This window comes from Variovorax paradoxus, assembly GCF_000834655.1.
Classification (GTDB): Bacteria; Pseudomonadota; Gammaproteobacteria; order Burkholderiales; family Burkholderiaceae_C; genus Variovorax; species Variovorax paradoxus_F.
This window is the reverse complement of record NZ_JXQQ01000098.1, coordinates 1-46,436: the sequence shown is the minus strand read 5'-3', so window position 1 is coordinate 46,436 and position 46,436 is coordinate 1. Positions and strand designations below refer to the sequence as shown.

Annotated in this window: 29 protein-coding genes; 18 read left to right on the top strand and 11 right to left on the bottom strand. The window is 69.8% G+C overall.

Going from position 1 to position 46,436, the window contains the following annotated elements:
• The first annotated feature begins 117 nt into the window (after positions 1-117).
• Entirely contained in the window at positions 118-828 is a 711-nt protein-coding gene (locus RT97_RS28515) for a DUF3053 domain-containing protein (RefSeq protein ID WP_042582225.1), read from the top strand.
• On the opposite strand, the gene thiL is transcribed toward RT97_RS28515, so the two are convergent.
• The 5 genes from thiL to apaG all read right to left on the bottom strand — a co-directional run bounded on the left by thiL (position 829) and on the right by apaG (position 7,006).
• On the bottom strand, positions 829-1,791 hold the full coding sequence (gene thiL, locus RT97_RS28510; RefSeq protein ID WP_042582224.1) for a thiamine-phosphate kinase: 963 nt from the start codon (positions 1,789-1,791) through the stop codon (positions 829-831).
• 150 nt (positions 1,792-1,941) lie between these two features.
• Entirely contained in the window at positions 1,942-3,156 is a 1,215-nt protein-coding gene (locus RT97_RS28505; RefSeq protein WP_042582223.1) for a YbdK family carboxylate-amine ligase, read from the bottom strand.
• Positions 3,153-4,424 (bottom strand): cation:proton antiporter, encoded by a 1,272-nt coding sequence (locus RT97_RS28500; RefSeq protein ID WP_042582222.1) that lies wholly within the window; start codon positions 4,422-4,424, stop codon positions 3,153-3,155. The genes RT97_RS28505 and RT97_RS28500 overlap by 4 nt, the downstream gene beginning before the upstream one ends.
• Positions 4,421-6,403, bottom strand: a complete 1,983-nt coding sequence (locus tag RT97_RS28495) for a site-specific recombinase (protein ID WP_042582221.1) — start codon at positions 6,401-6,403, stop codon at positions 4,421-4,423. The genes RT97_RS28500 and RT97_RS28495 overlap by 4 nt, the downstream gene beginning before the upstream one ends.
• 207 nt (positions 6,404-6,610) lie before the next feature.
• Positions 6,611-7,006 (bottom strand): Co2+/Mg2+ efflux protein ApaG, encoded by a 396-nt coding sequence (apaG, locus tag RT97_RS28490; RefSeq protein WP_042582220.1) that lies wholly within the window; start codon positions 7,004-7,006, stop codon positions 6,611-6,613.
• Between the two features lie 60 nt (positions 7,007-7,066).
• Between apaG and rpe the strand changes: the two genes are divergently transcribed.
• Positions 7,067-7,759: a ribulose-phosphate 3-epimerase gene (gene rpe / locus RT97_RS28485; protein ID WP_042582219.1), complete on the top strand. Its 693-nt coding sequence runs from the start codon at positions 7,067-7,069 to the stop codon at positions 7,757-7,759.
• Here rpe and RT97_RS28480 read toward each other — a convergent pair.
• The gene (locus RT97_RS28480) at positions 7,749-8,021 is read right to left on the bottom strand and encodes a hypothetical protein (protein ID WP_042582218.1); all 273 of its coding nucleotides are present in this window, start codon (positions 8,019-8,021) and stop codon (positions 7,749-7,751) included. The genes rpe and RT97_RS28480 overlap by 11 nt on opposite strands.
• A gap of 155 nt (positions 8,022-8,176) precedes the next feature.
• Here RT97_RS28480 and RT97_RS28475 point away from each other — a divergent pair, with 155 nt between their 5' ends.
• The 3 genes from RT97_RS28475 (at position 8,177) to ligD (ending at position 12,812) form a co-directional block, all read left to right on the top strand.
• Entirely contained in the window at positions 8,177-9,175 is a 999-nt protein-coding gene (locus RT97_RS28475) for a succinylglutamate desuccinylase/aspartoacylase family protein (RefSeq protein ID WP_042582217.1), read from the top strand.
• Positions 9,176-9,240: 65 nt separating this feature from the next.
• Positions 9,241-10,227 (top strand): Ku protein, encoded by a 987-nt coding sequence (locus tag RT97_RS28470; RefSeq protein ID WP_042582216.1) that lies wholly within the window; start codon positions 9,241-9,243, stop codon positions 10,225-10,227.
• An 11-nt stretch (positions 10,228-10,238) separates the two neighbouring features.
• Positions 10,239-12,812, top strand: coding sequence for a DNA ligase D (gene ligD, locus RT97_RS28465; protein WP_042582215.1), 2,574 nt, complete (start codon positions 10,239-10,241; stop codon positions 12,810-12,812).
• Positions 12,813-12,827: 15 nt separating this feature from the next.
• Here the strand turns inward: ligD and RT97_RS28460 are convergent, their stop codons facing one another.
• Positions 12,828-13,646: a transglutaminase-like domain-containing protein gene (locus tag RT97_RS28460; RefSeq protein WP_042582214.1), complete on the bottom strand. Its 819-nt coding sequence runs from the start codon at positions 13,644-13,646 to the stop codon at positions 12,828-12,830.
• A 290-nt stretch (positions 13,647-13,936) separates the two neighbouring features.
• Here RT97_RS28460 and RT97_RS33565 point away from each other — a divergent pair, with 290 nt between their 5' ends.
• The 6 genes from RT97_RS33565 to RT97_RS28435 all read left to right on the top strand — a co-directional run bounded on the left by RT97_RS33565 (position 13,937) and on the right by RT97_RS28435 (position 29,059).
• Positions 13,937-14,089 (top strand): hypothetical protein, encoded by a 153-nt coding sequence (locus RT97_RS33565; protein WP_172672265.1) that lies wholly within the window; start codon positions 13,937-13,939, stop codon positions 14,087-14,089.
• A gap of 47 nt (positions 14,090-14,136) precedes the next feature.
• Positions 14,137-16,332: a catalase HPII gene (katE, locus tag RT97_RS28455; RefSeq protein WP_042582213.1), complete on the top strand. Its 2,196-nt coding sequence runs from the start codon at positions 14,137-14,139 to the stop codon at positions 16,330-16,332.
• Positions 16,333-16,606: 274 nt separating this feature from the next.
• Positions 16,607-19,483 (top strand): ExeM/NucH family extracellular endonuclease, encoded by a 2,877-nt coding sequence (locus tag RT97_RS28450; protein ID WP_155403921.1) that lies wholly within the window; start codon positions 16,607-16,609, stop codon positions 19,481-19,483.
• 283 nt (positions 19,484-19,766) lie between these two features.
• On the top strand, positions 19,767-21,818 hold the full coding sequence (locus tag RT97_RS28445) for a CHAT domain-containing protein (protein ID WP_253278332.1): 2,052 nt from the start codon (positions 19,767-19,769) through the stop codon (positions 21,816-21,818).
• Between the two features lie 120 nt (positions 21,819-21,938).
• The gene (locus RT97_RS28440; RefSeq protein ID WP_253278331.1) at positions 21,939-23,666 is read left to right on the top strand and encodes a ShlB/FhaC/HecB family hemolysin secretion/activation protein; all 1,728 of its coding nucleotides are present in this window, start codon (positions 21,939-21,941) and stop codon (positions 23,664-23,666) included.
• A gap of 2 nt (positions 23,667-23,668) precedes the next feature.
• Complete coding sequence (locus RT97_RS28435) at positions 23,669-29,059, top strand: two-partner secretion domain-containing protein (RefSeq protein ID WP_042582211.1); 5,391 nt, start codon at positions 23,669-23,671, stop codon at positions 29,057-29,059.
• Between the two features lie 207 nt (positions 29,060-29,266).
• On the opposite strand, the gene RT97_RS28430 is transcribed toward RT97_RS28435, so the two are convergent.
• Positions 29,267-29,899 (bottom strand): cysteine hydrolase family protein, encoded by a 633-nt coding sequence (locus RT97_RS28430; protein WP_042582210.1) that lies wholly within the window; start codon positions 29,897-29,899, stop codon positions 29,267-29,269.
• Between the two features lie 95 nt (positions 29,900-29,994).
• Here RT97_RS28430 and RT97_RS28425 point away from each other — a divergent pair, with 95 nt between their 5' ends.
• The gene (locus tag RT97_RS28425; protein ID WP_042582209.1) at positions 29,995-30,972 is read left to right on the top strand and encodes a GlxA family transcriptional regulator; all 978 of its coding nucleotides are present in this window, start codon (positions 29,995-29,997) and stop codon (positions 30,970-30,972) included.
• A gap of 88 nt (positions 30,973-31,060) precedes the next feature.
• On the opposite strand, the gene RT97_RS28420 is transcribed toward RT97_RS28425, so the two are convergent.
• The 3 genes from RT97_RS28420 to RT97_RS28410 form a co-directional block, all read right to left on the bottom strand.
• Positions 31,061-33,058, bottom strand: coding sequence for a hybrid sensor histidine kinase/response regulator (locus RT97_RS28420; protein WP_155403920.1), 1,998 nt, complete (start codon positions 33,056-33,058; stop codon positions 31,061-31,063).
• Positions 33,055-34,152 (bottom strand): ABC transporter substrate binding protein, encoded by a 1,098-nt coding sequence (locus RT97_RS28415; RefSeq protein WP_172672264.1) that lies wholly within the window; start codon positions 34,150-34,152, stop codon positions 33,055-33,057. Before RT97_RS28415 ends, RT97_RS28420 begins: the two co-directional genes overlap by 4 nt.
• A 151-nt stretch (positions 34,153-34,303) precedes the next feature.
• The gene (locus RT97_RS28410; protein ID WP_042582208.1) at positions 34,304-36,196 is read right to left on the bottom strand and encodes an ATP-binding response regulator; all 1,893 of its coding nucleotides are present in this window, start codon (positions 36,194-36,196) and stop codon (positions 34,304-34,306) included.
• Between the two features lie 163 nt (positions 36,197-36,359).
• On the opposite strand from RT97_RS28410, the gene phnD (RT97_RS28405) reads away from it, so the two are divergent.
• The 6 genes from phnD (RT97_RS28405) (at position 36,360) to tagF (ending at position 45,798) form a co-directional block, all read left to right on the top strand.
• Positions 36,360-37,397: a phosphate/phosphite/phosphonate ABC transporter substrate-binding protein gene (gene phnD / locus RT97_RS28405; protein WP_080898465.1), complete on the top strand. Its 1,038-nt coding sequence runs from the start codon at positions 36,360-36,362 to the stop codon at positions 37,395-37,397.
• 145 nt (positions 37,398-37,542) lie between these two features.
• Positions 37,543-38,571, top strand: a complete 1,029-nt coding sequence (gene phnD, locus RT97_RS28400; protein WP_042582207.1) for a phosphate/phosphite/phosphonate ABC transporter substrate-binding protein — start codon at positions 37,543-37,545, stop codon at positions 38,569-38,571.
• A gap of 157 nt (positions 38,572-38,728) precedes the next feature.
• Complete coding sequence (tssK, locus tag RT97_RS28395; RefSeq protein WP_042582206.1) at positions 38,729-40,060, top strand: type VI secretion system baseplate subunit TssK; 1,332 nt, start codon at positions 38,729-38,731, stop codon at positions 40,058-40,060.
• Positions 40,061-40,202: 142 nt separating this feature from the next.
• Positions 40,203-41,567, top strand: a complete 1,365-nt coding sequence (locus tag RT97_RS28390; protein WP_042582205.1) for a DotU family type VI secretion system protein — start codon at positions 40,203-40,205, stop codon at positions 41,565-41,567.
• Complete coding sequence (gene tssM / locus RT97_RS28385) at positions 41,564-45,163, top strand: type VI secretion system membrane subunit TssM (RefSeq protein WP_042582204.1); 3,600 nt, start codon at positions 41,564-41,566, stop codon at positions 45,161-45,163. Before RT97_RS28390 ends, tssM begins: the two co-directional genes overlap by 4 nt.
• The gene (gene tagF / locus RT97_RS28380) at positions 45,160-45,798 is read left to right on the top strand and encodes a type VI secretion system-associated protein TagF (RefSeq protein WP_042582203.1); all 639 of its coding nucleotides are present in this window, start codon (positions 45,160-45,162) and stop codon (positions 45,796-45,798) included. The genes tssM and tagF overlap by 4 nt, the downstream gene beginning before the upstream one ends.
• Positions 45,799-46,436 lie beyond the last annotated feature (638 nt).

Here is a 46,436-nt window from a genome sequence, read left to right as displayed (position 1 = left end):
ATCTCGGTGGTCACCAAGCGCGGCCATTCGCTGTCGGTCGCGGCGCGTGCGCTGATCGATGCGATCAAGCGCTCTCTATAATTTTTCGATCCACACAAACCGGGGAGGGCCCGTCCCATGAGAACCTTCATTCAACGCATGGGCGCCCTGTCGCTCGTCCTGGCCTTCAGCCTCGTGCTCGCGGCCTGCGGCAACAAGGAGGCCGAGCAGCGCACCGCGTTCATCGAGTTCCTGCAGACCCGCGTGCTCGACAAGCCCGGCCTTCGCGTGCCGTCGCCGAGCGAGGAGCAGAAGAAATCGTTCGGCGACTACGCGCAGCACTACGCGGTGATCACCGATTTCAACGAAGGCATGAACAAGTCGGTGAGCCAGCCGATGGGCGACGTCATGGCCAAGGGCGCGCTGCGCTCCATCGGCGACCTGGCCACGCGCCGCGACGACCTGAAGGCCGCGAAGGAAGGCCTGGCCGGCCTGCGCACCGCGCTCGACCAGCAGCTGGCCAAGGCCGATGCGGCGCGCGCGCAGCTCAAGCAACCCGACGACCTGAAGCAGGTCTACGACAAGGCCTACGAGAAGACCGTCTCGGCGCCCGCCGCCACTTTCAAGGAAGTGTTCCCCGCGCTGGACACGACCTTCGACGGCGCGCTGGCCGTGGGCGACTTCCTGCAGCAGAACAAGTCGAAGATCCAGATCTCGGGCGCCTCGGTCACCGTGACCGATCCGGCCGTGCAGGCCGAGCTCAACAAGATGCTGCAGAACCTCAATGGCCAGTCGGCCGCGATCAACGCCGCCCAGCGCAAGATGCAGGCGATGGTGCGCGGGAGCTGATCAGGCGGCGAAGTGGTCGAACGACCCGAAGCGCTGGGCCACCGGCGCGCCGCCCGCGTCCACGATGCGAAGGCCTGCTTCGGCCTCGATGCGGCCGATGCGCGTCACGCGCGTGGCGCTGTCCTTGCCGGCCTGTTCGACCGCGGCGCGCGCCGACGGCGGCGCGGTGAAAACGAGTTCGTAGTCGTCGCCACCTGACAACGCGCAGGTGCGCAGCATCTCGGTACCCAGGCCCGTCGTGCCGGCAGCTGCGACCGTGCTCACGGCCGCATCGACGTCGAGCGTGGCACCCACGTTGCTCGATGCGAGGATGTGTCCCAGGTCGCCGACCAGGCCATCGCTCACATCCACCGCCGACGACGCGATGCCGCGCAGCGCCTGCCCCAGCGCTACGCGCGGCGACGGTTGCTCCATGCGCAGGCGGGCCTCTGCGAACACGTCGGCGGGCAGCGCGACCGTGCCGCGAAAGACCTCCAGCGCAAGCCGCGCATCGCCGAGCGTGCCGCTCACCCAGATGTCGTCGCCTGCCCGCGCGCCCGATCTCAGCAGCGCCGCGCCGGCCGGCACTTCGCCGAACACCGTGATGCAGATGTTGAGCGGGCCGCGCGTGGTGTCGCCGCCGACGAGTTCGCAGCCGTGTTCGTCCGCGAGCGCGAAGAGACCGCGCGAGAAGCCTTCGAGCCAGTGCTCGTCCACGCCGGGCAATGCGAGCGCGAGCGTGAAGGCCAATGGCCTGGCGCCGCACGCCGCGAGGTCGCTGAGGTTCACCGCCAGCGCCTTGTGGCCCAGCCGCGCAGGCTCGACGGTCGAGAGAAAGTGCCGGCCTTCGACGAGCATGTCGGAGGACACGGCGAGCTGCATGCCCGGCGCGGGCGCGAGCAATGCGCAGTCGTCGCCCACGCCGAGCGGGGAGCGCTTGGCGGGGCGCTTGAAATAGCGTGCGATCAGGTCGAATTCACCCATGAGGGTGGAGCATAAGGGGTGCGTGCAAGGCGCCGTCTTTCTCCCTCCCCTTGCGGGGAAGGGCCGGGGTGGGGCGAGTGAGGGACCCATCGAGCGCTGTGCGCGCCCCCATCCCAACCTTCCCCCAGAGGGGGAAGGAGCAAAGCGGATTCAGGCAGCGCCGCGGAACCTGAGCGCCGCCTGCCGCACCACCTCCGCCAGCAACCGCTCTTTCCCCTGCTTCTCCCGCAGCCAGCGCGCATCGTTGCGGTTGGCTTCCACGCTGGTGCGCAGTTCGCCCAGCGCCTGCGTGGCGTTGAGTGCCTCGCTGTGCCATTCGAGCTGCGTCATCGTCATGAGGATGTGCTCGCGCAGCGGCATGTGCTGGCCGCTGGCCGGGTCGACGTACACCGCGTCGAGCCCGAAGCGGCAGGCCTGGAAGCGGTTGTAGGTGTAGACGAGGTAGTCGTCCTCCGTCGGCTCGAAGGGCTGCTCCTGCAGGAACCAGGCGGCGAGCGACTGCACGTAGCCTGCGAGCGCGGCGGCGCGCTCCACCGTCAAGGGCGTGTCGAACACGCGGATCTCGATGGTGCCGAACTCGGGCTTGGGGCGGATGTCCCAATAGAAGTCTTTCATGCTGCGCACGACGCCGGTGCGGGTCATGCGCTCGAAGTAGGCCTCGAATTCCTTCCAGCTCAACGTGAACGGCGCCCGGCCGGAGAGCGGGAATGCGAACACCGAATTCAGCCGCGCCGAGTCGAACTGCGTGTCCTGCCCCTGCACGAACGGCGAGGAGGCCGACAGCGCGATGAAGTGCGGGATGTAGCGCGACATGCGGTGCAGCATCAGCAAGGCCGCGTCCGCATCGGGGCAGCCGATGTGCACGTGCTGGCCGAAGATGGTGAACTGCTTGGAGAGGTAGCCGTACAGCTCCGATAGCTCGCGAAAGCGCGGCTTGTCGTAGATGCGCCGCTCGTGCCATTGCTGGAACGCATGCGTGCCGCCGCCGACCACCGCGATGTTGAGCTTGTCGGCGTTCCTGATGAGCGCCTCGCGGATCGGCGAGAGCTGCTTGATCACGTCGGCCGCCGAGTGGCAGATGTCGGTCGAGATCTCGATCATGCTCGAGGTCATCTCGGGCACCACGCTGCCCGGCAGCGGCGTCTGCGCCATCAGGCGCAGCATGTCCTCGGCGTAGGGCGCGAGGTCGTAGTCGTGCGTGTTCACGAGCTGCAGCTCGAGCTCCACACCGAGCGAGAGCGCCTCGGACTTGTTGAAGGGCTCCAGCTTGACGGCGCGGCTTTCGGGGTCGCTGGGCAGCGGGGCCGAGCGCACGTCGTCGCTGTCGGGGTCGATAGTGGGGGTGTTGGGGAGGGCGGTGCTCATCGCTGCGTGTCCTCGGTGGTGCTGAAGGCCTGGGGCGCCCAGGGCACCGAACTCTCGCCGACGGCATGGATGGCCACGGTGGCGAGCACGGCGCCCACCACTTCCATCAGCAAGATCGACGGCAGGGCGACCTGCGTGATCATGGTGCCGAGCAGTGGCGACGCGGTGGCGAAGTTCGATGCGATCAGGAGGGCGATCGACGACAGCGGCGACATCGCGCAGCCGACCCAGAAGGCCTGCTTCCAGCTCGCGCCGCTGCCGGGGTTGGCAATGGCCACGCCCGAGATCTTGGCGACCATGCGCACGCCGATCACGGCCAGCACCACGCTGGCCACCGGCAGCGTCCAGTCGGCCTGCGCCGCCACGATGGACACCAGCACGAACATCAGCATGGTGAGCAGCGAGGCGGCTGTGCCCAGCTGCCGCTGCCACGCCCAGGGCTTGGGGTTGAGCGTCTTGAGCAGCACGCCGCCGATCAGGGCCGCCAGGGGCGCCGAGCCGCCGATGTGCGCGGTGAGAGCCGCGCCGGCCGCGATGATGGCCAGCAGCAGGATCGAGGTGTTCTCGCTCGTCGGGCTCATCACGCGCAGCGCGGTGCGCAGGGCCAGCGCCATGACCGCGCCGACCACGAACGAGAGGCCCAGCACCACCGCCACCGGGTAGAGCTTCTGCAGCATGGTCTGCGGTGCGCGCTCGATGAGGCCCGCCTGCGCATAGCCGAGCGCGAGCGCATAGAAGGTGTTGAGCGTGGCCAGCGTCATCGCCCGCTCGGTGACGGGGCCCGCGGCGCGGGTGTCGATGATCACGCGGCTGAGCACCGCCGGCGAGGCGACGATAGCCATCAGCGCGATCGGGTTGGCCACGGGCTCGGGCAGGCCCAGCAGCGTGAGCACCCAGTACACGCCGAAGTAGGTGAGCGTGGCTTCGAGCAGGCTCTGCACCAGCACCATCGGGTTGTGGCGGAACCAGCGCAGCGGCAGCCGCCCGCCCGCCTCGAAGAGCACCACGGCCACGCCCAGTTCCAGCAGGAAGAGGCTGATGCCGCGCAGCGGCCAGATCGCGCCCTCGAAGCCGGCAAAGCCGACGACTGCGCCGACCAGCGAATAGCCGATCACCTTGGGCAGCCCGAGGTAGCGTCGCACCAGGTGGCCGGAGGCGGCGGCGGCCGCCAGCAGCAGCGACCACAGCACGGTGGGCAGGCCGGCCGAGGGGCGCACCCATTCGGACCAGAAACCCAGCAGATCGTTGATCAAGTTCGTCAGATTCATGCAGGTAGAAAGAAGCTCACAGGCCGGCTGCGCCAGCGCGCCCAGATGGCGCTGCGGATGCGGGCGCGGTCACCGAGGCTCACGCTGTGCGCACGCAGCGCCAGGCGAAATGCGAAATAGAAACTCACGCTCACATTGAGCGCGCCGATCACCGGAATCGCCGCCACCGCCCACCAGAGGGCTGGCTGCTGCAGCACCGACAGGCCCGTGGACGTTGCGGCCGCGGCGATCTGCCCGGCCGAGAGTGTCACGTGGCGCACATCCAGCCCGAGCCCGAAGAAACCCGCGAACGCGGGCAACAGGCCCAGCATGAGTCCCAGCGAGATGTTGGAGGCGAAGCCTGAGATGTGTGTGCGCATGAAGGTGGCCCAGCGGCGAGCCCGGGCGGCACCCAGAAAGGCGCCGATGCGGGGGTTGTAACGCATCGCGGAGTCCAGCCGATGCAGGACAAAGGCGTTTTCTGTCCATCCGGCGACGATGCTGGCCGAAAACAGCAGGATGCCGGTGAATGCCGCGAAAAGCGCGGTCGGCCCCGCGAGCGAGAGCGAATTCAGCGTGGCCGCGGCATGCGCCCCGTCGAGCAGCGGCCGCCCGAGCGCGTACTGCACCAGCAGCGCGAGCGCGGCCATCGCCGGCACCACCACCAGCACGTTGCCGAGCACCGCCGCCACCTGCGAGCGCACGAGGTTGGCCACCTCGTCGACGAAGTCGTCCACGGCGGCGTCGGACTTGATGTCGCGCAGCCGTGCCGCGAGCGCCGGCGCCGTCATCGCGGGCTGCTTGGTGGCCAGCGTCAGGTGCAGGAGCTGGATCGCGACGAAGCTCGCCGCATACATCAGGCCCGAGGCAAAGCCCGCCCAGAAGGCCGACAGCGCCAGCGCGTAGATGCCGAACTTCAGGAGCACCGTCATAGCCGTGAGCGCGCCCCCGCCCGCGGCCTTCTTCACCATCTGCAGGTAGCTCGCGCGGTCGCGGGTGATGTAGTGCTCGCCGGTCTCGGCGCTGCGCTCGGTCACCTTGGCCGCGAGCATCGACGAATTGGAGGCGACCAGCGCGCGGATGCTGTTGCGCTCGCCGCCCGCGAGCACCAGCTTGCCGACCAGCCGCGCCACGCTCGGCGCGGGCGAGGGCGACATCAGGCAGTCGAGCAGCTCGCGGATGCGCAGCACACGCTCGCGCAGCTGGCGCAGCCGGAACACCAGGCCCACCGAGATGCCGTTGTCTTCCAGGTGCGTGTAGACCGACGAGGCGCTGGCCCGGCAGGCGTCGAGCCGGTCGCGGAAGGCCACGAAGGCGGCCTGCAGTGCCTCGTCGCTTTCCGCGCCCGCGGGCTGCTCGAACATCTGCTCGCGCAGTTCGTCGAGGTCGGCCATCAGGCCGTGGAAAGGCCGCGCTTCATGGTGCTCCGCGCTGATGCGCAGGCGCAGCTCGGGCGAGAAACCGGCGGCCACCACCTGGCTGCCGCAATAGGTGACCGCGTCCATCAAGGTATGGCGCCAGCGCGGCGAGCCGTCGGCGTCCACCGTCGCGTCGGCCAGCAGCGCGCCGATGCGGGCGAGCTGCGTCTCGTCGAGCAGCGCGATCCAGCCCGCATCGAACACGCCCGGCAGCACCATGCGGAACAGGTCCGACGCATCGGTGGTCTCGGGCGTGCCGGGCAGGATCTTGCGGCGCAGCCGTTCGTTCAGTTCGCTGAAGAACGCGGTGCGCGGCGCGAAGCCGTAGTCGGCCAGGAGCGTGGTGAGGTCGACCGACTGCGTGAACACGCGCCACCAGGCGCGCAGGCGCTCGCGCAGTTCGGGCCGCGCCTCGACGGCGTCGAGCAGCAGCGAGACGCGGCCGATCGCCGCCTGGGGCGAGGCGCGGTCGCCGCGCAGCCAGTCGAAGAGGTTGATGAGCCAGATGTGGCGCTGCGCCACATCGGCCGTGGGGTCGAGGCCGGCAAGCAGCCCCTGCAAGTCGCGCGATGCGGCAGCCATGACGGTAAGAAATCCTTTTCGGGGAACACCGGGGAACCGGCTTTGCCGGGCCGCCGGTGTTGCCCCCAGTGAGGGGGAAGAAGAAGCGGTACGAAGTGCGCGCAGCCTGGGGAAATGCCAGTTCAGCCGGGCCCCAGGTGTTGCCCCCGGCGAGGGGGAAGGGAAAGCGACACGAAGTGCGCGAAGCCTGGGGGCGTGCCTCAGTGCCTAGTGAAGCACGCGGGAGACGGGTGCGCCGCCGATGTCGGCTTCGAGCACGAACATCGGCACGGGCACATCGAAGCGCTCGCCTTCCTCGGTCACCACGAAGAAGCTGCCATGCATCGTGCCGCTCGCGGCCTGGAGCCGGCAGCCGCTGGTGTAGCGGAACGATTCGCCGGGCGCCAGCAGCGGCTGCTGGCCGATGACCCCCAGGCCCTTGACCTCCTGCGGATGGCCCGAAGCGTCGTTGATGAGCCAGTGGCGCGCGATCAGTTGCGCACCCACCGTGCCCACGTTGGTGACGGTGATCGTGTACGAGAAGGTGTAGACGTTGTCCTTCGGGGAGGACTGGTCGGCTAGGTAGCGCGGCTCGACCTGGACGCTGAAGGGGCTGTGTGACATGGGGCGGATGGTAACGGAGGCCTTTCCTCGGACTTCGCCCCGCTGCGAGAATCCGGGGGTATGAGCACCCCGTTCCGCATCGCCCCCTCCATCCTTTCCGCAGACTTCGCCCACCTTGGCCAGGAACTGACCGACGTGATCGCCGCCGGCGCCGACTGGATCCACTTCGACGTGATGGACAACCATTACGTGCCGAACCTGACCTTCGGCCCGATGATCTGCCAGGCGCTCAAGCCCTACGCCAAGACGGCCGACGGCACGCCCGTGCCGATCGACGTGCACCTGATGATCCATCCGGTCGACGCCCTGGCGGCCTCTTTCGCGCAAGCGGGCGCTGACTACATCAGCTTCCACCCCGACGCATCGCCCCACGTGCACCGCAGCATCCAGGCCATCAAGGCCGCGGGCTGCAAGGCGGGGCTGGTGTTCAACCCGGGGCTGGGCCTGGAAGCCCTGGACTGGGCGATCGACGACATCGACCTCATCCTCATCATGAGCGTGAACCCCGGCTTCGGCGGCCAGAGCTTCATCGACTCGGCGCTGCGCAAGATCGAACTCGCGCGCAAGCGCATCGAGCAGAGCGGGCGCGACATCCGCCTGGAGGTGGACGGCGGCATCAAGGTGGACAACATCGCGCGCGTGGCCTCGGCCGGCGCCGACACCTTCGTGGCCGGCAGCGCGATCTTCAACGCCAAGGACTACGCCGCGGTGATCGGCGACATGCGCCAGCAGCTGGCCGGCGTCAGCGCTTGACCTTGTCGTTGTAGACGCGGTCGGCCTCGGGGCCGCGGTCGGTGTCGACCACGCCGCGCTCCACGTCTTCATGCGCCTGGCGGCCCACCTTGGTGGGCTGGCCGTCTGGGGTCTGCTGGCTGTCGGACGACTGGTCCCGCTCGTGCGGCAGGCGCGGCGCCGATTCGCCACCCTGTTCGACCTTGGTCTTGCCGCCGCCCGCGTCCTTGGTCGCGTCCTTGGGGTCGGTGGGCGGGGTCTTGCTGGTCTTGGCTTGGGTCATGCGATGGCTCCTTCGTGGCTTTGCAGACAAGCCTGCCCCGGCCGAGCCGCACCAGCGGTAGGACATGCAAGCCAGGCCCTGTAGGTGGCCGCTCGGCGCTATGAAACCGATAGCGGCTTTGCCTCCGGTGAAGGGGCTCCGCAATAATGGCCCGCATGTCTTCCGATCCTTTTGCCGGCGTGGCGACCGACAGCCTGCGCATCCACACCTTCGCCTCGCTCCAGCCCGGTCCGCGCCTGCTCGTGGTCGGCGGCGTGCATGGCGACGAGACCTGCGGCACCGTGGGCATCGAGCGCATCCTGGCCGAGTTCGACGCCGGCACGCTGCAGTTGCAGCGCGGCGAGCTCTCGCTGGTGCCCATCGCCAACCCGCTCGCGCGCCGGCGCCTGCACCGCGAAGGCGAGCGCAACCTCAATCGCCTGTTCCGCCCGACCGAGGCGCCCGCAGACTACGAAGCCCGCATCACCAACCGCCTCGCGCCAGTCATCGCGCGCCACGAGGTGCTGCTGGACCTGCATTCCTTCCAGAGCGAGGGCGAGGCCTTCGCGATGATCGGCCCGCGCGACAACACCGGCACGCTGGAGCCCTTTGCCCGTTCGTACGAAGAGGGCCAGCTCGCGCTGCACATCGGTACGCCCATCGTGGTGGAAGGCTGGCTCGACATCTACGCCGCCGGCCTCGCCCAGCGCGCGGGCGGCGCGCCGGCCGACGAGGCCGCGCTCGACTTCGGCCGCGGCACCAACGAATACATCCGCAGCTGTGGCGGCTACGGCGTCACGCTCGAATGCGGCCAGCACCAGGACCCCGAGGCGCCCGAGGTGGCGTGGCGCGCCATCCGCCGCACGCTCGCGCTGCTGGGCATGGCGCCGCTGCCGAACGACGTACCGGCCGCATCGGCGCAGCCCCGGCTGCTGCGCCTGGCCAGCGTGACCGACCGCCTGCACGAGGAAGACAGCTTCGTGCGCGACTGGGCCACCTTCGACGAGGTGCAGCGCGGCGAGCCGATCGGCATGCGGCACGACGGCACGATGCTGAACGCGCCCGACGACGGCTTCATCGTGTTTCCCAACGCGCTGGCGCAGCCGGGCGCCGAGTGGTTCTATTTCGCGCGCCCGAGCGAACGCGTGCTCGGGCCGGTGGCCGGCACGGCCTGAGGCCGCGTTCCTACACCGCGCGGCCGGGGGCGCGGCACACATTCCCAGCCTGAAGGAGTGTGCCCATGCCCGTCTCGACAAAAGCTTCCACGCCGCGCGTCCTGTGGAAGGGCGCGATCAGCTTCGGCCTCGTCCACATTCCGGTGGCGCTCTACTCGGCCACCAGCAACCACGGCATCGACTTCGACTGGCTGGACAAGCGCTCGATGGACCCCGTGGGCTACAAGCGCATCAACAAGAAGACCGGCAAGGAGATCGCGCGCGAGAACATCGTCAAGGGCGTGGAATACGAGGACGGCGAATACGTGGTTCTCAGCGACAAGGAGATCGCGGCGGCCTACCCCAAGACCACGCAGACCATCGAGATCGAGACCTTCGTGCCGGCCAACGGCATTCCGTTCGTCTACCTGGAGCGGCCCTATTACGTGGCGCCGATCAACCGCGGCGCGAAGGTCTATGCGCTGCTGCGCGAGACCCTGCAGCGCAGCGGGCGCGTGGGCGTGGCCCGCGTGGTGATCCAGACCAAGCAGCACCTGGCGGCGCTGGTGCCCGTGGGCCCCGGCCTGGTGCTGAACCTGCTGCGCTGGGGTGCCGACATCCGGGCCTGGGACGACCTGCCGCTGCCCTCGGAAGACGCGAAGAAGGCGGGCCTGACCGAGCGCGAGCTCAAGATGGCCGAGCAACTGGTCGAGGACATGAGCGCCGACTGGGACCCGGACGAATTCAAGGACGAGTTCAAGGACGAGATCCTTCGGCTGGTCGAGCGCAAGGTGAAGGCGGGCCAGACCGAGACGGTGACGCAGCCCGAGCCCGAGGAAGGCGCTTCCGAGGCCCGCGGCGCCAAGATCATCGACCTGACCGAGCTGCTGCAGCGCAGCCTGCGCGGCAAGGGCGGGGCGAAGAAGGCGGCAGCCCGCGAGGATGACGACGAGGAGGAGGGCGAAGAATCCGCGCCCCGCGCCCGGCTTCCCGCGAAGAAACGCAGCCCCGCCACGAAGGCCGCTTCGAAGACCACCGCAAAGGCGAAGCCCCGCGCCAAGCGTGCGGCCTGAGGCGCGGCGCCATGGGCACCACCGCATCGACCGCGCGCAAGGCGCTCTCGCGCTACCACGGCAAGCGCGATTTCTCGCGCACGCCGGAGCCCAGGGAGGGTGGCCGCGCGGGCAAGGGCGTGCTCTCCTTCGTCATCCAGAAGCACCACGCGAGCCACCTGCACTACGATTTCCGGCTCGAACTCGACGGCACGCTCAAGAGCTGGGCCGTGCCCAAGGGCCCGTGCCTGGATCCCGCGGTCAAGCGCATGGCGGTGCATGTCGAGGACCACCCGATCTCGTATGCGGATTTCGAGGGCACCATTCCGCCCAAGCAGTACGGTGCCGGCACCGTCATCGTCTGGGACCGCGGCGACTGGCTGCCCGAGGGCGGCAGCGATGCCGATGCGCGCAAGGCGCTCGCGGCCGGCAAGCTCAAGTTCGAACTGCGCGGCGAAAAACTCAAGGGCCACTGGACGCTGGTGCGCATGCACGGCAAGGGCGACGAGAAGCACGAGCCGTGGCTGCTCATCAAGGAGCGTGACGACCAGGCGCGCGATCTTGCCGGCTACGACGTGCTCGAGAAACAACCGGCCAGCGTGCTGACAGGCCGCGGCGTGGACGAGTTGGACCGCCCGCCGAAGAAGGTGGCGGCCAAGACGCCGGCCAAGACGCCGGCCAAGACGCCGGGGAAGAAGGCGGCGGCAAAAAAGCCTGCGAAGAAAGTCGCGCTGCCCGCCGCCTTCCAGCCCCAGCTCGCCACCCTCGCGGCCTCTCCCCCTTCACCGCCCGACGAGTGGCTCTACGAACTCAAGTTCGACGGCTACCGCCTGCTCGCGCGTATCGACAAGGGCAAGGTGCGCTGCTTCACCCGCAACGGCCACGACTGGACGGACAAGCTGCCCGCGCTGGCCAAGGCGCTCGCGAAGCTGCCCACCGATTCGGCCTGGCTCGACGGCGAGATCACCGTCGAGGGCGACAACGGCGCGCCCGACTTCCAGGCGCTGCAGAACGCCTTCGACCGCGGGGCCACCTCGTCCATCGTCTACTGGCTGTTCGACGCGCCCTTCGTCGATGGGCAGGACCTGCGGGGCGAGCCGGTCGAAGCGCGGCGCGCGCAACTGGCGCGCCTGCTCGGCAAGCGCCCGCCGGCGCCGCTGCGCCTGAGCGAAGCTTTCGATGCATCGCCGCGCGACCTGCTGGCGTCTTCCGCGCGCATCGGCTTCGAGGGCATCGTCGGCAAGCGCAAGGGCTCGCCCTATGTGTCGCGCCGCTCGCCCGACTGGATCAAGCTCAAGAACCAGCAGCGCCAGGAGTTCGTGATCGGCGGCTACACCGCGCCCAAGGGCAGTCGCTCTGGCTTCGGCGCGCTGCTGCTGGGCGTGCACGACGACAAGGGGCGGCTGCGCTATTGCGGCAACGTGGGCACCGGCTTCAACGCGGATCGCCTAGCCGACATCAAGGCCCGGCTGGACAAGCTCGCCACCGACGACTGCCCCTTCGAGCCCAGGCCGGACGGCGTGAACGCGAAGGCGCAGTGGGTCAAGCCCACGCTGGTGGCCGAGGTCTCGTTCGGCGAATGGACGCGCGAGGACCGCGTGCGCCATTCGGTGTTCCAGGGCCTTCGCGCCGACAAGCCCGCGCGCGGCATCGTGCGCGAGCGGCCGGAGCAACCCGGGGCGCCGGCTGCGGCGCCCTCGAAGAAAAAAGGAGCCAGGACACCCATGGCGCTGAAGATTTCCCACGCCGACCGCGTGATCGACGAGAAGAGCGGCATCACCAAGGGCGAGCTCGCGGCCTACTACGACGCGGTGGGCACGCTCATGCTGCCGCACCTGCGCGGGCGGCCGGTGTCGCTGGTGCGCGCGCCCGACGGCGTGGGCGGCGAGCTGTTCTTCCAGAAGCACATCCAGAACCGCGAAATCCCCGGCGTGAGCCTCCTGGACCCCGCGCTCGACCCGGGCCACGAGCCGCTGCTGCAGATCGACAGCAAGACCGGGCTCATCGGCGCCGCGCAGATGAACGTCATCGAGCTGCACACCTGGAACGCCACCTCGCGCGCCATCGACCGGCCCGACCGCATGACCTTCGACCTGGACCCCGGCGAAGGCGTCGCGTGGCCGCAGATCCAGGAGGCCACGCTGCTGGTGCGCACGCTGCTCGACGAGCTGGGCCTGCCGTCGTTTCTCAAGACCAGCGGCGGCAAGGGCCTGCACGTGGTGGTGCCGATCCGCCGGCAGTACGGCTGGGACGAGGTCAAGGGCTTCTCGCAGGCCGTGGTGGTGCACCTGGCCGAGACCATTCCGGACCGCTTCGTCGCCAAGAGCGGGCCGCGCAACCGCGTGGGCAAGGTGTTCGTCGATTACCTGCGCAACGGCTTCGGCGCGACCACGGTCAGCGCGTGGTCGGCGCGCTCGCGCCCGGGGTTGGGCGTGTCGGTGCCCGTGACGTGGGACGAGCTGCCTGCGCTGACCGGTGCCGCGCAATGGACCGTCGGCAATGCGGCCGAGCGCTTCGCCATCGGCAACAAGCCGTGGGCCGCGCTGGAGCGCAGCCGCAAGGGCATCGCCGCGGCGATGAAGATGCTCGGCTACAAGCCGGCGTAGCGGCGAGCCCTGCTGCTACTGCAGCACTTCCCTGGTCGTCACCTCGAAGCGCTGCAGCGTGTTCGCGCCGAACACCATTGTGATCGGCACGTCCGCGGCATCGCGTCCGCGCGCCATCACCACGCGGCCGATGCGCGGCGTGTTGTGGCGCGCATCGAAGGTGTGCCAGCGGTCGCCCAGGTACACCTCGAACCAGGCGCTGAAGTCCATCGGGTAGGGCACCGGCGGGATGCCGATGTCGCCGAGGTAGCCCGTGACGTAGCGCGCGGGAATGTTCATGCAGCGGCACAGCGTGATCGCCAGGTGCGCGAAGTCGCGGCACACGCCCGTGCGTTCGCGATAGCCCTCCAGCGCGGTGCGCGTGGCGCGCGCGTTCTGGTAGTCGAAGCGCAGGTGCCCGTGCACGAAGTCGCAGATCGCCTGCACGCGCCCCCATCCCGGCGGCACGGACAGGAAGTTGGCCCAGGCGAACTGCAGCAGTTCGCTGTCGACCTCGCAGTAGCGGCTGGGCAGCACGAATGGCAGCGTGTCCACCGGCAGGTCGGCGGCCGCGTGTTCGATGGCGTACAGGTCGACGGGGTCGGGCGCGCCGGTGTCGTACACGGTGGCCTGGTTGCGCAGCCGCACGCTCGTCACGCCCAGCGGCACGTGCACGCGCGCGCAATGGTTGTCGAAGCTGTCGCGGTAGTGGTCGGTCGCCAGCGGCGGACTGATGGTGATGTTCTCGCTGCCCTGGATGTCGCCGGCGCGCGAGGGGTGCACCTGCAGCATGTAGATCAACGCCGTGGGTGCGGTGACGCCGATTTCGATGTCGTAGCCGATCTGGATCTGCATTGGCTTGTTCTTCCCTGGTGAGCCGGTGGATGCGCCGGTGCGCGAGGCACAAAGAAGACGACAAGCACGATCGGTGCCGTCTTCGCTTCATGCTATGCGACGACCTTCGAAAAGCCCCACGGCCACAACCCGCGAAGCGTCGTAGTCCGCCGCGATGCGCTGTAGTCGCGCTCCTACCGCCGGGGCGCACGCTCTCCCACATGCGAGGGAGGGGCGCCACTACGGGTAACAGTCGGTGCAAAACCTAACCTTGGAGGCTCGATTCAATCGGATATTCCTTGGAGGGAATCATGGAGCTTTCTTCGCTGTTCAGTTCGCTCGGCGGCCCCCTGGGCGACGAAATCCTCGTATGGGCCGTCGCCGCGGTCGCAGGGTGCATCTGCCTGGTCGCTGTCGTGAACGTGCTCGACATGTTCATGGACAACTCCAACGAAATGGGCTGAGCGCCTCCTCCCACTTACTTGTCTGCATGAAAGATTCCAGGTCCCCGATGACGCCCCAGAACAAGGCTGCCGCAGGTCGCCGCGCCAGTACCGCCAAGACCACCAAGTCCGGGGACGGCCGCAACGCCAAGCAGTTGCAGCTCGATGGCTTCACCACCGAGCATCCCGCGCACCTGTCGACCAACCAGGGCCTGCAGATCCCGGACAACCACAACTCGCTGAAGGCGGGCGTGCGCGGGCCGACGCTGCTGGAAGACTTCATCCTGCGCGAGAAGATCACGCATTTCGACCACGAGCGCATTCCCGAGCGCGCCGTGCATGCGCGCGGCTCGGCGGCGCACGGGTATTTCCAGGTCTACAAGTCGATGTCGCAGTTCACCTCGGCCGACTTCCTGCAGGACCCGGACGTGAAGACGCCCGTTTTCGTGCGCTTCTCGACCGTGGCCGGCGAGCGCGGATCCGCCGATACGGTGCGCGACGTGCGCGGCTTCGCCGTCAAGTTCTACACCCGCGAAGGCAACTACGACCTGGTGGGCAACAACATCCCGGTGTTCTTCATCCAGGACGCGATGAAGTTCCCCGACCTCGTGCATGCCGTCAAGCCCGAGCCGCACCACGCGATGCCGCAGGCCGCGAGCGCGCACGACACCTTTTGGGATTTCGCCTCCCTCATGCCCGAGACCACCCACATGCTGATGTGGGCCATGAGCGACCGCGCCATCCCGCGCAGCTACCGGATGATGGAAGGCTTCGGCGTCCACACCTTCCGCTTCGTCAACAGCCGCGGCGAGAGCCACTTCGTGAAGTTCCACTGGAAGCCCAAGCTGGGCATCCACGGCCTGGTGTGGGACGAGGCACAGAAGATCGCCGGCAAGGACGCCGACTTCCACCGCCGTGACCTGTGGGAAGCCATCGAGAACGGCGACTTCCCCGAATGGGAGCTGGGCGTGCAGATCGTGCCGGCCGACAAGGAGCATTCGCTGGGCTTCGACCTGCTCGACCCGACCAAGCTCATCCCCGAGGAAATGGTGCCCGTGCAGAAGATCGGCAAGCTGGTGCTCAACCGCAACCCCGACAACTTCTTCGCCGAGACCGAGCAGGTGGCCTTCCACCCCGGCCACGTGGTGCCCGGCATCGACTTCAGCAACGACCCGCTGCTGCAGGGGCGCCTGTTCTCGTACACCGACACGCAGATCTCGCGCCTGGGCGGTGCGAACTTCCACGAGCTGCCGATCAACAAGGCGGTGTGCCCGTTCCACAACTTCCAGCGCGACGGCATGCACCGCCAGACCATCGCGCGCGGCCAGGTGGCCTACGAGCCCAACACGCTGGGCAGCGGCACCGAGTTCCGCGTCGACGGCGGCAGCAACGGCTTCCAGTCGTTCCCCGAGGAGATCGACGCGCCCAAGGTGCGCCGCCGCAGCCCGTCGTTCGACGACCACTTCACGCAGGCGCGCCTGTTCTTCAACAGCCAGAGCGCGGCCGAGAAGGAACACATCATCGCGGCCTTCCGCTTCGAGCTCTCCAAGCTGGAAGTGCCGGCAATCCGCCAGCGCATGGTGGACAACCTCGCTCACGTGGACGAGAAACTCGCGCGCCGCGTGGCCGAGCCGCTGGGCATCGGCGAGCCCGATGCGAGGGCCGCAGCGGGCCGCGCGGGCTTTCGCGACCACCGCATCGCGCTGCCCATCGACGAGTCGCCCGCGCTCAGCATGGCCGACACCGGCGACGGTTCGATCCGCACCCGCAAGATCGCGATCCTCGTGGCCGACGGCGTCGATTCGGCGTCGCTCAAGCCCATCCGCGATGCGCTCGAGCAGGCCGGTGCGCAGTGCAAGGTCGTCGGCCCGCGCCTGGGCACGGTGGCCAGCGCATCCAAGCGGCAGATCGATGTAGACATGACGTTCTCGAACACGCCCTCGGTGATGTTCGATGCGGTGCTGGTGCCCGCCGGCACCGACAGCGCGGCCGCCATGACGGCGACGGGCGACGCGGTGCACTTCGTGCTGGAGGCCTACAAGCACTGCAAGGCGATCTGCACGGTGGGCGAGGGCGTGCAGCTGCTCTCGACGCTGGGCATCGGCGCGGACAGCGATGCGCCCGCGGGCGTGATCGTGGCCGCCACGCCGGTCACCAACCTGGGCGACAGCACCGCGGCCACGCAGATCGCGCACGACTTCATCGCGGCGATCGCCAAGCATCGTCACTGGGACCGCGCCAACGTCGACGCGGTGCCTGCCTAGAAGGCTAGAAGGCCGACCCAGCCGACCCGCCGGGCGCTCTCGTGCCCGGCGAGCGTGAGCCACGGCTCGCGCACGTCCAGTCGATCCGAACCTGAACTTTCACGCCCTCACGCGCCGATGGCGCGACGCTGCGCCTTGCGCGGCACCGCTCGCAACGGACCGCGCGCCGCCCAGTCACTCAAGTGAAATCGGGCTTACGCGGGGGTGACACACAAGGAACATAGAAACAGCCGCTGCTCGCCGCTGTTTCCTATCTCCTTCAAAAAGTTCCCACATGACGCATCCGGCATCGAGGCCTCTCCGGCCTCTCAAACTCCTGGCACTGACGCTGGCGCTCGTGCTGACCGCTTGCGGTGGCGGCGGCAGCGGCGGCGGCGCCTCCTTCCCGCCGATCCCTCCGTCGTCGGGCAACGCGCCGCCGGACACGACACCGCCGACGACGCCTCCCACGACACCGCCGGGAACGCCACCGGAGACACCGCCCGAAGATCCGCCGGTGACGCCGCCCGTGACGCCACCGGTCACGCCCCCCACCTGCTCGGCCGCCGTGCCGGCCAGCGCGCCACTCACGGCCATCTCGGCCATCCAGGGCACGGGCGACCTGAGCCCGATGGCCTCGCAGGCCGTGACCGTGCGCGGCGTGGTCGTCGGCGACTTCCAGAACACCGGCACCACCAGCGTGAAGCTCAACGGCTTCTTCGTGCAGCAGTTCGTGCCCGATGCCGACCCCGCGACCTCCGAAGGCATCTTCGTCTACGCGCCGGGCGCCGCCCCCCGCGTGGCCGTGGGCGACTACGTCCAGGTCTCCGGCGCAGTGACCGAGTTCGGCCAGACAGCCGGCGCCGGCGCCAAGCCCGACGCCATCACGCAGATCGCGGGCACCGGCGGCGACCCGCTGGCCATCAGCGTCTGCGGCAGCGGCCTCGTCATCGCCCCCACGAAGATCACGCTGCCGGTGGCCGACGAGTCCGCGCTGGAGCGCTACGAAGGCATGCTGGTCGAGATCGCGCAGCCCTTGGCCGTGACGGAACTCTTCGAGCTCGGCCGCTACGGCCAGATGGTGCTGTCGTTCAACGGGCGCCAGTTCAACGCCACCAACGGCAACGCGGCCGCGACGCACGCACAGAACCTGCTTTCGCGCATCGTGCTGGACGACGGCGCCTCGCCGCAGAACCCGAACCCCATTCCCTACCTGAGCGCGCCCGGCACCGACGGCACGCGGCGCATGGGCGACACGACGCAGAAGGTCACCGGCATCCTGAGCCACAACTTCGGCGCCTACCGCATCCAGCCGACGGTGGCGCCGGTGTTCGCGCAGGCCAATCCGCGCCAGCCCACCGCGCCGGTGGTGAGCGGCACGCTCAAGGTAGCGAGCTTCAACGTGCTGAACTACTTCACCACGTTCCTCAACGGTGAAACCGCTTCGGGCCAGACCGGCCAGGGCTGCTCGTTCGGCACCGGTCCCGCAGCCGCGGGCAACTGCCGCGGCGCCAACAACCTGGTCGAGTTCCAGCGCCAGCAGGCCAAGATCGTGGCCGCCATCGCGGGGCTCGATGCCGACGTGGTCGGGCTCATGGAAATCCAGAACACCGACGTGGCGACGAACGACCTGCTGGCCGCCCTCAACGCCAAGGTCGGCGCGGGCACCTATGCCGCCGTCAACAGCGGCGTGTTCGGCACCGACGCCATCAAGGTGGACATCCTCTACAAGCCCGCGAAGGTGCAGCGCGTGGGCAACGTCGTGCTGCCGACGGGCGCGGACCTGGCCAACTACACCGCCGCGAGCGGCCGGCCCCCGCTGGCCCAGCGCTTCAGCGCGGTGGGCAACAACGGTGGCTTCTGGTTCGTGGTGAACCACTTCAAGAGCAAGGGCAGCTGCCCCGCCACGGGCGACATCGACCTGGGCCAGGGCTGCTTCAACCTCGCGCGCATCGAGCAGGCGAAGGCGCTCAACAGCTTCGTAGGCAAGCTCAGGCTCATGGGCGCGCCACAGGTCGAGAACGACGTGCTGATGATGGGCGACTTCAACAGCTACCTGCTGGAAGACCCGACCAAGGAACTGGAAGCGGCCGGCAACGAGAGCCTGCTCAAGCGCATGCCCGCCAACGACCGCTACACCTACGTCTTCGGCGGCGAGACCGGCGCGCTGGACCACTCCTACGCCTCGGCCTCGCTCAAGACGCAGGTCACCGGCGTGAGCGTGTGGCACATCAATTCCGACGAGCCCACCGCGCTGGACTACAACACCGACTTCACCACCGACGACCGCTTCGCGCCCACGCCCTTCCGCGCGTCGGACCACGACCCGGTGCTGGTCGGCCTCACGCTCACGGCCGATGCCGCCGTGACGCAACCGATCGTCACCGCGTCGATTCCGGCGGCGGTGAAGGTCGGCGAGACCTACAGCGTGAACATCTCGGAAGCGTCGCCCGGCGGCTCGGCCACGCTGGCTTCGCTGTCGGTCGACTGGGGCGACGGCTCCGCCGCGACGACGGCGCCGGGCACGGGCGCGGTCACGCACACCTACGCGGCCGCGGGCACCTTCAGCGTGGTGGTCACGCTCACCAACTCCGCGGGCCAGACCGCCACGCAATCGGGCAGCGTGAACGTGAGCACCGTGGTGGTGGTCACGCCGCCGGGCGCGCCGGACCTCTTCTTCAGCGAGTACGTGGAAGGCTCGGCGACCAACAAGGCGCTGGAGATCTACAACCCGACCGCTGCGGCCGTGGACCTGAGCCTGTACACCCTGAACCTGTACTCCAACGGCGCGGCCGCGCCGAGCAGCTTCGCGCCGCTGACCGGCTCACTGCCTGCCGGCGGCGTGCTGGTGCTCGCCAACAACGCCGCCACCGCCGCCTTCAAGCCGCCGGGCACGGTCATCAACAGCAGCGTCGTCAACTTCAACGGCGACGACGCGTTGACGCTGGAGAAGTCGGGCGTGGTCATCGACCGCATCGGCCAGGTCGGCTCCGACCCCGGCACCGAATGGACCGGCGTCGGCGGCGTCAGCACGCTGAACCAGACGCTGCGCCGCAAGCCCGTCATCAAGGCCGGCGACCGCAACCCGGGCCTGGCCTTCGATCCGTCGGCGGAGTGGGACAGCTTCCCCATCGACACCTCCGCGGGGCTGGGTTCGCACACGGTGAACTGAGCGCGCGGCGTACCAGCGAAACCGGCCCGAGGGCCGGTTTCGTTTTCATGACTTAGTCCTTTTGCGCTAGACCGTATTGCGAATAGCCGCGGAAGGTACCCCCTCCTAGACTTTCCCCACGAGGCCTGAACGGCGCGCACTTCCGCGGCGTCGAGCATCTGCAGCCGCAGATGCACCGGCCGCGTGCGGGGGTCCAATGGCGTGGTTTTCAAGTTGGGGATGGGAGCGCCCTGCACGTTGCCGTGCGGGTTTCGCGAGCGCACTCGGTCTGGCTGGCGTTCTTTTGCTGGGCTACGGCCCTTCTGCATCAGCACAGCCGCAGGCCGAGGCCGCCGCCAGCAAGGCGGAGCAGGCGCGGCTGGCAGACACCGACACCTTGCTGGCGCTGACCAGCGAAGGGGCCGTGCTCTACGGGCAGGACGCGGTCAAGCTCTCGGGCTACCAGTACTGCAGCCAGGCTGTCGCGCTGGCCGAGGCCGGCGAGTTCCGCCAGAGCATCCGCGCCGCGAGCAAGGCGCTGCACCTGGCCAACGCCACGCGCGATCCGAACCTCATGGCCATGGCCAATCGCGACCTGGCCATCGTCTACAGCTATTCGGGCCAGCTCGAAAAGGCCGAGGAGTTCGCCCGCGAGGCGCTCAAGCACCCGGCGCGCGACCCCAAGCTGGTGGTGGGTCCGGTGCAGAAGGTGCTGGGCGACGTGCGCACGCGCCGCGGCGATTTCTCGGGCGCCGTCATCAGCTACGACGAGGCGCTGGCCAACAGCTCGCCGCGCTATGCGCCGCTGGTGCAGGCCTCGCTGGTCAACGCGCTCATCGAAGCGGGTGATGCCGCAAGGGCGCGCGAAGTGCTGGGCACCATGGCCGCGCCCAAGGACGCCCCGCTCACCGCGCAGCTGGACCGCACCCGCGCCCGCCTGCTCCTGGCCGAGAACAAGCCGGCCGAGGCGCGCGACATGTACCGCGCGCTCACCGCGCGGCAGGTCGGCGCCGACACCGAGTACTACCGCCTCTGGGCCTGGGACGGCGTGGCGCGCAGCGAGATCGCGCTCGGCCAGAAGCAGGCCGCGGCCGAAGCCGTGGGCCAGGCGCTCGGCGGCGTGGACAAGGTGCGCGCCAAGTTCCGCAGCGAAGAATTCAAGATGGGCCTGTTCTCGGACCTGCAATCGGTGTTCGAGCGCGGCGTGTCGGTGTACAGCGATGCGGGCGACGCGCGCGCCGCCTTCGAGGTGAGCGAGCACAGCCGCTCGCGCGCGCTGCTCGATGCGGTGCGCGGCCGCGCGAAGATCAGCGAGCAGGCCACCAGCACTGTCGACCTCGCCACGCTGCAGCGCACGCTGGCCGCCGACGAGCGCGTGGTGCAGTTCCACTCGCTGCCCGACCGGCTGGTGGTGTGGGTGGTGAGCCCGAGCGCCATTCAGGAGAAGACGGTGGCCGTCAAGCGCGACGACCTCAACGAGCTGGTCGAGACCTTCCGCAACTCCATCGTGCGCGGACGCCGCACCGCCATCACCAACGCCGACAAGCTCGGCGCCGCGCTGCTCGGGCCGCTGGGCCTCGCGCCGGGGCAGCGCCTCGTCATCGTGCCGCACGGCCCGCTGCACTATTTGCCGTTCCAGGCGCTGCGGCTCGACGGCCGCTACGTGATCGAGACGCACCCGGTGTCGGTGGCGCCCTCGATGAGCATCGCGGTGCAGCTGGCGCAGCGCACGCCGCGCGTGAACGCCTCGCTGGTGGCCTTCGGCAACCCGCGCATCGAGGACAAGTACGACCTGCCGGGCGCCGAGACCGAGGTCAAGCAGCTCGCGCAGCTCTTCCCGCGCAACACCGTGTACATGGGCGCGGCCGCCACCAAGACGCAGTTCCGCGACGTGGCCGCGCGCTCGCCGCTGATGCACGTGGCCGCGCACGCCGAGGCCGATGCGGTCGATCCGCTGTACTCGCGCATCCTCCTGGCCAACGAAGGCGGCAAGCAGAACTTCCTGGAAGCGCACGAGATCCTCGGCCTGCCGATGGACGGCACCGCGCTGGTCACGCTCTCGGCCTGCGAATCGGGGCTCGGGCGCATCGCGCAGGGCGACGAGGTGCTGGGCTTCACGCGCTCGTTCCTCTCGGCGGGCAGCTCCAGCCTGATCGCCTCGCTCTGGCCGGTGTCGGACGACGCGACCGCCGTGCTCATGAGCACGCTCTACGGCGAGCTCTCCAAGGGCCGCGACCTGCAGAAGGCCATGCAGGCCGGACAACTGGCCGTGCTGAAGGATCCCAAGATGTCTCATCCCTTCTTCTGGGCGCCGTTCAACCTGATCGGCAACTGGCGCCTGACGGTCGGGAGCTAGAAATGTTGCTCGTCCCCAGTCTCCCCGCAATTCGTGTCGGTCCGCCTACCCCCTGCCGGGGGCGGGCCGGCCGCTTCGGGCGGCCGTGCGCGGTGGCCCCCACGAAAAAGAAGAACTGCCATGGTCACTGAGATGCGCTTTCGCCAACGGTCCACGCCCATCGCGCTTGCGGTCACGGCGCTGGTGAGTGCCACCTTGCTGCTTGCGTCGCAACGCATCCACGCGGCCGAGGCAGGCACCGACACCACCGAACTGCTCCCCACCAAGGACCCGTGCGGCACCTGCGACCGCCCGCTCGCGCAGGCCACCGGCGCCGTCGCGCCGCAGAGCCTGCCGGCGCCGCCGCGCCCGCCGGGCACCACGTTCAGGCTCAACGACCTGCGCCTCAATGGCGTGAAGGCGCTGACCAACGAAGAGCTGCAGTCGATCACCGCGCCCTACATCGGCCGCGACGTCACGCTGGGCGATCTCGAAGGGCTCGCGCAGGCGATCACCGCGCGCTACAAGGAGCGCGGCTACTTCCTCGCGCAGGCCGTGGTGCCGGTGCAGACGGTGCGCGACGGCATCGTCGAGATCAGCGTGATCGAAGGGCGCCTGGGCAAGGTCGACGTGGTCGTCGCGCCCGATGCGCCGCTGAGCGAAGCCCGCGTGCGCGGCTTTCTCGCGCCGCTGCAGCCGGGCGAGGCGGTCAGCGCGCAGGGCTACGAACGCTCGATGCTGCTGCTGTCCGACCAGCCCGGCGTGAAGGTGTCGTCGGGCCTGCAGGAGGGCACGGCGCCCGGCACCACCGACCTCTCGGTCGAAGTGGCGGCCGCGCCGCGCTGGGCCTTCACGGCCGAGGCCGACAACCACGGCACCAAGGAGTCGGGACGCTATCGCGTGGGCGGCACCGCGCGCTGGCTGAGCCCCTTCGGCATCGGCGACAACCTGGACATGCGCCTGATGGTGTCCGACAGCAACGACCTGCAGTTCGGCCGCATCGCGTACGAGGCGCCCATCGGCACCAGCGGCCTGCGCGCCGGGGTGGGCCTGGCGCGCGTGAACTACGAGCTCGGCGGCCAGTTCGCCGACTACGAGGCGCGCGGCCGCGCCAACGTGCTGGACTTCTCGCTGAACTACCCGCTCATTCGCCAGCGCCAGCAGAACCTGCTCCTGCGCCTGGGTGCCGACATCAAGGACCTGATCGACGAGGTCGGCATCGCGAACACCAATTCGCGCAAGCGCATCCATGGCCTGAGCGCGGGCTGGACCTGGGAGCGCCGCGACGAGGTGTTCGGCGGCGGCTACTGGGCGAGCTCGGGCACGCTCTACCACGGTGACCTCTCGATCCGCGATCCCGAGAGCCGGCTGGCCGACCAGAGCCTGGGCGGCCACAACACCGAAGGCGGCTTCACCAAGCTGAGCTTCCAGCTCTCGCGGCTGCAGGCCATCGTGCCGCGCCATTCGCTGTACCTGTCGGTGGGCGGGCAGTGGGCCAGCAAGAACCTCGATGGCTCCGAGAAGCTCGCGCTCGGCGGCGCGCGCGCGGTGCGTGCGTACCCCTCGGGCGAGCTCCTGGTGGACCAGGGCGTGATCGGCACGGTCGAGTGGCGCTGGTCGCTCAACGAAGAGCTCACGCCTTTCCTCTTCTACGACGCCGCGCACGGAAAGATCGTGCGCAACCCCACGGTGTTCGACGGCGCCAACAGCCACAGCCTGCGCGGCTACGGCGTGGGGGTGAGCTGGTCGCGGCCCGGCAATTTCTCGATCAACGCCACGCTCGCCTGGCGCGCCGGCACGCCGCCGGCGCAGACCGACGGCGGTGGGCGCAATCCGCGCCTCTACGTGCAGCTCATCAAGGCGTTCTGACCATGAAGCAACGCAATCTCTCCCGCCAACGGCCCCGCAACCATCGCGGCCTGCAACTGCGGCCCCTGGCGATCTCGCTCCTGTGCGCGGGTCTCTCGCCCGCCATCGCGCAGGTGCTGCCCCAGGGCTTCGTGCCCGTCCTCGGCGGCGTCACGATGACGCAGAGCGGCGGCGTGATGAACATCAACCAGCCGCTCGCGCGCGGCATCGCCAGCTGGCAGAGCTTCTCGATCGGCGCGGGCGGCGTGGTCAACATCGTGCAGCCGAGCGCCAGCAGCGTGCTGCTCAACCGCGTGACCGGCAACGAGCTCTCGACCATCGCGGGCCAGCTCAACGCCAACGGCCGCGTCATCCTGGTCAACCCCAACGGCGTGATGTTCAGCCAGGGCGCGACGGTGAACGTGGGCGGCCTCATCGCCTCCACGCTGGCGCTCACGACCAGCGACAAGAGCTTCATGGACGGCGCCACCAAGCTCACCTTCGAGCGCGCCGATGCCAACTCGGCCGCGGTGCGCAACCAGGGCAGCATCACCGCCAGCGGCGGCGGGCCGGTGGTGCTGATGGGCGCGGTGGTCGGCAACGGCAGCACCGGCACCATCACGGCCGACGGCGGCACGGTCGCGCTGGCCTCGGGCCGCAAGATCACGCTGGACCTCGTGGGCGACGGCCTCACCAACCTCGTGATCGCGCCCGACGCCATGGCCACCAGCGCGGCCGTGGGCAACAGCGGCACGATCCAGGCCGACGGTGGGCGCGTGGCGCTCGTCGGCAGCTCCGTCACCGCGGGCGAGCTGGTGGTCAACCAGACCGGCACGGTGCGCGCGCGCAGCATCGGCACGCGCAACGGCGAGATCTTCCTGGGCGGCGGGCAGGACAACCAGGTCGCGATGACCGGCGGCACGCTCGACGCCGCCGGCGCTGCGCCCGGCGAGCGCGGCGGCACCATCCGCATCGCGGCGGGACAGGTCAAGCTGGAGGCCACCAACGAAGGCCCGCCGGCGCTCCTGGATGCCAGCGGACAGGCCGGCGGCGGCACGGTCACGGTGCGCGGCTACGACGTCGCGCTTTCCTCCGGCTCGACGCTGCGCGCCAATGCGACCGGCGAAGGCGCGGGCGGCACCGTCGACGTGGGCACGGCAAGCGGCCAGGTGCTGGCCGACGGCGTTGCCGCACCGGCCCGCGAATCGCACGTGCAGGTGTTCGGCGAGCTGAGCGCGCGCGGCGCGGGCAGCGGCAAGGGCGGCGAGATCACGACCAAGGCCGACGGCCTGCGCATCGGCAACGCGCGTGTCGATGCCGGCGGCGGCGCGAACGGCGGCGGCAACGGCAGCTGGCACATCGACACGCCCACGGGCAGCCTCGAGGTGGCCAGCGCGGCCGACATCGCCGCGTTCGACCCGGCCTTTCCGGACCTGGAGCCCGGTGCGCGCGTGCATGCGGGCAGCATCGGCAACGCGCTCGGCCGCGGCACCGACGTGACGCTGGCGAGCGGCGCCATCGGCGACCAGCGCGGCGTGCGCTTCGGCGAGAACGTGCAGGTGGTCAAGCAGGAAGGCGGCAGCGCCACGCTGCGGGTCGATTCGGCCGGCAGCATCCTCATGGACAGTGGCTCGTCGATCGTGTCGCAGCAGGGCGCGCTCCATGTCGATTTCAACGCCGACTCGACAGGTGCCATCGCGGCCCGCGCGGCGGACCCCTCGCAGATCTCCGTCGGCGGCATCAGCCCGAATTTCGAAACCGACTATGCGGGCGCGATCCGCCTGTCGGGCGCGACCATCGACGCCAACGGCGGCAACATCCGCTTCTTCGGCCAGGGCGATGCCATCAACGGGCGCGCGGTCGGCGGCTCGGCATCGCATACCGACGAGCAATGGCTCGCGGGCGTCTACCTGAGCGACAGCACGCTGGCCACCAACGCCGGCGGCATCGTCAGCCTGCGCGGGCAGGGGCGCTCGTGGGTTTCGACGAACGACGGCTCCAACCCCACTTTCGGCTCCAGCGAAGGCGTCGCGCTCTGGTCCAGCAAGGTGAAGGCCGACGGCACCGGCACGGTGAGCGTCGATGGCGTGGGCGGCGTCGGCGCGAACGGCGTCACCCTGGGCTTCGACACCGCCGTAGCGGCGACGGGCGGCAACGTGACGCTCATCGGCCGCGGCACCGACTGGACCGCGGACATGCCGGTCGCCAGCACCTTCGGCGAAACGGGCCTGTCCATCAGCACCAACGCCACCGTCGATGCGGGCGGCGACGTGCGCATCCAGGGCACCGGCGGCAACCTCGACGCGATGCGCCAGAGCGCCGCATTCGCCGGCGCCAACCGTTTCGCGGGCACCTCGAACGGCGTGTTCATCGGCGGCAGCGTCACGGCGGGCAACGGCCGGCGCATCGACGTCACGGGCAAGGCGGGCGGCGAAGGCTTCACCGCCAACCTGGACACCGGCGGCGCCATCGTCATCACGCCCGACGGCAGTTCGGCCTGGGGCGTGCAGGTGAGCAACGGGGGCGGCAGCGCCTCGGCGCTTCGCGCCGTCGGAGGCACGGTGGCCATCGACGGCCAGGGCACCGACGTCCTGCTGAGAGTGAACTCGTTCTCGGATCGGCTCGCGCTCGATGCCGGGCCTTCCGCCGCCGCCGCCGAACCGCCGGCCGACGCCCTCGTCTCGGTGGCCAGCAGCACCGGCAAGGGCGGCAGCATCTCGGTGCGCGGGCGCAACGTGCTCGTCGATGGCGTCGATTTCGGAGACGGCGACGTGGTGGTCGCTCGCCTGGACGCGAGCGGCGCCGCCGGCGGCGGCAGCATCGACATCGCCGGCACCGGCTCCGTGGCCCTGGGCGCCACGGCCCAACTGGACGCCAATGCCACGGGCAGCGGCAACGGCGGCATCGTGAAGGTGATCGCGGGCGACACGCTGCGCGCCCATGGCGCGCTCTCGGCGCGCGGCGGCATGGCGGGCGGCAGCGGCGGCTTCGTCGAAACATCGGCCCCGCACTTCGACCTGACGGGCGTGCGCGTGGATACCTCCGTGCCCGTGGGCGGCGCGGGCAACGCCGGCTCGTGGCTGATCGACCCCTTCAACATCACCATCGCCCACGGCACCGCCGCAGGCAGCCTCACCGGGAACCCCTTCGATCCGCTGGCCAACTCTGTCATCCAGGACGGCGACATCAACGCGGCGCTGGACAAGGGCACCAGCGTGACCATCACCACCGGCACCGGCGGCAATGCGTTCGACGGCGCCATCACCTTCGCCAAGGACGCGGCCATCGTGCGCTCGGTGGGCGGCGCGCCGCTCACTTTCCAGCTGGACGCCGCGCACGGCATCACGGCTTTCAACAACAACCAGATCCAGTCCAACGCCGGTGCGCTCAACGTGGTGTTCAACGCGGGCGTGGGCGGGCAGGGCGGCGCGATCTTCTTCAACGGCGCGATCAACACCAACGGCGGCAACGTCACGATGAATGCCGACAACGGCACGAACTTCAACACCGCGGTCCAGCTGACCAACACCACCATCGACACGCGGACCACCGCGCTGGGCGATGCCGGCCCCGGCGGCTTCGTGCAGATCACGGGCAAGCGCGCTGCGCCGACGTTCTCGGGTTTCACCGCGACGGTCGATTTCAGCGGCGTCACGATCCAGAGCAGCACGGGCGACGTGTCGATCTCGGGCACCGCGCCGGGCGGCGCGGGCGTGCGCATGAATGCGACCGGGCCGGCCAACCAGATCCTCACCACCAGCGGCGACATCTCGATCCTGGGCATCGGCAGCGGCGTGAACGACGCCAGCACGGGGCCGATCTCGGTGCAGTCCGTCAGCCTGGCCAACACGCAGGTGCGCAGCATCGACGGCGACATCAGCATCCGCGGCCTGGTGACGCCGGGCGTCGCGAGCGCCACCTCGGGCGGCGTGCTGCTGGCGGCCAACACGCTGGTCACCACGCTGGGCGTGGGCAGCATCGACGTCGCGGGCGAGTCGGGGGCCAACGGCACCGGCCTGGCCATTGCCACCGGCGCACGCGTGGACGGCAACAACAACGTGGTGCTGCGCGCGAGCAACGACGGCTCCATCGACGCGCTCGCGATCAATGGCACCGTGCGCGCAGGCAACGTGCTGAACCTGCGCCCCGGCGGCGTGGACGCGGCAGGCAACGCGGTGGACCGCACGGGCAACGCGATCACGCTGGGCGGCACGGCGGCCAACGGCTTCGCGGTGTCGGCGGCCGAGTTCACGCGCCTCGATGCGCCCACCATCGTGGCGGGCAGCAATGCGCATGCGGCGGACATCAACGTCGTCGGGCCGCTCGCGCTGCCTTCGGCGCTGACGCTGCAGAACGAGGGCGGCGGCAACATCAACCTCGGCGGTGCGGTCACGGCGTCGAAGGTCGGCCTGCTCTCCCGCGGCAACATCACGCAGACGGCGGCGGCGCCCATCACGGCCGGCACGTTGATGGCGCGTTCCACGGGCGGCAGCGTGCTGCTCGACACGGCGGCGAACAACGTGAGCGCGGCAACGGTGGGCGGCGGCGCGGCAGGGGCCTTCCGCTACGTCGACGTGGACACCGTGCAGCTCGGTTCGGTCTCGGTCACCGGCTACGACGCCGCGGGCAATGCGCCGCAGGTGGCCTCGGCCACCTCGATGGCGGCCGACACGGTGTTCGTGCGCACGCTCTCGGGCGACCTGCTGCTGGGCGCCAACGTGACGAGCGCCAACGGCGCCGACTTCGTGGCGGCCTCGCGCTTCCAGAACCTGGGCAGCTACTCGCTCGGCGGCGCGCCGTGGCGCGTGTGGGCCGACACCTGGATTGGCGAGAGCCGCGGCGGCCTGCGCGGCTCGGGCCTCCTGCCCAACCTCTACCACTGCGCCTACTCGGGGCTGTGCACGGTGAGCGTGTCGCCGGGCGACAACCACTTCATCTACGCGCAGCAGCCGGTGGCCACGGTGGTCATCAACAATGCGAGCCGGCCGTTCGGCGCGGCGAATCCGTTCTTCGGCTACGTGATCGGCGGGCTGATCCTGGGCGACACGGGCGCGGGCTTCAACGGCGCCGCCGGAACGACGGCCACCCCGGCGAGCCTGCCGGGGAGCTATCCGATCACCGGCAGCTTCACGTCGGCCGAGGGCTATGCGGTCAACGTGGTGCCGGGGACGCTCCAGGTGTCCACGCTGCCCAACCTGCCGCGGCCGGACGTGCTGCGCGACCTGCCGTCCACCTGGCTGTACGACCGCAACATGGGGCCGCCGCCGATGTGCTTTGCGACCGGCGCGCTCGAAGGCGATCGCGCATCGCAAGGCGGCGACATCCTCGCGCGCGAATGGTCGCGCGTGCGCTCGCGGCCGAACCTCTCGAGTTGCGTGGACACGGAGAAGCGCAACGGTTGCGCGGACTTCTGACCTTGTTCAGGCGCTCTGGTGTCCAGGGCGCGTGCGCAGGGCATCGGGTACTCCCCTCCGCGAATGTCCCCGGGGCTTCGCCCCTCCTCCTTGATTTCGCTGCGGGGAGTACCCGACGCCCCACGCACGAGGGGCGCTCCGCTTGTGCGGGCCGATCAACAAGTGCTCTGAAAGATCACGCGTCGGCGTGATCTCCGCCCCGAAATCTCAAACCCCGCGTGCGCGGCGGTTGGACATGACCACGTTGTCCTTCGCGATGACCTGGCCTTCCTGCATCGCGGCGATCCATGCGGCGGTGGTCGTCACGGCCGCGAAGTTGCTGTGGAACACCACGCTGAAGACGCGGTGGATTTCTTCCGCGGTCACCTTGCCTGCCGCGTTTTCATACGGCAGCGCGCCGCTCGCGTCCACGAGGAACTCCACGTTCAGGCCGCGGTGCATCGCCTCGAACACGGTCGAGGCATCGCAGTTCTGCGTCATGTAGCCGGCCACGCTCAGCGTGTCGATCTCGTGGCGGGTGAGCCAGTCGGCGAAGTCGGTGCCGGTGAACACGCTCGGGAAGGTCTTGGTGACCAGGTGGTCGCGCGGCCGGTTCGCGACCTCGGGGTGGAGCTGGCCGTTGTGGGTGTCGGCCTGGAACACCGGCGCGCCCTTGGGGGCGTGGTGTCGGACCACGACGACCGGCACGCCGGCGGCGTGGGCGGCATCCATGGCGCGGGTCACGTTGGGCAGCGTGTCCAGGATGGGCGGGTACTCGATCGGCAGGCCGCCGCCTTCGAAGTATTCGTTCTGCACGTCGATCACGACGAGGGCGCGGCGCGGGGTGGGGGTGTTGCTCATGTCTTGCTCCTTCTCGGTGGGTATGGGCTCGATTGTTCGCTTTGCGCGGTGTTGCCGAAAGTGGCCCGATAGCCATTCATCGATAAGATCGGGCCATGTCTGCGTCTACCACCGAAACCATCGCCGTCGTGGCCTTCGACGGCATCAGCCCTTTTCACCTCTCGGTGCCCTGCATGGTGTTCGGCGAAGACCGCACCGACACCGGCGCACCGCGTTTTCGCATGCGCGTGTGCGCACCGGAGCCGGGCGCGCTGCAGACCAATGCGGGCTTCGAGCTGGTGGTGCCGCATGGGCTGGAGGCGCTGCGCCGCGCGCAGATCGTGGTCGTGCCTTCGTGGCGCGACGACGGCCGGCCCGCGCCGCCCGCGTTGATCCGCGCGCTGCAGGCGGCGCACCGGCGGGGCGCGACGGTGATGGGCCTGTGCCTCGGCGCGTTCGTGCTGGCCGAGGCCGGGCTGCTCGACGGACGGCCGGCCACCACGCACTGGAACCTCGCCGCCGCGTTCGCCAAGCAATACCGGAAGGTGAAGCTGCAGCCCGAGGTGCTGTACGTGGACGACGGCGACGTGCTCACCTCCGCCGGAACGGCTGCGGGCATCGACTGCTGCCTGCACCTTCTGCGCGTGCGCTACGGCGCCGAGACGGCGAACCGCGCCGCACGGCGCATGGTGGTCGCGCCGCACCGGCAGGGCGGGCAGGCGCAATACATCCAGCAGCCCATGCCTGCCACCGCGGAGCGCGACCGGCTCGCGCCGCTGCTCGAATGGCTGGGCGAGCACCTGGACGTTCCGCACGAACTGGACAACCTCGCGCGCCGCGCCTTGATGAGCCGGCGCACCTTCACGCGGCGCTTTCGCGAATCGACGGGAACGACGGTGGGGCAGTGGATACAGAACCAGCGCCTCGCACTGGCCCAGCGCCTGCTGGAGACGACGGACCATCCGGTCGAGCGCATCGCGACCGGCGCGGGCTTCGGCTCGGCGGTATCGCTGCGCAAGCACTTCACCTCGGCGTTCAAGGTGTCGCCGACGGTGTACCGGCGGCAGTTCTCGCGCGCGGACGACGCGGCTTGAAGCGCCACCATCACCACCACCGTTCGGGCTGAGCCTGTCGAAGCCTTGCGCGGCGCTTCGACAAGCTCAGCGTGAACGGTTCTTGGGTTCAAGCCACGTGCGCATGCCGCCGCGTGGTGAGCAGCGCCCGCAGCTTGGCCGGCGGCACCGGCTTGGTCAGCAGCATCACGCCGCCATGCCGCAGCCGTTGCAGCACCTCGGGCCCGGTCGCGCCCGACACCAGCACCGCGAGCGCATCGGGCTGCAGGCGCTTGGCGGCCTCGATCACGTCCACGCCGTCGCCTTCGCCGGCCAGCTGCAGGTCGCACAGCACGGCGTCGAAGTGGATGTCGCCGGTGCCCAGCCGCGCGATGGCCTCGGCGCCGGTGGTCACGCATTCGACCTCGCAGCCCCACTGCGCAAGCAGCGCGCGGCTGCCGTCGAGGATGGCGGGGTCGTCGTCCACCACCAGGCAGCGCAGGCCCGCGAGCGGCGCGGCCATCACGGGCGGGGGCTCGGGCAACACGACGTCGGCGGCACGCGCCGCGGGCAGCGTGAAGGCGAAGGTGCTGCCGGCCTGCAGCGCCGAGCGCACCGTGATGCGGGTGCCCAGCAGCGTCGCGATGCGCGCGCAGATCGCCAGGCCAAGGCCGAAGCCCCGGCGGCGGTCGCGCTCGGTGTTCGCCACCTGGTAGAACTCCTCGAAGATCCGGCCCTGGTGGATCGGCGCGATGCCCACGCCGTTGTCGCGCACCTCGATGCGCACGCCCGCCGGGCTGCGTCGCGCGGCCACCAGCACGGTGCCGCCTTCGGGCGCATGGCGCAGCGCGTTGGTCACCAGGTTGTTGACGATGCGCTGCAGCATCGCCGCATCGGTGCGCACCGCGAGACCCCGGTCGCTCCAGCGCAGCCGCACGCGCGCCTCGCTGGCGGCGGCGGCATGCTGCGCATCGAGCTGGTCGAAGAGGGCGGCCAGCGAGATCCGGGTGATGGCCGGCGTGAGCACCTGCGCATCGAGCCGCGAGATCTCCAGCAGGTCGTCCAGCAGCACGCCCATGAATTCGGTGCTCTCCTGCAGGCGCAGCACGGCCGGGCGCTGCGCGGCGGTGGCGGTGGGCAGCAGGCCGTCGATGAAGAGGCCCATCGCATGCAGCGGCTGGCGCAGGTCGTGGCTCGCGGCCGCGAGAAAGCGCGCGCGCGAGAGCGCGGCCTGCTCGGCCTCGGCCATGCGCTGCAACGCGACGGCGGTGGCCTCGCGCACCCGCTCCTCGCTCACCTGCCGGTTGTGCTGCAGGCGCTCGGCGAGGCGGTCGATGTCGTGCGCGAGCACGGCCAGCTCGTGAGTGCCGCGCGTGCCGCCCTCCACGACTTCGCAGCGCATGTCGAAGTGGCCCGCTTCCAGCGCGGCGACGGTGCGCGAGACGCGCCTGAGAGGCCGCGCCACCGTGCGCGCCATGTGGCGCACCGAGGCCCATGCGGCCAGCAGCGCCACCAGCGCGATGCCGATGCCCGCGATGAGCGAGCGGCTGCGCTCGCGCGCATAGGCTGTGGTGTCGCGGAAGGTCTGCACCAGGCCGATGGGCGTCTCACCCGCGGCGGTGGAGCCGGCGGGCGCGAAGGCGCTGGCGCGCGAGGCTTCGCGCAGCGTGACCGGCGAGGTGAACATGCGCAGTTGCGCGAGCGATTCGGTCTTGGGCCCGGCCGTCACGTACACGCCCGCGCTGTTGCTGATCTCCACCCGCATCACCTGGCCGCCGCGCAGCGCCGCGTTGGCCACGTTCTGCAGTGCCGGCACGTCGCCGGCGTAGAGGCTCAGGTCGCTCATCGCCGCCACCTGGCGCGCCACGGCCTGGCCCTCGGCGTCGAACTGGGCTTCGAGCGTCTGCAGTCGGTTGTGGGTGAACCAGCCGGTGAGCGCGAGCGCCACCGCCGCGCAGGGCACCACGCCCAGGCGGAACAGGTCGCGCTGCAGGTTGCCGCGCACGACCAGCGTGCTCGAGTTGCCCGGGGTGCCGGGGTTGCGCGCGGCGGCCGCGGGATCGGCCGGCATGGCCGCACCCGTCGCCCCGGCGGGCGCCGAGGCTTCGGCGGGTCGTGCGGTGCTCATCGCGTGGCCGCGAGCCGGTCGGTCAGTTCCCGTTCCTCCGGCAGACGGAGGCCCAGTCCGCGTGCCACGGTGGCGTTGACGCGCACGGTGGCCGGCGTCGCCGCCTCCACCAGCGGGCTGTTGTTGCCGCTGTTGCCCGCGCTCGCCACCTTCTGGCCGAGCAGGCGCGCCTGCTGCGCGAGCTGCGAGGGCGTCGAGACCGCGGCGGCCAGGCCGCCGGAGCGCACCAGTCCTTCGCTCGCGCCGAACACCGGCAGGCCCGCGCCCGCACCCGCGCGCAGCACCGAGAGCGCGGCGGCCTGGTTGTCTCCGATCAGGTCGGGCAGCACCATCAGGGCATCGCTCATCGGCACCACGGTGCGCAGCGCGGCGGCGAGCGATTTGGCATCGGGCGCGTACTCGACGCGCACGTCCCACGCCGGGTTCGCGCCTTGCGCGGCGCGCTGCAGTTCGCGCACCAGCGGCTCCGATTCGGGCGTGGCGACCACGCCGATGCGGTGCTTCTGCGGCAGCACCGCGCCGATGAGCGCGAGCTGGTCGGCCATGGCCGGGTCGCGCAGCAGCACGCCCACGCGCCGGTCGCCGCGCTTCAACGCCGGGCTCGCGGCCTTGAGGGTTTCGTAGTCGAGGCGGCTCAACATCGCGAGCACCAGCGGCTCCTGGCCCGGCCGCTCGATGGCGGCGCGCGCGGCGGCCACGCCGACCGCCAGGGTGAGGTTCGCGTCGGCGGCCGAGGGCCGCATGCTGCGGGTGCGCACGCCGGCGTTCGCACGAGGCTCGGCATCGGTGCCGGTGCCGGTGCTGGCCGTCTCGATGGTCTGGGGCATCTCCCCGGTCGGCGAGAGCCGCACCAGCTCGAAGCGGCCGCCCGGCTCCTGGCTCGCGCGCAGCTGCTGCACGAATTCCGAATGCGCTGCGTTGTCGTCGCTCATGAGCACGGTGAGGCTGGCGGCCGCCGCGGCGCGGCTGCCCGTGGAGAGGCCCGCAAGCCCGATCGCCACCCCCACGGTCAGCCCGAAGGCCAGCACCGCGCGCGCAGCGCCGCGAAGCCTTCCGCGGAAGGGTGTGGAGGGGTGTTTCGCGACGACGGACATGTGACTGCTTCTGCAGCGAGGGTGCATGACCCAATGTAAGGACGCGCCCCCGTTCGCGCGATAAGGCGGAGGGGCTATGTCAGTCGCCGCGACCCCGTGCCAGCGTGACGAACCGCACGGCGCGGCGGCCGCACGGCCTATGTCCGATGGTCTATGCGTCGGTGTGGAGCAGCGCGGCGGCGCGCTGGGCCTGGATCGCCTGGCGCAGCACGCGCGGCGACACCGGCTTGTAGAGCACGGTGATGCCGGCGCTCGCCACTTCGCGCAAGCGGTCGGGCTTGGTCTCGCCGGTCACCAGAAGGCGCGCCGTGCCGGCGCCGATGCCGCGCGGATGGCGCTCGAGCGCCGCGATCACGTCCAGGCCGTTGTCGCCGCCCTGCAGCAGCAGGTCGCTCACCACCACGTCGGGCGGGTGCTCCCAGGTGTCGGCCAGCGCGAGCGCCTCGGCGCGGGTCTGCGCGGCCATCACCTGGGCGCCCCAGTTGGCCAGCACCACGATCAGCCCTTCGAGGATGGTGCGCTCGTCGTCGATCACCAGGATGCGCAGGTTCGCCAGGCTCGCCTCCTCGTCCTCGATGCTCGCGGCCACGGGCGAGGGCACGGGCGCCGGCAGCGCCGCCGGCGCCGAGCGCACCAGCACCCGCACGCAGGTGCCCTTGTGCAGCCGGGAGCTGAGCTCCACGCGCGTGTTCAGCAGCTCGGCCAGCCGCTGCACGGTGGCCAGCCCCAGCCCCATGCCGCGGGCGCCGCGCGCCGCCTGGCGGCCGGTCGGCTCCACCTGGTAGAACTCCTCGAACACCCGCGTCTGGTGGTGCGCGGCGATGCCCACGCCGGTGTCCACCACGTCGATGCGCACGCCCTTGCCGCGGCGCCGCGCGCCGATCAGCACGCCGCCCTCGATGGTGTGGCGCAGCGAGTTCGACACCAGGTTGTTGAGGATGCGCGAGAGCATCACGTAGTCGCAGCGCACCCACAGCTCGGTCTTGCGCACCACCAGCCTGAGGCCCTGCTGCTCGGCCACCGGGCGGAAGTTGCGGCTGATCTCGTCGAACAGGCGGTCCAGCGGAAAGTCGGCCCACTGCGGCTGCAGCACGCCGGCATCGAGCTGCGAGAGGTTGAGCAGTTCGGAGAAGAGCCGGTCCAGCGACTCGACGCATTCGCGGATGTGGCCGATGCGCTGCAGCTTCACCGGATCGGTCTCGCCGTTGGCCAGCCCGTCCGAGAAGAGCGTGAGCGCATGCAGCGGCTGGCGCAGGTCGTGGCTGGCGGCGGCCAGCAGGCGCGTCTTGGCCTGGCTGGCCACTTCGAGCAGCGCGTTCTTGCGCGCGAGCTCCGAGGTGGCCTCGTTGATGCGGCTCTGCAGCAGCCGGCGGCTCTCGGCGAGCGCGCGCGCCGCGTGGTTGAAGCCCAGCTGCAGGTGCTGCACCTCCAGCGTGCCCTCGATGGCCACGCTCGCGTCCTCGCCGGCGCCCAGGCGGTCGACCGCCTTGCCCAGCGCGCGGATCGGCTCGCTGATGCGCCGCGCCGCCCACCAGCCGGCCAGCCCCACGCCCACCAGGCTGAACGCCAGCACCACCGCCACGTTGAGCCAGACCGAGCGCCGGGCGTTCTGCACCGCCGAGAGGCCGATCTCGACCATCACCTTGCCGTTGTGCCGCCCGTCGTCGGCCACGATCGGCACCACCACCTGAAGGCCCTCGTCGCGCGCGCGGTCGACGGTCTCGGAATTGGCCACGATCTCGCCGTCTTCGGTCCAGATCTGCACCTGCTGCACGTGCGGCTGGAAGGTGCCCGACTGGGCCGTGCGCTGCAGGGCGCGCTTGTCCATGCGCGAGAGCGGCGCCTGCGCCACCGTGGCCACCTGCAGCGCCACCGTCTGCGCATTGGCGCGCATCAGCTCGGTGAGGTTGCCCAGGTGCTGGCGCGTGAGCACCGCAATCGCGGTCAGCGTGGCGGCGGTGGCCGGCACCAGCGCCAGCAGGATCAGCTGCTGGGCGAAGGTGAGGCGTGCAAGCCGCCGCAGGACGCGGAAGTTCCAGTTCATCGATGCATTGAGCCCATGGGGCGCGAGCTTATGGGCGCGGTGCCGAACATGGAAGACAGGAAAAACATCACGAAGTTAACTTGTATTTGAGATTTAATGGCGTCCGATTCGCCCATGTTAGACCCGCTGGTCCGCAGCGGCCCTACGCCTTTCGGCTCCCAAGATGCTGGTTTCCCTGCGCTTTTCCGCCATTTTTCCTGCCGCATTCCGGGCGGCGGCCCTGGCGTTTTTCTTCGGCCTGCCGATGGCCGCCGGTGCCCAGGCCACCCCGCCGGACAACGTCCCCGTGCGCTTCGGCATCCTGCCGCTGGGCGGCGCCTTCGAGTCGCGCAGCGACTGGGACCCGCTCCTGGCCGAGCTGAGCCGCGCCATCAACCGCCCGGTGAGCGTGCTCTCGGTCAACTCGTACGAGGCGCTGGAGCAGGCCATCCAGCGCGACGAGGTCGACATGGCCTTCCTCTCGGGAAAGATGGCGCTCGATGCCGTGACGCAGCGCCGCATGAAGGTGGTGGCGCAGGTCGTTCGCCACGACGGCCTCGCGGGGTATCGCGCGCTGATCCTGTCGCGCAAGACGCCGCCCCTCAATACGCTGAAGAACCTGCTGGACCAGCCCGACCGCTGGCGCCTCGCGCGCGGCGAGAAGCAGTCGGTGTCGGGCTTCATCGTGCCGCAGCTGCAGCTCTTCCTGCCGAACCACATCGCGATGGAGACACGCTTCCAAAGCGAGATCGTGGGCACCCACCAGACCAACGCGCTGGCCGTGGCCAACAGCGAAGCCGACGTGGCCACCAACAACTCGGCCGACTTCGAGCGCTTCAAGCTGCGCTTTCCGGCCGAGGCCGGGCGGCTGCAGGTGCTGTGGGAGTCGGAGCTCATTCCGCATGCGCAGATCGTGGTGCGGCGCGAATACCCGGCCGAACTGCGCACCCGCGTGCAGGCGTTCCTTACCGCCTACGGCCGCGGCAAGGGCCCGCGCGGCGATGCCGAGCGCGTGGTGCTCAAGTCGCTGCACGACCTGGCAGGCTTCGTGGCCGCCAACAACAGCTCGCTGCAGCCGGCCGCCAAGCTGGCCTACCAGCTGGCCAGGCAGAACGCGGTGACGGCCCAATGGGTGAACGACGCCGCGCGGCAGGCGCGGCTGCAACGCATCGAGAGCGGCTACGCTGAACAGGTCAGTGTGCTCAAAGACGTGAGTCCCTGATATGGCGCTCCCCCAGGCTTCGCGCACTTCGTGTCGCTTCTCCTACCCCCTCGCCGGGGGCAACACCGGCGGCCCGGCGGAGCCGGTTCCGCGGTGTTCCCGGCCATGGGCGTGCCGTTTGCATGCGTCTTGGCTCACGCGGCTGATGGCGGCAACGCTGGCCCTGGGCAGTTCCATCGTTGTCGCAGCTGCGCTGGCCCTGCCGTCGCCGGCGCTGGCGCAGGTCACGCACGAGAGATCCGCGCCCTCCCTGCAGGCCATCCGCTTCGGCGTGCTCCCGCTGGGCGGCACCGTCGAATCGCGGGCCCTCTGGACGCCGTTCATGGCCGACATGAGCCGCGCGCTCGGCATTCCGGTCAATGCCTATTCGGTGCCCTCTTACGAGGAGCTCGACCGCGCCATCGGCCGCGACGAGATCGACATGGCCTTCCTCTCGGCCAAGATGGCGCTCGACGCCGTGATGCAGCGCCGCATGAAGGTGGTGGCGCAGATCGCCCGGCGCCCCGGCATGCCCGAGCACCGCGCGGTGCTGCTGGCCCGCAAGACCGGCCCGCTCAACACCTTGGAAGGCATGCTCGCCCAGCCCGAGCGCTGGCGCCTCGCGCGCGGCGACAGCCGCTCGGTCACCGGCTTCGTCGTGCCGCAGAGCCAGCTCTTCCTGCCGAACAACATCGAGATGGAGACGCGCTTTCGCAGCGAATTCATCGGCACCCATCAGGCCACTGCGCTGGCCGTGGCCAACGGCGATGCCGACGTGGCCACCAACAACACCACCGACCTGGAGCGTTTCCGCCAGCAGTTTCCGATCGAGGCCGAGCGGCTGCAGGTCATCTGGCAGTCCGAGCCGCCGCCCGGCGCGCCGATGGTGGTGCGGCGCAACTACCCGCCCGAATTCCAGGCGAAGCTGCAGAACTTCCTCGTCAACTACGGGCAAGGCAAGGGCCCGCGCGCCGATGCCGAGCGCGAGGTGCTCAAGAACCTGCGCGCCACCTACGGCTACGTGGCGGTCGACGACAGCGCGCTGCTGTCCGAAGCGCGGCTCGAATACCAGCTGGGCAAGCAGCGCGCCATGGCCGCCGCGTGGGTGAACGAGGCAGCGCGCGCGCAGCGGCTGCAGCGCATCGAGAAGGCCTACGCCGAGCAGGTCGAGACATTGCGCGCCGGCGGACGCTGAGGCGCTTCGCGTTTCGAAATCTCCGGGGCGGTGTACTAGTCCCTTCGCCGTAGCTCCAAACCCCTGCATCTAGGCCATTAGGCGGATTTGCCCGCCGCTCCGCGCGCCGGAAACTTCGTGTTTCTTTCAGGCAACCCTTGCCGTTGACGGAGTGCGGATGAGTTGGCGAACAAAAGTGGTCTGGAGCGAGGGGATGCTGTTGCAGCCTCAGCACCTGCAGCAGAGCGAGCGTCATGCCGATCATGCAAGGCATGTGCTCTTGCGTTCGACCACCCCGTATGCCTGGGGTTTCGCCGAACTCGAGATCGACCAGGCCGCGCTCACGCTGGGCAAGCTGGCACTGGTGCGCGCGGTCGGCATCTTCGGCGACGGCACGGTGTTCGACATGCCGGCGGTCGATCCGCTGCCCGAGCCGATCGACATTCCTTCTTCCATGCGCGACGAGGCCGTGGTGCTCGCGCTGCCGCTGCGCCGCGCGGGGGCCCGCGAGGCCGATGCCGAAGACTATGAAGAGCTCGTGCGCCACCGCGTGCTCGAGTCGGAAGTGCCCGATTCCAACACCGCCGGCGAGCGCACCGCCATGCTGCAGCTGGGCCAGCTGCACACGCGCCTCATGCGCGCCGGCGAAGCGACCGACGCCTGGACCACCATGGGCGTGGCCCGCGTGGTCGAGCGCCGCACCGACAACCAGGTGCAGCTCGAGCGCGGGATGATCCCGCCCCTCCTGGACGTGGCCGCCCACGCCGTGATCCGCGCCTGGCTCGACGAGCTGCTGGGGCTCCTGCGCCAGCGCGGCGAGGCGCTGGCTGGGCGCATGACGCAGGGCGGCACCGGCGGCGTGGCCGAGATCGCCGACTTCATGCTGCTGCAGGCGGTGAACCGCAACGAGGCCATCTTTGCGCACCTGGCAAAGAGCGCGATGCTGCACCCGCAGCACTTCTTCGAGCACGCGATCGGCCTGGCCGGCGACCTCTCGAGCTTTCGGGATTCGCGCCGCGTGGCGCGCTTCGGGCCCTACATCCATGACGACCTCGCGCTGAGCTTCCGTCCGGTGATGGACGACCTGCGCCGCAGCCTCTCGATGGTGTTCGAGCAGTCGGCCATCCGCATCGAACTGCACGACCGCAAGCACGGCGTGCGCGTGGCGATGGTCACGGACGTCGAATTGCAGCGCAAGGCCACATTCGTGCTCGCGGTGAACGCGAACATGCCCAGCGAGGCGCTGCGCGCGCGCTTCCCCACGCAGGTGAAGATCGGCCCGGTCGAGCGCATCCGCGACCTGGTGAACCTGGCGCTCCCGGGGGTCACGCTCACGCCGATGCCGGTCGCGCCGCGGCAGATCCCGTTCCACACGGGCGCCAACTATTTCGAGCTCGAAACGCGCAACAGCGACCTGTGGCGCCAGCTCGAGCAATCCGGCGGCATCGCGATGCACATCGCCGGCGACTTTCCAGGCCTCGATCTCGCGTTCTGGGCCATTCGGTCATGAAGCCACAAGCCGCCCTCCACACCGTTCGCCCTGAGCTTGTCGAAGGGCCGGGCACCGCGCACAAGGCTTCGACAAGCTCGGCCCGAACGGCTCTGTTGCTGACCAGGTGGCCGCCGCCGCATGGACGGCCCGAGGTAACCCCATGAGCACACCCCCCGATCCCTTCGCCGCCTTCGAGTCGGAGCGCACGGTCATCAAGCCCAAGCCGCGCACCCCGGCCGGCACGCCGCCGGCCGCGGCGCCGGCACCGTTCTTCGGCGGCGCCGATCCGACGCCCGTGGCCGAGGTTGGCGACATCGGCCTGCTCAATCCGCTGGTGTCGGCGGCGGGCAAGCTGCTGGTGCTGATCGGCAAGCTGCGCAACCTCGCGCAGCCGCCCAACGTGCCAGCGCTGCGCGCCTCCACCGCCGATGCGGTGAACCAGTTCGATGCCAGCGCGCGCCGCGCGGGCGTGAGCAACGAATCGGTGCTCGCCGCGCGCTACGTGCTGTGCACCGCGCTCGACGAGGCCGTGGCCAACACGCCCTGGGGCGTGCAGGCCGGCTGGAACAAGCAGAGCCTGCTGGTGCAGTTCCACAACGAGACCTGGGGCGGCGAAAAGGTGTTCCAGCTTCTCGCCAAGCTCGCGCAGGACGTGCCCACGCACCGCCAGTTGCTCGAACTCATCTACAGCGTGCTCGCGCTCGGCTTCGAAGGCCGCTACCGCGTGGTCGACAACGGCCGCGCGCAACTCGATTCGGTGCGTCAGCGCCTGGCCGACCTGATCGCCAAGGATCGCCCCCAGGTCGAGCCCGAACTCTCGCCGCACTGGCGCGGGCAGGGCGCGGGCACGGTGCGGCTGCGCGAATCGCTGCCGCTGTGGGTGTTCGCGGCGGGCTTCGCCTTCCTGCTCGCGCTCGCGTGGGTCGGCATGCGGCTCATGCTGAACAATCGCTCCGACACCACCTACGCGGCGGTTTCGGGCCTGCGCGTGCCCAACATCCAGATCGCGCCGCCGGCACCGCCCGCGAAGACGCCGCGCCTCGCGCGCTTCCTCGAACCTGAAGTGAAGCAAGGCCTCGTGACCGTGACCGACGAGGCCGACCGCAGCGTGGTGCGCCTGCGCGGCGATTCGTTCTTCGGTTCCGGCAGCGCCGAGCCGATGCCCGCTTCGCTGCCGGTGCTGCGCCGCATCGGGCAGGCGCTGGCCGAGGTGAAGGGCGACGTGCTCATCACCGGCCACTCCGACAACCAGCCGATCCGCTCGCTGCGCTACCCGTCGAACTGGCACCTCTCGGCCGCGCGGGCCGATGCGGTGAAGGGTGCGCTCACCACGCTGGTCGACCCCGCGCGCATGCGCTCGGACGGCAAGGCCGATGCCGAGCCCGTGGCCGCCAACGACTCGCCCGCCAACCGCGCGCGCAACCGCCGCGTGGACATCGTGCTGCTGACCGAGCCCGAGCGCGTCGCCGCTTCCGCCGCACCGGCCCCGACCCCGGCTGCTCCCGTTCCAGGAGCGACGAAATGATCAAGAAAATCTTCGGCTTCCTGTTCAGCCCGCTGCTGCTGACGCTGCTCGCGCTTCTCATCATCGGCCTCTTGATCTGGTGGATCGGCCCGCTGGTGAAGATCGGCGCGCTCGCGCCGCTGGAGAGCGAAACGGTGCGCGCCATCGTCATCGGCGTGATCGTGCTCCTGGTCGTGCTGCGCATGCTGTACCGCCGCTGGCGCGCGCGCCGCGCGAGCCAGCACCTGACCGACGGCCTCATGAAGGCGCCGACCGTCAAGACCGACGCACCGGTCAACGGCGAACAGAAGATCCTGGACACGCGCTTCAGCGAAGCCGTCGCCACGCTCAAGCAGATGCGCCTGCACGCCGCCGGCAAGAAGCCGGGCTGGCGCGACTGGATGTCGATCTCGGGCGGCAGCTACCTGTACGACCTGCCGTGGTACGTCTTCATCGGCGCACCGGGCGCGGGCAAGACCACGGCGCTCGTGAACTCGGGCCTCTCGTTCCCGCTCGCCGAGAAGTTCGGCCCCGGCGCGATCCGCGGCGTGGGCGGCACGCGCAACTGCGACTGGTGGTTCACCGACGAGGCGGTGCTCATCGACACCGCCGGCCGCTACACCACGCAGGACAGCCACCAGACCGAAGACAAGAACGCATGGGAAGGCTTCCTCGGCCTGCTCAAGAAGGCGCGCCCGCGCCGTCCGCTCAACGGCGTGTTCCTCACGGTGAGCGTGGCCGACCTGCTGAGCCAGGGGCCCGAGCAACGCACGCAGCTGGCCGCGTCGATCCGCGCGCGCCTGCTCGAACTCGACAGCAAGCTCACCACGCGCCTGCCGGTGTACGTGCTGGTCACCAAGAGCGACTTGCTCTACGGCTTCACCGACTACTTCGACGACCTGGGCAAGGAGCAGCGCGCGCAGGTCTTCGGCTTCACGCTGCCGGCCGACGAGAACGTGCAGACCGAGGAGAAAGGCCTCTCGACCGCCTTCCACCGCGAGTTCGCGCTGCTGCACAACCGCGTGAACGACGGCCTCATTCCGCGCATGCAGCGCGAGACCGACGGCGCGCGCCGCGCGGCGATCTTCGGGTTCCCGGCCCAGTTCGGTTCCATCGGCTCGCTGCTGTCGGACCTGCTGGACCAGGTGTTCACCGGATCGCGCTTCGCGCAGCCGCCGTGGGTGCGCGGCGTGTACTTCACCAGCGGCACGCAGGAAGGCAGCCCCATCGACCGCGTGATGGGCAGCCTCTCGCGCAGCTTCGGCATCGAGCGCGCGATGCTCGCGCCGCAGAAGTCGAGCGGGCGCAGCTACTTCCTCACTTCATTGCTGCGCGACGTGGTGTTCCCCGAGCAGCGCCTGGCCGGCGCCGACGTGAAGCTGGAGCGCCGCCGCCATTTGCTGCGCATGACGGGCGTGGCCGCGATGACGCTGGTCACTGTCGGCCTCATCGCGGGCTGGGGCTACAGCACCTGGCAGAACATGAACTACCTGAAGTCGGTCGAGGCCCGCGCCGTGCCGGCACAGAAGAGCCTGGCCAACCTGCCGGTGCAGCTGCAGAACCTTGTCGAGGTCGCCCCCGTGATGCAGGGCGTGCGCGACATCTGGAAGACCCCCGAGAACCGCCAGGGCGACGAGCCGCTCAGCATGACGCTGGGCCTCTACCAGGGCGACAAGCTCGACGCCGCCGCGCGCCTGGCGCACCAGCGCGCACTGAACGACGTGTTCCTGCCGCAGATCGCCAAGCGCATCGAGGACCAGCTGCGCACCGCGCAGAAGGACAACCTCGAATACACGTACGAAGCGCTCAAGAGCTACCTCATGCTCTACCAGCCCGAGCACTTCGACCCCGATGCGCTGAAGGCCTGGATCACGCTCGACTGGGCGCGCAACCTGGATCGCGGCATCCCCGAAGACCAGCGCATGGCGCTCGAAGACCAGCTCGACGTGCTCATCGCGCAGGGCCCGCCGCGCTCGCCGCTGAAGATGGACGAAAACCTGGTGCGCAGCGTGCGCGCCGTGCTCGCGAGCTATCCGCTGGAGCAGCGCGTCTTCAGCCGCCTCAAGCGCCAGCGCGCGACCAAGGACATCCCGGCCTTCAGCGTGGCGACGGCGGCCGGCCCCTCGGCGCCGCTCGTGTTCGAGCGCATCAGCGGCAAGCCGTTGACCGAAGGCGTGCCGGGCATGTTCACCTACGACGGTTATCACAAGCGCTTCCAGAACGAGGTGACGGTGCTCACCGGCCTGCTCGCCGCCGAGGACCCCTGGGTGCTCGGCCAGGACAAGGGCGCCGCCGACCGACTGCGCGACGTGGCCGCGCTCGGCGCGCTCACCGACCGCGTGCGCCGCCTGTACCTCGCCGAATACGTGAAGCAGTGGGAGGCGCTGCTCGGCGACGTGCGCCTCATCCGCGCCACCGGCCTGGACAAGAACATCGAGGCCGCGCGCATCCTCTCGGGCGTGAGTTCGCCGCTCGCGAACTTCCTGCGCGCCGTGGTGAAGGAAACCACGCTCATCCCCGCCGACCAACCGAAGGACGTGGTGAGCAAGGCCACCGCCACCGTCGCCAGCACCCGCAAGGGCCTGGAGGACCTCTTCGGCGGCGACCCCAACAAGCCGGTGGCGAGCGGCAAGCGCATCGAGAGCATCGTGGACGACCGCTTCGAGCCGCTGCGCCGGCTGGTCACCGCCGCCGCGCCCGGCCAGCCCGCGCCGCTGGACGATGCACTGAAGCTCTTCAACGAGGTGTACGTGTACCTGAACGCGGTCGACACGGCGGTGAAGGGCCGCACCTCGCCGCCGCCCGGCGACGTGGCCGGCAAGCTCAAGGCCGATGCGGGCCGCCTGCCCGAGCCGGTGCGCTCGATGGTGGAGAACCTGAGCCAGTCGGGCGCCGCGCAGGCGCAGGTGGCCGAGCGCGGCAACCTGAGCCAGGACCTGCGCCCCGTGACCGAGTTCTGCACGCGCGCCATCGCGGGCCGCTACCCGTTCTCGCCGACCAGCAAGCGCGACGTGCTGCCCGAGGACTTCGGCCAGATGTTCGGCGCCGGCGGCCTGATGGACGAGTTCTTCCAGAAGCGCCTGGCCGCACTGGTCGACACCAGCACGCGCCCGTGGCGCTACAAGCCCGTGGCCGAGCGCGGCGCGATCACCACGCAGGCGCTCGCGCAGTTCGAGCGCGCCGCGCGCATCAAGGACATCTTCTTCCGCGCCGGCGGCCGCGGCCCCTCGATGCGGCTGGATTTCAAGCCGGTGGAGATGGATGCGGGCATCACCCAGTTCATCCTCGACGTCGATGGCCAGCTCGTGAAGTACGCGCACGGCCCCGTGGTGCCGATGGCCGTGCAGTGGCCCGGCCCCAAGGGCAGCAACCAGGTGCGCATCCAGGTGAGCCCGCCGTCCACGACCGGCAGCTCGGGCTCGGCGGTCGATGGGCCGTGGGCGCTCTTCCGTGCGCTCGACGACGGGCAGCTCGAAGCGGGCGATGCACCCGAGAAGTTCTTCATCACCTTCCAGATCGGCGCGCGCAAGACGCGCTTCGAGGTGACGACCAACAGCGTGCAGCATCCGATCCGCCTGCGCGAGCTGCGGGAGTTTTCTTGTCCGGAGGGGTTGTGAGCCTGGCCTCTTCTTCCACTTCTTCTTCCCTCTTCGCCTCGGCCGAATTGCCCGGATGGTTCGGCAAGTTGCCGGGCATGGGTGACTTTGCGCACCGGCGGTTGCCGGAGTCGTTCCGCTCGGTGTGGGACCAGTGGCTGCAGCAGGGTCTTGCGCGGCTGCGGGATCGGCATGCGGACTGGACTGCGCATTACCTGGAGGCGCCGATCTGGTGCTTTGCGCTTGGGCCGCAGGTGGCCGGCGAGCGTGCGTGGATCGGTGTGTTGATGCCTTCTGTCGATGGCGTCGGACGGTACTTTCCGTTCACCCTGGCTGTCGAGTTGGGGGAGGTTTCGGATGTGCTCCAGGGGGAGGCGCTGGGTGCCGCGCTGCACTGGTGGGCGTTGGGGGTTCAGGCTGCGCTTGAGGGGCTCGAGGGCGATCTCGATGCGTTGCGGTTCGATGCGGTTCTGGGGCGGCTGTTCGTGACGGCTGCCGGGGAGGGGGGCGTTGGCGTCGAGTCGCTGGAGCTGCCTGCTGTGGGGGGCTCTTTGTGGCTTGGCGATCCGGCTGTTGAAGGTGGGGTTCGGATGCTTGCTGCTGGGCTGCCTCGGGATGCGCAGTTTGAAGCGTTGTTTCTTGGGGGTGGGGAATGACCTCCTGGGTTCTTCTTGCTTTCCGAGGCCGGGTCTCGCCCCGGCGGGCGACTTACTTTCTTTTGCTTCGCCAAAAGAACGTAAGCAAAGAAAAGGCGACCCTGCTGTCTGCGTCCCTTCGCTTCGCTACGGGCAACCTGCGGTGCTCGCGTTTCGCGGGGTCTCGCAGAACTCGCTTCGCTCAAACAGCTGCGAGCCCTGATCCGCGAAACGCTGCGCTCCTCGGCGCATACAGAAGGGCTTTCGGACGCGCCATCGCTGCGCTCGGCTTTCAAGGTATTGGCGGGCCTTCGCTTCGCTCGGCTCTTGGATTTACTCCCTCTCCTCTTGGGGAGAGGGTTGGGGTGAGGGCCGACGGCGCGGGAACATGCGCCGCCTCACCGCACAAGGCCGCTGCCCTCACCCCCGCCCTCTCCCCGAGGGGAGAGGGAGCAAGTCCGCCCCGCCCATCGAAGCGAAGCACAGCCCAACCGCAAGCAGCGTGGAGCAAACGCCAAAGCCCAAGCCGAGCGCAGCAAAGGCCCGCCCCCAAGCCAAGCGAAGCGATGGCGCTCCCGGCATCCACTCCCCTCTGGCTGCGCCGAGGAGCGCAGCGTTTCGCGGATCAGGGCTCGCCCTTGTTTGAGCGAAGCGAGTTT

Excerpts from the sequence above, each read along its gene's own strand:
- RT97_RS28515 (WP_042582225.1), top strand. The coding sequence starts at position 118 with ATGAGAACCTTCATTCAACGCATGGGCGCCCTGTCGCTCGTCCTGGCC.
- thiL (WP_042582224.1), bottom strand. The coding sequence starts at position 1,791 with ATGGGTGAATTCGACCTGATCGCACGCTATTTCAAGCGCCCCGCCAAG.
- RT97_RS28505 (WP_042582223.1), bottom strand. The coding sequence starts at position 3,156 with ATGAGCACCGCCCTCCCCAACACCCCCACTATCGACCCCGACAGCGAC.
- RT97_RS28500 (WP_042582222.1), bottom strand. The coding sequence starts at position 4,424 with ATGAATCTGACGAACTTGATCAACGATCTGCTGGGTTTCTGGTCCGAA.
- RT97_RS28495 (WP_042582221.1), bottom strand. The coding sequence starts at position 6,403 with ATGGCTGCCGCATCGCGCGACTTGCAGGGGCTGCTTGCCGGCCTCGAC.
- apaG (WP_042582220.1), bottom strand. The coding sequence starts at position 7,006 with ATGTCACACAGCCCCTTCAGCGTCCAGGTCGAGCCGCGCTACCTAGCC.
- rpe (WP_042582219.1), top strand. The coding sequence starts at position 7,067 with ATGAGCACCCCGTTCCGCATCGCCCCCTCCATCCTTTCCGCAGACTTC.
- RT97_RS28480 (WP_042582218.1), bottom strand. The coding sequence starts at position 8,021 with ATGACCCAAGCCAAGACCAGCAAGACCCCGCCCACCGACCCCAAGGAC.
- RT97_RS28475 (WP_042582217.1), top strand. The coding sequence starts at position 8,177 with ATGTCTTCCGATCCTTTTGCCGGCGTGGCGACCGACAGCCTGCGCATC.
- RT97_RS28470 (WP_042582216.1), top strand. The coding sequence starts at position 9,241 with ATGCCCGTCTCGACAAAAGCTTCCACGCCGCGCGTCCTGTGGAAGGGC.
- ligD (WP_042582215.1), top strand. The coding sequence starts at position 10,239 with ATGGGCACCACCGCATCGACCGCGCGCAAGGCGCTCTCGCGCTACCAC.
- RT97_RS28460 (WP_042582214.1), bottom strand. The coding sequence starts at position 13,646 with ATGCAGATCCAGATCGGCTACGACATCGAAATCGGCGTCACCGCACCC.
- RT97_RS33565 (WP_172672265.1), top strand. The coding sequence starts at position 13,937 with ATGGAGCTTTCTTCGCTGTTCAGTTCGCTCGGCGGCCCCCTGGGCGAC.
- katE (WP_042582213.1), top strand. The coding sequence starts at position 14,137 with ATGACGCCCCAGAACAAGGCTGCCGCAGGTCGCCGCGCCAGTACCGCC.
- RT97_RS28450 (WP_155403921.1), top strand. The coding sequence starts at position 16,607 with ATGACGCATCCGGCATCGAGGCCTCTCCGGCCTCTCAAACTCCTGGCA.
- RT97_RS28440 (WP_253278331.1), top strand. The coding sequence starts at position 21,939 with ATGGTCACTGAGATGCGCTTTCGCCAACGGTCCACGCCCATCGCGCTT.
- RT97_RS28435 (WP_042582211.1), top strand. The coding sequence starts at position 23,669 with ATGAAGCAACGCAATCTCTCCCGCCAACGGCCCCGCAACCATCGCGGC.
- RT97_RS28430 (WP_042582210.1), bottom strand. The coding sequence starts at position 29,899 with ATGAGCAACACCCCCACCCCGCGCCGCGCCCTCGTCGTGATCGACGTG.
- RT97_RS28425 (WP_042582209.1), top strand. The coding sequence starts at position 29,995 with ATGTCTGCGTCTACCACCGAAACCATCGCCGTCGTGGCCTTCGACGGC.
- RT97_RS28420 (WP_155403920.1), bottom strand. The coding sequence starts at position 33,058 with ATGAGCACCGCACGACCCGCCGAAGCCTCGGCGCCCGCCGGGGCGACG.
- RT97_RS28415 (WP_172672264.1), bottom strand. The coding sequence starts at position 34,152 with ATGTCCGTCGTCGCGAAACACCCCTCCACACCCTTCCGCGGAAGGCTT.
- RT97_RS28410 (WP_042582208.1), bottom strand. The coding sequence starts at position 36,196 with ATGAACTGGAACTTCCGCGTCCTGCGGCGGCTTGCACGCCTCACCTTC.
- phnD (WP_080898465.1), top strand. The coding sequence starts at position 36,360 with ATGCTGGTTTCCCTGCGCTTTTCCGCCATTTTTCCTGCCGCATTCCGG.
- phnD (WP_042582207.1), top strand. The coding sequence starts at position 37,543 with ATGGCGGCAACGCTGGCCCTGGGCAGTTCCATCGTTGTCGCAGCTGCG.
- tssK (WP_042582206.1), top strand. The coding sequence starts at position 38,729 with ATGAGTTGGCGAACAAAAGTGGTCTGGAGCGAGGGGATGCTGTTGCAG.
- RT97_RS28390 (WP_042582205.1), top strand. The coding sequence starts at position 40,203 with ATGAGCACACCCCCCGATCCCTTCGCCGCCTTCGAGTCGGAGCGCACG.
- tssM (WP_042582204.1), top strand. The coding sequence starts at position 41,564 with ATGATCAAGAAAATCTTCGGCTTCCTGTTCAGCCCGCTGCTGCTGACG.